The following is a 57,671-nucleotide window of genomic DNA, read 5'->3' as shown; positions in this document are numbered from 1 at the left end:
CTGCTGGCCCGTCGTGAGCAGCGTCCCGAGGTTGTAGATGTAGACCGGGTCCGTGCGCCCGGAGTTGTTGGTGATGGTGAGCGGAATGGTCGTGGGAACCGCCGCTTCGGCAGCGACCGCGGGTCCGGCGGACGTGACGCCGGTGAACCCGGCGGCATAGATCACCGCGGCGGCCAGGGACGCCAGCAACTGTCTGGTACGGAACACGCTCTACCTCCTGCAGTGTGGGGTTGAGAGCGCTCTCAGAATCGGCCCACGGCTGAGACCTGTCAATGAAGCGGTCCCAACTTGCCTAATTCCCAACGACGTTGACCTGACGGAGAGTTTCACGCCGGCCGGCCACGAAGCGCGGGGCCGAGGTCACGTCCAGCGGCATCGAACCGCCCTGTGTCACGATGCCCCCACCAACAAGGGGGGCACGCATGAGCGAAGCACTAGGCGTCGGCGGACACGTCGCCTTCGACGGCCAGTACGTCACCATCACCCGCAAGGGATTCCTCGCCCGCGCCACCGTCGGCAAAGGCGAAAAGCGCCTGCACGTCTCGCAGATCGGCGCCATTCAATGGAAGCCGGCCGGCCCCATCATGAACGGCTTCATCCAGTTCACCCTCCCCGGAGGGAACGAGCGCCTCAGCCACTTCGGCAGCCAGACGTCCAGCGCCGGTAAGGACGAGAACAGTGTCGTCTTCGACAAGAAGCGTCAGCCCGAGTTCGAGGTCCTTCGCTCAGATGTCGAAGCGGCTATCGTCCAGCATCACGCCCCGAAACCTTCCGGAGCCCCGGCCGCTGAATCGCTGGCCGACGAGCTGACCAAACTGGCCGCGCTCCGCGACCGGGGTGTCCTGAGCCCGCAGGAGTTCGAGCAGCAGAAGGCGCGTCTTCTCGGCTGACCGCCGACCCCACCGACCGACCCGGCCGCTTCCCCGGTGCGGCTGGTCTGCCCTACGCGCTCGTCGGTTGCGGGGGTGCTGTTCGCCGTCACGATCTATCTGATCCGGCAGCTCGGTACCTCGTGACCTCGCGCCCGTCATGCCGCACAATCGAGCGTCGAGCGCGATCAACTCATCACGGGGGCAGGGATGTTCGGGACAGGGACGAAGCAGCGGCGGCGGGGGCTCGTGGCCGTGGTGGTGGGGGGCGTGCTGGTCGGGGCGGGTGCGTGCGGTGGTGACGACGGCAAGGCCGGGAAGAGCGGCGCCACGTCCTCCGCCATACCCACCTCCGTGCCGGCCGGTGGACGCGCGCCGCTCACCGAGAAGCAGCTCACCACCGTCTCCTTCACCGACGGCGAGAAGATCGGCGCGTACACCGCCTCCGACTACTCCCTCGGCGCGCCCCTCGGTGAGGACTACACCGCCGAGCCCGCCGTCTGCCAGCCGCTGGTCAGCCTCACCAAGGGCGCCACCGCGTTCGGCCCCGCCGCCGAGGTCCACCGCAAGGTCGACATCCCCGACGAGATGCTCGGCCTCACCGTCGGCGTACAACTGCGGTCGTACGCGGCTCAGGACGCGACCGGCGTCATGAAGGCCCTGGAGACCGCGGGCCGGCAGTGCGCCGGCGGCTTCACCGAGGTCCGGGCGATGGTGCGGGCGACCTACCTGAAGGTGGAGCCCGCCAAGGCGCCGGATCTGGGGGACGAGGCGGCGGCGTACCGCTTCACGATCCTCGACGTGAAGGGGAAGCTGAAGCTGTACGAGTACCTGACCGTCATACGGTCCGGCTCCACCACGCTCGCCTTCCGCGCGGAGATCACCGGCACCAAGGACGTCGGGGGAGTGCCCGAGGAGATCGTCCGGGCCCAGTGGCAGAAGTTCCGGTCCGCCGCACCGGCCCCGGGCGCTAAGAAGACCACCGCGAAGACCCAAGGCACCGCGAAGACCAAAGACCCCGAGGAGAATCAAGACAGCGCAAAGACCCGGGCCCCGGGAGAGGCCGGAAAAGCCGGGAAGAAGGGAAAGAAGGGCTCATAGCCCCGCGCACAAGCACCGCACAGGCGCATTCACAGGGGCGCGCTGTCTTCCCGTAGCGCGTATGAGGCAAGAATGGGGGGCATGAGCGACAGTCCAGCCCCTCTCGCCGATCCACATATCGCCTTCGGGCCGACCGAAGGCCGCCGGGACCTCGTCGTCCTCGGCTCCACCGGATCCATCGGCACCCAGGCCATCGACCTGGTCCTGCGCAACCCCGAACGCTTCCGTGTCACCGCGCTCTCCGCCGCGGGCGGACGCGTGACGCTGCTCGCCGAGCAGGCGCGGCGGCTGCGGGTCCGTACCGTCGCGGTCGCGCGCGAGGAGGTGGTGCCCGCGCTCCGGGAGGCGCTGCGGGCGGAGTACGGGACGGGCGAGCCGATCCCCGAGATCCTCGCCGGGCCTGACGCGGCCACCGAACTGGCCGCGGCGGACTGCCACACCGTGCTCAACGGCATCACCGGGTCCATCGGACTCGCCCCCACGCTCGCCGCTCTCACGGCGGGCCGGACGCTCGCTCTCGCCAACAAGGAATCGCTGATCGTCGGCGGCCCGCTGGTCAAGGCACTGGCGAGGCCCGGCCAGATCATTCCCGTCGACTCCGAGCACGCCGCGCTCTTCCAGGCGCTGGCCGCCGGCACCCGCGCCGATGTGCGCAAGCTCGTGGTCACGGCGTCCGGCGGGCCCTTCCGGGGCCGTACGAAGGCCGAGCTGGCGGACGTCACCCCCAAGGACGCCCTCGCGCACCCCACCTGGGCCATGGGCCCGGTGATCACGGTGAACTCCGCGACCCTCGTCAACAAGGGTCTCGAAGTCATCGAGGCGCATCTGCTGTACGACATTCCCTTCGAACGCATTGAGGTGGTCGTCCACCCTCAGTCGTATGTCCATTCGATGGTGGAATTCAGCGACGGCTCGACCCTGGCCCAGGCGACCCCGCCCGATATGCGCGGGCCGATCGCCGTCGGTCTCGGCTGGCCGCTACGGGTGCCGGACGCCGCCCCCGCCTTCGACTGGACCAAAGCCTCGACCTGGGAATTCTTCCCGCTCGACGGGGACGCCTTCCCGTCCGTGGGACTCGCCAGGCAGGTCGGAACGCTGGGCGGCACGGCCCCGGCGGTGTTCAATGCCGCGAACGAGGAGTGCGTGGACGCGTTCCTGTCGGGCCGGCTGCCGTTCAACGGCATCATGGATACGGTCACCGAGGTCGTCGCGGAGCACGGTCACCCTCGTACGGGAACCTCGCTCACCGTGGCGGACGTCCTTGAGGCGGAGACCTGGGCCCGCGCCCGGGCCCGTGAAATGGCAGAGAAATTCAGCGAAGAACGGCCAGCGGAGGCTCGCGCATGACGATCCTGTTGACGGTCCTCGGCATTGTGCTGTTCGCCGTGGGACTGCTCTTCTCCATCGCCTGGCACGAACTGGGCCATCTGTCGACGGCCAAGCTGTTCGGCATCCGGGTGCCCCAGTACATGGTCGGCTTCGGGCCGACCATCTGGTCGCGGAAGAAGGGCGATACGGAGTACGGGCTCAAGGCGATCCCGCTCGGCGGCTACATCCGCATGATCGGGATGTTCCCGCCAGGACCCGACGGCCGGATCGAGGCCCGCTCCACCTCACCCTGGCGCGGCATGATCGAGGACGCCCGCTCGGCGGCCTTCGAGGAGCTGCAGCCCGGCGACGACACCCGCCTCTTCTACACGCGCAAGCCGTGGAAGCGCGTGATCGTGATGTTCGCGGGTCCGTTCATGAACCTCATCCTCGCGGTCGTGATCTTCATCGGCGTCGCGATGAGCTTCGGTTTCCAGACCCAGACCACCGAGGTCGCCGGCGTCCAGCAGTGCGTCATCTCGCAGAGCGACAAGCGGGACACCTGTGAGAAGGGCGACAAGATCTCGCCCGCCCGCGCCGCCGGCCTCAAGGAGGGCGACAAGATCGTCGCCTTCAACGGGCAGCGCGTCGAGGACTGGTCCACGCTGTCGAACCTGATCCGTAAGACGATCGGCCCGGCCACCATCACCGTCGACCGTGACGGCACGGAGAAGGTCCTGCACGCCACGCTCGCCAAGAACGTGGTCGCCGAGAAGGACTCCGACGGAGAGATCGTCCCGGACAAGTACGTCCCCGCCGGCTATCTCGGCTTCGCCGCCTCCACCGAGATCGTCCCGCTCTCCTTCCCCCAGTCCGTGGACCGCATGGGGACCATGATCGGAGACGGCGTCGAGTCGATCGTCGCTCTTCCCTCCAAGATCCCCGACCTCTGGAGCGCGGCCTTCGGGGACGGTCCGCGCAAGGACGACTCGCCGGTCGGCGTGGTCGGCGCGGCACGCATCGGCGGCGAGGTGATGACGCTGAACGTCCCGGCGCAGAACCAGATCGCGATGATGCTGTTCCTGCTCGCGGGCTTCAACCTCTCCCTCTTCCTCTTCAACATGCTGCCGCTGCTCCCGCTCGACGGCGGTCATATCGCGGGCGCGCTGTGGGAGTCGCTGCGGCGCAAGCTCGCGCGGGTCTTCAGGCGGCCCGACCCGGGCCCGTTCGATGTGGCGAAGCTGATGCCCGTCGCCTATGTCGTGGCGGGGATCTTCATCTGCTTCACGCTGCTCGTCCTGGTCGCCGACGTCGTCAACCCCGTCAAGATTTCCTAGCGGCGCTACCGACCGGGCGGAATCTGGTTCTGCCCGTTTCGCGGCGGCCGGGCACCTTTCGTGTCCGGCCGCTCACGACCTGGTGCGGGTCGTTACCTTTGGGCCGATTTTTCGTGGGGATGTGCTCCGGCGGCGCGCGGTGGCGTAATCTCGGGGGCTGGAGCCCGCCGATCTCGGGACCTTGATCCACACCTTGGGGTTGCACAGCAGATGACTGCAATTTCGCTCGGAATGCCGTCCGTTCCGACCAAGCTCGCAGACCGAAGGGTCAGCCGGAAGATCCAGGTCGGGTCGGTCGCGGTCGGTGGGGACGCACCGGTGTCGGTGCAGTCGATGACGACGACGCGTACGTCCGACATAGGGGCGACGCTGCAGCAGATCGCCGAGTTGACGGCGTCGGGCTGTCAGATCGTGCGCGTGGCGTGTCCGACCCAGGACGACGCGGACGCGTTGGCGACGATCGCGCGGAAGTCACAGATTCCGGTGATCGCGGATATTCATTTCCAGCCGAAGTACGTGTTCGCGGCGATCGACGCGGGCTGTGCGGCGGTACGGGTCAACCCCGGGAACATCAAGCAGTTCGACGACAAGGTGAAAGAGATCGCGAAAGCGGCTCTGGCATCGCGGACACCGATCCGCATCGGGGTCAACGCCGGTTCGCTGGACGCGCGTCTGCTGAAGAAGTACGGCAAGGCGACTCCCGAGGCGCTGGTGGAGTCGGCGCTGTGGGAGGCGTCACTGTTCGAGGAGCACGGCTTCCAGGACATCAAAATCTCCGTCAAGCACAACGACCCGGTCGTGATGGTCAACGCCTACCGGCAGTTGGCGGCTCAGTGCGACTACCCGCTGCACCTGGGTGTGACGGAGGCCGGTCCGGCGTTCCAGGGCACCATCAAGTCCGCGGTGGCTTTCGGCGCGCTGCTGGCCGAGGGCATCGGCGACACGATCCGGGTCTCGCTGTCGGCGCCGCCGGTCGAGGAGGTCAAGGTCGGCCTTCAGATCCTGGAGTCGCTGAATCTGAAGCCGCGCCGGCTGGAGATCGTCTCGTGCCCCTCCTGCGGCCGGGCCCAGGTCGACGTGTACAAGCTGGCGGACGAGGTGACGGCCGGTCTCGAAGGCATGGAGGTCCCGCTGCGCGTGGCCGTCATGGGCTGTGTGGTGAACGGTCCCGGTGAGGCCCGTGAGGCCGATCTCGGGGTCGCGTCCGGCAACGGCAAGGGCCAGATCTTCGTCAAGGGTGAAGTCATCAAGACCGTGCCGGAGTCGAAGATCGTGGAGACCCTGATCGAAGAGGCCATGAAGATCGCCGAGCAGATGGAGCGGGACGGAATCCCCTCCGGAGAGCCCGAAGTCTCCATCAGCTGACGCCTCTCGGCCGGCGCCGGCCCCCTCGGCCGACCGCCGCCACGTTCCGTAACGGGTTCCCCAGCCGCCGCCCCCGGGCATTGGCTGGGGAACCCTCTGTTGTGAGCGGCACGCCGGGAAACCGGCGGGTACAGTGCGGAGAATCAGCAGACCGTATGGTGAGGCCCCCTCGTGTTGACGCAGACCACCACCCGGGTCCTCGAGCCCGGCGAACTCGGCGCCGCGCTCGCCATCCTGGAGAGCGAGCCCGTCGACAACGCCTTTGTGACATCCCGCGTACAGGTAGCGGGACTTGACCCCTGGCGCCTCGGCGGCGAGATGTGGGGCTGGTACGCGGACGGACGGCTCCGCTCACTCTGCTACTCCGGCGCCAATCTCGTCCCCATCTGCGCCACCCCCGAGGCCGTGCGCGCCTTCGCCGAACGCGCCCGCAGAAGCGGCCGCCGCTGCTCCTCGATCGTCGGTCCCGCCGAGCCCACCACCCAGCTGTGGCAGCTGCTGGAGCCCAGCTGGGGCCCCGCCCGTGAGGTCCGCTCCCACCAGCCGCTGATGGTCACCGAGCAGCTCTCCGCGACGGTCGCGCCCGACCCCCTCGTACGCCGGATCCGTAAGGACGAGCTGGAAGTGATCATGCCGGCCTGCGTGGCGATGTTCACCGAGGAGGTCGGCATCTCGCCGCTCGCGGGCGACGGCGGGCTGCTCTATCAGGCGCGCGTGGCCGAACTGGTCGGCTCCGGAAGGGCGTTCGCCCGGATAGACGACGGCCGGGTCGTCTTCAAGGCCGAGATCGGCGCGGCCACCCCGCAGGCCTGCCAGATCCAGGGCGTCTGGGTCGACCCCGCGTACCGCGGCCGGGGCCTGTCCGAGTCGGGCATGGCGGCGGTCGTACGGTACGCGCTCGCCGATGTGGCGCCCGTGGTGAGCCTGTACGTGAACGACTACAACACCCCGGCCCGCGCCTCGTACCGCCGCGTCGGTTTCCGTGAAGTGGGCGCCTTCATGAGCGTGCTCTTCTGAAAGTAGGGTTCGGCTCATGCTGAGCATTCCCGGGAACAACCCCCGGACCCCGGACGTACAGGTAGGGCCGGTCGATCTCGCCGCGCGCGTCGACGAGGCGCTCGCCGTGCAGGCCCTCGCCTTCGGGCTCAGCGACGACGAGATCGGGGTACGCCGCCATATCGTGCTCCGTCATCTGCTCTACCCCGGCTGCCGCGCCCTCGGCGCGACCACCGCGTCCGGCCGGCTCGTCGGGTTCGTGTACGGCCTGCCGAACGACCGGGCCCACTGGTGGTCCACGATCGTCGAGCCGTATCTGCGCACCACCGGCTCCGACGGCTGGCTCGACGACTCCTTCGTGATCACCGAGCTGCATGTCCACCCGGAGTTCCAGGCGCGGGGCATCGGCCGCGCCCTGATCACCACCCTCGCGAACGGCGCCGCGCAGCCGCGGTCGATCCTGTCCGCGATCGACACGGAGAGCCCGGCCCGGCGGCTGTACCGCACCCTCGGTTACGAGGACCTGGCCCGCCAGGTCCTCTTCCCCAGCGCCCCCAAGCCGTACGCCGTGATGGGAGCCCCGCTCCCGCTGCCCGCTCCCGCTGCTCGGAGCCGGTGAGCGCCGTATCTGATTTCCGCCTGCCGGTGCGCCCCGGCTAACCTCCTGGCATCAGCCGACAGAACGCAGGAGTGCTCCCCATGTCCCAGGTCCAGCGCATGTCCCGTTTGATGGTCAAGACATTGCGCGACGACCCGGCGGACGCCGAGACCCTCAGCCACAAGCTGCTCGTCCGCGCCGGATACGTCCGCCGCACGTCCGCCGGCATCTGGAGCTGGCTGCCGCTGGGCAAGAGGGTCCTCGACAACATCTCGCGCGTGGTCCGCGAGGAGATGGACGCGATCGGCGCGCAGGAGGTGCTGCTGCCCGCGCTGCTGCCCAGGGAGCCCTACGAGGCCAGCGGGCGCTGGGAGGAGTACGGCGATCTGCTGTTCCGCCTCAAGGACCGCAAGGGTGGGGACTACCTGCTGGGCCCGACGCACGAAGAGATCTTCACGCAGGTCGTCAAGGACCAGTGCACGTCCTACAAGGACCTGCCGGTGATGCTCTACCAGATCCAGACGAAGTACCGCGACGAGGCCAGGCCGCGCTCCGGCGTGCTGCGCGGCCGTGAGTTCCAGATGAAGGACTCGTACTCCTTCGACTCCACGGACGAGGGCCTGGCCGAGTCGTACGCGCTGCACCGCGCGGCGTACCAGAAGATCTTCGCCCGTCTCGGCCTCGACTACCGGATCGTCTCCGCGGTCTCCGGCGCGATGGGCGGCTCGGCTTCGGAAGAGTTCCTGGCCCCGGCCGCGGCGGGCGAGGACACGTTCGTGGACTGCCCGGCGTGCGACTACGCCGCCAACACGGAGGCGGTCACGTTCGCCGCCCCGGCGGCCGACGGCGCCGGGCACGGGCCGGTCGAGGAGCTGGACACCCCGGACACCCCGACCATCGAGACGCTGGCCGCGCACCTCGGCGTGCCGGCCTCGGCGACGCTCAAGAACCTGCTCGTCAAGGTCGACGGCGAGATCACCGCGGTCGGCGTCCCCGGCGACCGCGAGGTGGACCTCGGCAAGCTCGGCGAGCACCTCGCGCCCGCGGTGGTGGAGCTGGTGACGGCCGAGGACTTCGAGGACCGTCCCGATCTCGTACGGGGCTATGTCGGCCCGCAGGGCCTCAAGATCCGCTACATCGCGGATCCGCGCGTCGCGCCCGGCACCGCCTGGGTCACCGGCGCCAACAAGCCCGACACGCATGCCCGCAATGTGGTGAGCGGACGGGACTTCGAGGTCGACGACTACCTCGACGTGGTCGTCGTCGAGGAGGGCGACCCCTGCCCGGCGTGCGGTACGGGCCTCAAGCTCGACCGCGCGATCGAGATCGGCCACATCTTCCAGCTCGGCCGCAAGTACGCGGACACCTTCCAGCTGGACGTGCTGGGCCAGCAGGGCAAGCCGGTCCGCGTGACCATGGGCTCGTACGGCATCGGCGTCTCGCGCGCCGTGGCGGCCCTGGCCGAGCAGACGGCCGACGAGCAGGGTCTGTGCTGGCCCCAGGAGATCGCCCCGGCGGACGTGCATGTCGTCGCGGCGGGCAAGGCGCTCCAGACGGAGCTGGCGCTCGACGTCTCCGAGCAGCTCGCGGCGGCCGGCCTGCGCGTGCTGGTGGACGAGCGCCCCGGCGTCTCCCCGGGCGTGAAGTTCACCGACGCCGAACTGATCGGCGTCCCGCACATCCTGGTGGCGGGCCGCCGCTCCGCCGAGGGCGTCGTGGAACTGAAGGACCGCCGCACGGGCGAGCGCGAGGAGCTGACGGTCGCGGACGCCATCGCCCGCCTCACGGCCTGACGGCCTGCGCTTCCCACGGCCGGCCGCCCACGGGCCGCCGGCCGTGGGAAGCGAGAGGGCTGAGGGCCTAGAGCCAGCCCGCGAACTCCAGCAGCAGTTCCGCGCTCTGGCGGCGGCCGGTGCGCAACGCCCGGACGCCTGATTCCACCGCGCGGAAAAGCGTCCAGCCGCGCAGCCGTTCGTGGTCCAGGTCCAGCGAGTCGGCGAGCTTGTTGACGCGGCGGCGGGCCGACGAGGCGCCGGACGACGCCGCCACCAGGTCTTCCACGCGGTCGCGCACCAGCCGGGCCAGGTCGTAGGCGCACTCGCCGACGAGCGGCTCCGGGCCGACCGCGAGCCAGGGGGCGCGGTCGCCCGCGAGGACCTTGCCCTGGCGGAAGGCGCCGTGCAGGAGCCGCACCTCGGTGGAGGGGGCGGCGCAGAGCTCGTCGCGCGCCGCCAGGGCCGCGGAGACGAGGGACGTGAGGGTCTCGTCGCTCGTCGCCCGCAACGCCGACGCCTGACGTGCGGTCCGCTCGGTGACCGTCTCGAAGCCATGGTCCACGGGCGGGTCGACCCACAGCCGGCGTACCGTACCCGCCGCTTCGAGCAGCGCCTTCGCCTCGGGCAGGGACCGCAACGACATCTCGGGGTGCAGGCGCTCCAGGAGCAGCGCGCCGTCAGCGGCGTCGAGCAGTTCCACCGCCCCCCAGCCCTTCCAGTGCGCCAGCGCCGCCCGCTCCAGCGAGGGAGCCGCGAACGGCGGGGCGATCTTGAGCGTGGCGGGGGAGCCGTCGGGCTGCCGTACGAGCATCACCAGGCTGCTCCTGCCACCCGGCGCCATCACCCGCTCGACGTCCAGCTCCCGCCGGGCGACCGCCTCGTCGGCCAGGGCGGGCAGCTGCCCGAGCCAGTCGGCGGCGGCCGCGTCCCCGTACGTCTCGCCGAGCGTGCGCACCAGACGCTGCGGCGGTTCGAAACCCATACGTGCGTAGTTCCCTTTCAGAGCCCGAAGAGGCTCACGCGCGCTCGGCGAGCCCAGGAAAGGCTACGCCGCTCCCGCGCCAGCGCACCGCGCGTACCGCCGCCTCGCGTAACGCCCCCGCGGCCTCCCGGCGCAGGGGCCCTTCCGCGGCCCGTACGAGATCGGAGTAGACGCCCGCGATCCGGTCCTCCAGACCTGCGGCCAGCCGTACGGCGGCGGCGGAGTCGGGGACCGCGAACGGCAGGGCGTATGCGGCCGCCGCCACGGCCGGTTCGCCGCCGAGGTCGCGCACGGTCCGCGCGAGGGAGTCACGCCGGGCCCGGTGCGCGGCGTACGCGGCGGTGGCCTCGGCGCGGCGGTCCTCGCCGACCCGGCCGCCGACGACTCCGTACCCGTACACGGCGGCATGCTCCGCGGCGAGTGCGGCCTGCGCGGCTTTCAGCGCACCGGTGCTCACGAGCGGGATCCTTCCGTCAGCAGATAGGCGTGCGCGGCGCTCGCCGCCGCGAGGGAGGCCAGCAGCCGGGCCAGCTCCGGAGGCGCCTCCATGAGCGCGGAGGTGTGCGCGGCGGCGGTACGGCGCTCGGCCGCGGCGAGCGCCTTGAGCGCGTCCGCCGGTTCGTCCGCGACGACCGCCGAGCCGGGGGCCGCCGTCTTGGCCGGGGTGGCGGAGGCGGACGGCTTCGCGCTCCCGGGCGCCTTCGGCGCCAGCGCGCTCACATGCCGTGCGACAGCGGCCCGCAGCGGAGCCAGCTGCTCGCTCTCCCCCGGATGCAGCTCCAGCACGGCGTCGTACTGTCCCAGCAACGCGCGGCTGGTGCCGAAGGAACGGAGCCGCAGCGCGCTCTCGGCCCGGGCGGCGGCCGCCGGCCCCCCGGCCCCGCCGTCGGCGGGATCCGTCGAGGAACAGGCGGTCAGCAGACCCGCCGCCGAGGCGCTCGCGGCCATGAGCGCATGCCTCCGTGTCGTCCCCGTGCGCCCCACGCGTCTCTCCTCGGGCATCGCGATGATCATGGCAGGCGAGCGTACCCGCGGGTCATCCACAGGTGGACGGCAACACCCCTTGGGACCGGATACCCTTTGGTCTGACACACGACGATCCCACAACAGCAGACGCGGCCGAGGAGTCACCCGGATGAGCACCACCCAGAGCGAAAGGCTGCGCGGACTGCTGGAACCGCTCGTCAGCGCGAAGGAACTCGATCTGGAAGAGGTCGAGGTGTCCCGGGCAGGCAGGCGTCGTGTGCTGAGAGTCGTGGTGGATTCCGACGAGGGCGTGGACCTCGACGAGTGCGCCGAGCTGAGCCGCACCATCTCCGAGAAGCTCGACGAGACGGATGCGATGGGCGAGGACGAGTACCAGCTCGAAGTGACCTCGCCGGGAGCGGAGCGCCCGCTGACCGAGCACCGCCACTATCTGCGTGCCGTCGGCCGGCTGGCCAAGTTCCAGCTGAACGAGGACGGCGAGCTGGTGGCCCGCATCCTCACCGTGGACGACGAGGGACTCGACCTCGAAGTGCCGGGCGTGAAGGGGCGCAAGCCGACCGCCCGCCGTATCGAGTTCACGCAGATCGCCAAGGCGCGCGTGGAGATCGAGTTCAACCGCAAGGACAAGAAGGAAGAGGAGGCGTAGCCGTGGACATCGATGTGAAGCTCCTGAAGGGCTTGGCACAAGAGAAGGAGATCCCCTTCGATCTGCTGGTCGAGGCGATCGAATCGGCCCTCCTCATCGCCTACCACCGCACGGAGGGCAGCCACCGGCGGGCCCGTGTCGTGCTCAGCCGGGACAACGGCCATGTCACGGTGTGGGCCAAGGAGGACCCGGCCGATCTGGAGGAGGGGCAGGAGCCCAAGGAGTTCGACGACACCCCGTCGGACTTCGGCAGGATCGCCGCGACCACCGCCCGCCAGGTCATCCAGCAGCGGCTGCGGGACGCCGAGAACGACGTCACCTTCGGCGAGTACGCGCGCCGGGAGGGCGACATCGTCGCCGGCCTGGTCCAGCAGGGCAAGGACCCGAAGAACGTCCTCGTCAGGCTGGACGACAAGCTGGAGGCCATCCTTCCGGTGCAGGAGCAGGTGCCGGGCGAGGAGTACACGCACGGTCTGCGGCTGCGTACGTACGTGGTCCGCGTGGCCAGGGGGGTACGCGGGCCTTCGGTGACGCTGTCCCGTACGCACCCCAATCTGGTGAAGAAGCTCTTCGCGCTGGAGGTCCCGGAGATCGCGGACGGCTCGGTCGAGATCGAGGCAATCGCCCGCGAGGCCGGCCACCGCACCAAGATCGCGGTCCGGTCGACACGATCCGGTCTCAATGCCAAGGGCGCCTGCATCGGCCCGATGGGCGCGCGCGTCCGCAATGTCATGGCCGAACTGCTCGGCGAGAAGATCGACATCGTCGACTGGTCGGACGACCCGGCCGAGATGGTGGCGAACGCGCTGTCGCCGGCCAGGGTCAGCAAGGTCGAGGTTGTCGACCTCGGTGCTCGCTCCGCGCGGGTGACCGTGCCGGACTACCAGCTGTCGCTGGCGATCGGCAAGGAAGGCCAGAACGCCCGGCTCGCCGCCCGGCTCACCGGCTGGCGCATCGACATCCGCCCGGACACGGAGCAGACGGACGACGACGACCGTGACCGGGGCGGTGACCGTGACCGGGGCGCCGACCGTGACCGCGGTGGCGACCGTGACCGGGGCCGCGACCGCGGCTGATACCCGCGCAGCATGACCCGCGGAGAGATCCTGTCGCGCCGCGGCAGGATCTCTCCGGTCATCGACGCGATCTTTTTGGCCAGCAAGTGTTCGAATCTTGCCCCGAACGGGTGAGGTCGGTGCGGGGAGGTAGACTTGAGCGTGTCTGGCCGGACGAGCGACCGAGCCTGCCCTGAGCGAACCTGCGTGGGGTGCCGGGAGCGAGCGGCCAAGAGCGATCTGCTGCGCATCGTGGTGATCGAAGAACAATGTGTTCCCGATCAACGCGGTAGGCTGCCCGGCCGGGGTGCGTATATGCACCCCGCCTTGGGTTGTTTCGATCTGGCGGTCCGCCGCCGTGCGTTCCCCCGGGCCTTCCGGGTCCAGGGACCGCTCGACAGCGCGGAGCTGCGCCGGACCGTTCAAGCAATCACAGCGCAGGCAGCACCGTAAGAAGAAGTACGGCACGGAGCCCCGTGCGGTTCAAGTACCTCGCGAGTTGGAAGTAGGTCGAGATTGCGATGAGCACTCGATGAGTACGCGATGAGTACGCCCATGAAGTAGCGACGGTCCGGCGGTAACCCGGACCTAAAAGGAGCGAAGTGGCTAAGGTCCGGGTATACGAACTCGCCAAGGAGTTCGGCGTAGAGAGCAAGGTCGTCATGGCCAAGCTCCAAGAACTCGGTGAATTCGTCCGTTCGGCGTCGTCGACGATCGAGGCGCCGGTTGTACGCAAATTGACTGATGCCCTGCAGGGGCCCGGTGGCAACGGCGGCAAGACCGCCGCGAAGCCCGGTGCGCCCCGCAAGGCGACCCCCGCCAGGCCCGCCGCGCCCTCTCCGGCGCAGGCGGCACGTCCCGCTGCCCCCAAGCCCGGTGTCCCGGCCCCCAAGCCGGCCGCCGCCGAGGTCCCCAAGAGCAGCACCCCCTCCACCGCGCCGAGCCCCGGACCGCGTCCGGCCCCGGCCGCCCCGCGTCCCGCCGCGGCCGCGCCGAAGCCGGCGCCCGCCGCTCCGGCCGTCCCGGAGTTCACCGCGCCCCCGTCGGCCCCGGCCGCCGGTCCCCGGCCCGGTGCGACCCCCGGCCCGCGTCCCTCCACCCGTCCGACGGGTGGCCAGGGTGGCGAGCGCCAGGGCGGCGACCAGCGTCAGGGTGGTGACCAGCGCCAGGGAGATCAGCGCCAGGGCGACCAGCGTCAGGGCGGCCGCTCCGGCGGAGCGCGCCCCGGTGGTCAGGCCCCGCGTCCCGGCGCCCGCCCCGCGGGCCCGCGTCCGGGCAACAACCCCTTCACATCAGGTGGTTCCACCGGCATGGCGCGCCCGCAGGCGCCCCGTCCCGGCGGTGCCCCGCGTCCCGGTGGCCCCGGTGCCCCCGGTGGCGCCCGTCCGCAGGGCGCCGGTCAGGGCGGTCCCCGTCCGCAGGCCGGTCCCGGTGGACAGAGCGGCCGGCCCACCCCCGGTGGTATGCCGCGTCCGCAGGCTCCCCGTTCCGCGGGCGGCCCCGGCGGCGGCCCCGGTGGTAACCGTCCGAACCCGGGCATGATGCCGCAGCGTCCCGCGGCCGGTCCTCGTCCCGGCGGCGGCCCCGGTGGTGGCCGTGGTCCCGGTAGCGCAGGTCGTCCCGGTGGCGGCGGCGGTGGCGGCGGTCGTCCCGGTGGTGGCGGCGGCTTCGCAGGTCGTCCCGGCGGCGGTGGCGGCGGTGGCTTCGCCGGTCGTCCCGGTGGCGGTGGCGGCGGCGCTCCGGGTCGTCCCGGTGGCGGCGGCGGTTTCGGTGGCGGCGGTGGCCGTCCCGGTTTCGGCGGACGTCCGGGTGGTCCCGGCGGCCGTGGTGGCACACAGGGCGCGTTCGGCCGTCCCGGCGGGCCCGCCCGTCGTGGCCGTAAGTCGAAGCGGCAGAGGCGCCAGGAGTACGAGGCCATGCAGGCCCCGTCCGTCGGCGGTGTGATGCTGCCTCGCGGCCAGGGCCAGACGGTCCGGCTGTCGCGCGGTGCGTCGCTCACCGACTTCGCGGAGAAGATCAACGCCAACCCGGCGTCGCTCGTCGCCGTGATGATGAACCTCGGCGAGATGGTCACTGCCACGCAGTCCGTCTCCGACGAGACCCTCCAGATGCTCGCCGGCGAGATGAACTACGTCGTCGAGATCGTCAGCCCGGAGGAGGAGGACCGCGAGCTGCTCGAGTCCTTCGACATCGAGTTCGGCGAGGACGAGGGCGGCGAGGAGTTCCTCGTGTCCCGTCCGCCGGTCGTGACCGTCATGGGTCACGTCGACCACGGTAAGACCAGGCTGCTGGACGCGATCCGCAAGACGAATGTCGTCGCGGGCGAGGCCGGCGGTATCACGCAGCACATCGGTGCGTACCAGGTCGCCACGGACGTCAACGGTGAAGAGCGCAAGATCACCTTCATCGACACCCCGGGTCACGAGGCGTTCACCGCCATGCGTGCCCGTGGTGCGAAGTCCACCGACATCGCGATCCTGGTGGTCGCGGCCAACGACGGTGTGATGCCTCAGACGATCGAGGCGCTCAACCACGCCAAGGCCGCGGATGTCCCGATCGTGGTCGCGGTCAACAAGATCGACGTCGAGGGCGCGGACCCGACCAAGGTGCGCGGCCAGCTGACCGAGTTCGGTCTCGTGGCCGAGGAGTACGGCGGCGACACCATGTTCGTCGACATCTCCGCCAAGCAGGGCCTGAACATCGACAGCCTGCTGGAGGCCGTGGTCCTCACCGCGGACGCCTCGCTCGACCTCCGGGCCAACCCGGAGCAGGACGCGCAGGGTATCGCCATCGAGGCGCACCTCGACCGTGGTCGCGGCGCCGTCGCCACCGTGCTCGTCCAGCGCGGCACGCTGCGCGTCGGCGACACGATGGTCGCCGGTGACGCGTACGGCCGTGTCCGGGCGATGCTCGACGACAACGGCAACAACGTCGAGGAAGCGGCGCCTTCGACGCCGGTCCTGGTCCTGGGTCTCACCAACGTCCCCGGCGCCGGCGACAACTTCCTGGTCGTCGACGAGGACCGCACCGCCCGGCAGATCGCCGAGAAGCGTGCCGCTCGTGAGCGGAACGCGGCCTTCGCCCGCAGGGGTGTCCGGTTCTCCCTGGAGAACCTGGACGAGGCCCTCAAGGCCGGCCTGGTGCAGGAACTCAACCTCATCATCAAGGGCGACGCGTCCGGTTCGGTGGAGGCTCTCGAGTCCTCGCTGCTCCAGCTCGACGTCGGCGACGAGGTCGACATCCGGGTCCTGCACCGCGGTGTGGGTGCGGTCACCGAGTCGGACATCGACCTGGCCATGGGCTCCGACGCCATCGTGATCGGCTTCAACGTGCGCGCCGCTGGGCGTGCCGCGCAGATGGCCGAGCGCGAAGGTGTGGACGTCCGCTACTACTCGGTCATCTACCAGGCGATCGAGGAGATCGAGGCTGCCCTCAAGGGCATGCTCAAGCCGGAGTACGAAGAGGTCGAGCTCGGTACGGCGGAGATCCGCGAGGTCTTCCGCTCGTCCAAGCTGGGCAACATCGCGGGTGTTCTCATCCGCTCCGGCGAGGTCAAGCGGAACACCAAGGCCCGGCTCGTCCGCGATGGCAAGGTCATCGCGGAGGACCTCAACATCCAGGGTCTGCGCCGCTTCAAGGACGATGTCACCGAGATCCGCGAAGGCTTCGAGGGCGGTATCAACCTCGGAAACTTCAACGACATCAAGATCGACGACGTCATCGCGACGTACGAGATGCGCGAGAAGCCGCGCGGCTGACACACAGCAACCGCTCCGGGGCCGATCGACGGGAAGTATTTCCGTCGATCGGCCCCGGCCGCTGCGTGTACGGTTCTTGTGCCCCTGCCAAGCGCTGGCAGGCGTCTGAACCCGTACCGGCGGGACATCCGGATGTGCATGTATGTGGGGACGCTGTCCTTCGATCTGCTCCTCGGCGACGTACGGTCGTTGAAGGAGAAACGCTCCGTCGTCCGGCCGATCGTCGCCGAGCTCCAGCGTAAATTCGCGGTGAGCGCGGCGGAGACCGGCGACCAGGACCTCCATCGCAGGGCCGAGATCGGTCTGGCGGTGGTGTCCGGCGACTGGGGGCATCTCACGGATGTGCTGGACCGGTGTGAGCGCCTGGTCGCCGGCCATCCCGAAGTGGAGCTGCTGTCGGCACGACGGCGGCTGTACGGCGACGATGACTGACCCGGCGCCACGACTGACCTGCTCGACAAGAAACCCAGAAGGAAGAGTGACGGACCGGTGACCGACAACGCGCGGGCCCGCAAGCTGGCCGATCGGATCCAGGTCGTGGTCGCGGAGACCCTGGACCGGCGTATCAAGGACCCGCGACTGGGCTTCGTGACCATCACGGACGCCCGGGTCACGGGCGACCTGCGGGAGGCCACGGTCTTCTACACGGTCTACGGCGACGACGAGGAGCGTGCGGCCTCCGCGGCGGCTCTGGAGAGCGCCAAGGGCGTCCTCCGCTCCGAGGTGGGCCGCCAGACCGGCGTCCGCTTCACACCGACGCTGGCATTCGTCCCCGACGCCCTGCCGGACAACGCCCGCACCATAGAGGATCTCCTCGACAAGGCGCGTGCCAAGGACGCGGAGGTTCGGGAGGTGTCGACCGGCAAGACCTACGCGGCCGGGGCCGACCCGTACCGCAAGGACGAGGACGAGGACGACGACACGGACGGCGCCGCCGCGGAATGACTCAGCAGACCAGGACGCCCGACGGGCTTGTCATCGTGGACAAGCCGTCGGGCTTCACTTCGCACGACGTCGTCGCCAAGATGCGCGGGATCGCCAAGACCCGGCGCGTCGGCCACGCGGGCACACTCGACCCCATGGCGACGGGCGTCCTCGTCCTCGGCGTGGAGCGGGCCACCAAACTCCTCGGGCATCTCGCGCTGACCGAGAAGGAGTACCTCGGCACGATCCGGCTGGGGCAGGACACCGTCACCGACGACGCGGAGGGGGAGATCACCTCCTCCACCGACGCGTCCGCGGTCGGCCGAGAGGCCATCGACGCCGGGATCGCGGCCCTGAGCGGCCCGATCATGCAGGTGCCGTCGAAGGTCAGCGCGATCAAGATCGACGGCAAGCGGTCGTACGCGCGCGTGCGCGGCGGCGAGGAGTTCGAGATCCCGGCCCGTCCGGTGACCATCTCGTCGTTCCGGCTGTACGACGTCCGCGAGGGCGTCGCGGAGAACGGCACCCCGGTCCTCGATCTGGTCGTCTCCGTCGTCTGCTCCTCCGGTACGTACATCCGCGCCCTCGCCCGTGACCTCGGCGCGGGCCTCGGGGTCGGCGGTCATCTCACCGCGCTGCGCAGGACCCGGGTGGGTCCGTACGCGCTCGACGCGGCGAAGACGATCGACCAGCTCCAGGAGGAGCTGACCGTCATGCCGGTGGCCGACGCCGCCGCGGCCGCGTTCGCACGCTGGGACGTGGACGAGAAGACGGCCAAGCTGCTGCTCAACGGCGTACGGCTCGACATGCCCTCGTACGAGACGGGGCCGGTCGCCGCGTTCGATCCCGAGGGGCGCTTCCTGGCCCTGGTCGAGGAGCAGCACGGCAAGGCGAAGAGCCTCGCCGTCTTCGGCTGACCCGGTGGCCCCGTGGAGCGGACAGGCACGCCTGCCCGCTCCACGGTCCCCCTCCGAGAGGGGTCTGTCCGCCGCGCACCCGTCTTTCACCCCTCCGGGCAGGCGCTTGGGGGGCACTGCGGGTGCACTCGGGGGGCGCGTTCGGTTCCGGTGCCGATGCGGGCAGCCGACGCCGGGCATGGCAGTCTTAGAGCTGCGTAATCAGCAATGACGTACACGTTTTCGTGCGAGGAGCGGTCACAGTGCAGCGCTGGCGTGGCTTGGCGGACATTCCCCAGGACTGGGGGCGCAGCGTCGTCACCATCGGCTCCTACGACGGGGTGCACCGCGGGCACCAGCTGATCATCGGCCGGGCCGTGGAGCGGGCGCGGGAGCTGGGCGTGCCGTCGGTCGTCGTGACCTTCGACCCGCACCCCAGCGAGGTGGTACGGCCCGGCAGCCACCCGCCCCTGCTCGCCCCCCACCACCGGCGTGCGGACCTGATGGCGGAGCTGGGCGTGGACGCGCTGCTGATCCTGCCGTTCACCCTCGACTTCTCGAAGCTGTCGCCGGCCGACTTCATCGTCAAGGTGCTGGTCGACAAGTTGCACGCCCGCGCCGTCATCGAAGGCCCGAACTTCCGCTTCGGCCACAAGGCGGCGGGCAATGTCGCCGTCCTGTCCGATCTCGGCGTGACGTACGACTACGAGGTCGAGGTCGTCGACCTGTACGTCACCGGCGAGGCGGGCGGCGGCGAGCCCTTCTCGTCCACCCTGACCCGCAGGCTGGTCGCCGAGGGCGACGTCGCCGGCGCCGCCGAGATCCTCGGCCGGCCGCACCGCGTCGAGGGCGTGGTGGTACGCGGCGCGCAGCGCGGACGCGAGCTCGGCTACCCGACGGCCAACGTGGAGACCCTGCCCCACACGGCGATCCCGGCGGACGGGGTCTACGCGGGCTGGCTCACGGCCGACGGCGAGCGCATGCCGGCGGCGATCTCGGTCGGCACGAACCCGCAGTTCGAGGGGACGGAACGGACGGTGGAGGCGTACGCCATCGACCGCGTCGGGCTGGATCTGTACGGGCTCCATGTGATGGTCGACTTCTTGTCGTACGTCCGGGGCCAGCAGAAGTTCGAGTCGATCGAAGCACTGCTGGAAGCCATCGCGGACGACGTAAAACGCTCCCGAGCCCTAACCAAGGAGCATGACGCGTAGCGCGTCTGAGGGCGCGGTGGTCCTTGGCGGGGGCCGGTTCTCGGGTGCGGGTTGTCGCCGGGTGCGGGGCGCCGTCCGGCGGGGTGCGGTGGTCTTGGCCGGGTGCGGGTTGTCGCCGGGTGCCGGGTAGGGGTGGTGTCCTGGACTGCATGATTTACGGCGCGTGCGGACCGGATAACTGGTGCGGCTTGTCGAGCGCCACAAATCACGCTCTACGTCCTGGACACCACCCCTACCCGCCCCCCTTCACCTCCCGCACAGACCCCCCACCCCCACCCCTCCCTAAGCGGGGCGCGGGGCCGTCGGCGGGAGGGGGTCGGGGGTGCAGGAGGTGCGTGTCCGGACGTAAAGCGTGATTTGTGGCGCTCGACGGGCCGCACCCGGCAACGCACCCGCACGCGCCGTAAATCATGCAGTCCGGACACACACCTCCGGAACCCCCGGCACCCGCACCACAACGAACGGCCCCACCCGCCCCGCGCCCCCGCAACCCCCTACACGCCAGCCCAGTGGCAAGCGACCTGCGCCGTGTCGACGCCCGTCAGTATCGGCAGCGCAGCCGTACGGCATCGCTCCGCGACCCCCGCCCGCTCCGCCTCCCCCGACGCCAGCACCTGGCAGCGCGCGTGGAAGCGGCAGCCGCCCGGGATGCGCGACGGGTCCGGCGGCTCGCCCGTGAGGACGACCGGTTCCTCGCCCGATTCCGGCAGGACGGACAACAGCGCCCGCGTGTAGGGATGTTGCGGCGCCGTCAGCACCTGCTCGACGGGGCCCATCTCCACGATCCGGCCCAGGTACATGACCGCCACCCGGTCCGCGATGTTCCACGCGAGACCCAGATCGTGCGTCACCACCAGTGCGGACAGCCCGAGTTCGTCGCGCAGCGACAGCAGCAGCGCCAGGATCTCGCCCCGGACGGACGCGTCCAGGGAGGCCACCGGCTCGTCGGCGACGATCAGTTCGGGCTTCAGGACGAGCGCGCCCGCGATGACGACGCGCTGGCGCTGGCCGCCGGACAGCTCGTGCGGGTAGCGCAGGAAGAACCGCTCAGGCGGCCGCAGCCCCGCACGGGACAGCGCCTCGGCGACGGCTTCGCGCTCGTCGCCCGGGTAGCCGTGGATCCGCAGGCCCTCGGCCACCGCGTCGTACACCGTGTGGCGCGGGTTGAGCGAGCCGCTCGGATCCTGGAGCACCAGCTGGACGCGCTTGCGGTACGCCTTGAGGGCGCGGGAGCGGTACGCCAGGGGTTCCCCGGCGAAGGTGACCTGTCCCTCCGTGGGCGGCACCAGACCCAGCAGGGCCCGCGCCAGCGTGGTCTTGCCGCAGCCGGACTCGCCGACCAGGGCGACGATCTCCCCGGCGCCGATGTCGAGGTCGACCCCGTCGACGGCCCGGGCGGGCGGGGCGCCGCGCCGCCCGGGGAACGTGACGTTCAGTCCGGTGGCCGAGAGCAGCGGAGCGGAGAGCGGCGGGGCCGCGGGCGAATGGGCGGTCGTCATGGGTGGCTCCTGAGGGGTGGCCGTCCGGCGGCCGTACAGGCGTGGCCGAGCGGGTACGGCCCGGAGAGCGGTGCGGCGCGGCGCGTACACCGGGCGGCCGTCATGACAACGGCTCCGCCGCCGACTGTTGCGCCGGGACCGTTGCGCCCACGTGCACGCAGGCCGCGTGCCGGCCGGGCCCCGCGGTCCGCAGCGTCTGGTCCTCCTGGGAACAGATGTCCAGCGCGACCGGGCAGCGCGGATGGAACGTACAGCCGGGCGGCAGCGCCGACGGGTCCGGCGGATCGCCGGGCAGCCCGCGCGGGGCACGCCGCGACGCGAGGTCCCCGATGCGGGGGAAGGCGGCGGAGAGCGCGCGGCCGTACGGATGCTCCGCCGCGTCGTACACCGCCCGCGCCGGACCCTCCTCGACGATCCGGCCCGCGTACATGACCGCGAGCCGGTCGCAGGTGTCCGAGAGGACCGCCAGGTCGTGACTGATCATCAGCAGGCTGATGTTCTGTTCGGCGACCAACTGCTCGATCAGCCGCAGGATCTGCGCCTGGATCATCACATCCAGTGCGGTGGTCGGCTCGTCCGCGACGATCAGCCGGGGATCGCAGGCGAGCGCCATCGCGATCATCACGCGCTGGCGCTGTCCGCCGGAGAGCTCATGCGGATAGGCGTCGGCGCGGGCGGCCGGCAGCCCGACCTGTTCCAGCAGCTCGACGGCCCGCCTGCGGGCGGCGGCCGGGGTGGCGTGCTGATGCAGCAGCACCGGCTCGGCGATCTGGTCCCCGATCCGGTGGACCGCGTTGAGCGAGTGCATCGCGCCCTGGAAGACGATCGACGCCCCCGCCCACCGTACGGCGCGCAGCCGGCCCCACTTCATGGTGAGGACGTCCTCACCGTCGAGCAGGATCTCGCCGGACAGTTTCGCCGTGGGCGGCAGCAGCCGGAGCAGCGCGAGCGCCAGCGTGGACTTGCCGCAGCCCGACTCGCCCGCGATGCCCAGCTTCCGGCCGGAGGCGACGCTCAGGTCGACGCCCCGTACGGCGGGGACGGCGGACGCCCCGGAACCGTACGTCACATGCAGGTTCTTGATCTCCAGCAGACTGGCGGACGGCGTACTCAACGGGACACCCCCAGCTTCGGGTTGAGCACGGCCTCGATCGCACGGCCGCAGAGCGTGAAGGCCAGCGCGACGCACGCGATGGCGATACCGGGCGGCGCCAGATACCACCAGTGCCCGGAGGAGACGGCGCCCGCCTCACGCGCGTCCTGGAGCATGCCGCCCCAGGAGACGATGGTCGGATCGCCGAGGCCGAGGAAGGCGAGCGTCGCCTCGGTCAGGATGGCGTTGGAGATACCGAGCGTGGTCTGGGCGAGCACCAGCGGCATCACATTGGGCAGCACATGGCGCGCCATGATGTGGCCGTGCCCGCCGCCGAGCGCCTGGGCGCGTTCGATGTACGGACGGGACTCGACGGCGATCGTCTGCGCCCGCACCAGCCGCGCCGTCGTCGGCCAGCTGGTGACGCCGATCGCGATGATCACCGTCCAGATGGACCGGGACATGACCGTGGCCAGCACGATCGCCAGCACGAGTGTCGGCATCACCAGGAACCAGTCGGTGATCCGCATGACGACCGTCGCGAACCAGCCGCCGTAGTGCCCGGCGATGATGCCGACCAGCGTGCCGATGGCCACCGACAGCGCGGCGGCCAGCAGCCCGATGGTCAGTGAGATCCGGGCGCCCCAGATCAGCAGACCGAGCAGTGACCGGCCGAACTGGTCGGTGCCGAGCAGGAATTCACCGCTGGGCGGCTCCAGGGCGGTGCCCGGCGCGTTGGTCACACTCTGCACGTCGCCGCCGACGAGCAGCGGGGCGAGGAGCGCGGTCAGCGCGATAAGGGCAAGCCCCGCGAGGCCGAGGAGCCCGGCGCGGTGGGTGCGGTACTGCTTCCAGAAGCGGGTCACCGAGCCGCGCCGGCGTGCCCACGCGAGCGAGGAGGCGGACGGGAGCGACGGAGTCGGCGGCGGGGTCTTCGCGAGGGTCATCGGCCCACCCGGGGATCGAGCAGCGGATAGAGCAGGTCGGCGAGGAGGTTCATCAGGATCATCGCGCCGGCGAAGACCACGAACAGGCCCTGGACGAGCGGCAGGTCGGGCACGCTCAGCGCCTGGTAGAACAGCCCGCCGAGCCCCGGCCACGAGAAGACCGTCTCGACGAGGATCGAACCGGCCGCCACATGGCCCAGATTGATGAAGACCATGGTGACGGTGGGCAGCAGGGCGTTGGGCACCGCGTGCCTGCGGCGTACGAGATCGTCCCGCAGCCCCTTCGCCCGCGCCGTCGTCAGATAGTCGCTGCCCATCTCGTCCAGCAGCGAGGACCGCATCACGAGCAGCGTCTGCGCGTATCCGACCGCGACGAGTGTGAGCACCGGCAGCACCATGTGGTGTGCCACGTCGAGGACATACCCGAAGCCGGACGAGTTGCCGGACTCCATACCGCCGGTGGGGAATATGCCGGGGATCGGGCCGATGCCCACCGAGAAGGCGATGATCAGAAGCAGCCCGAGCCAGAAGGACGGTACGGACCACAGCGTCAGCGCCACGCCGGTGCTGATCCGGTCGCCGAGGCTGCCGTTGTACCAGGCGGAGCGGGTGCCGAGCCAGAGGCCGAGCGCCGAGTAGATCAGCACGGCGGCGCCCGTGAGCAGCAGGGTCGCGGGCAGCTTCGCGGCGATCAGCTCACCGACGGGCGCGTGGAACTGGTACGAGGTGCCGAGGTCACCGGTCAGCGCCTTGGCGCAGTAGTCGGTGAACTGCTGCCACATCGGCAGGTCCAGGCCGAACTGACGGCGCAGCGTCGCGAGTTGCTCGGCGGACGTGGGCACGCCGTGGGTCATGGCCTTGACCGGGTCACCGGGGATGATCCGGAAGAGGAAGAAGCTGGTGACGAGGACGGCGAGCAGCGAGACGGCCGCGCCGCCCAGTTTGCCCGCTACATACAGCGGATACGCGGTCCTGGTACCGGAGGCGGCGCGGGGGGCGGAGCCGGACGGCCCGGTTTTCACCGGGCCGTCGACTGCGTCCCGCACCACACCGGGGGTGCTTGCGGTGCTCATGGGTTATTCACGATCTTCCGCGGTGGAACGGCGACGCATCATGACGAAGAGCCCCAGAGCGGCGGCGAGCACGACGGCCGCCCCGATCCCGATGAACACACCGGTCGAGGAGGAGCTGTCGGAGCTGCTGCCGTCAGCGGCCGGCACCGCGGACCACCAGCTCCAGTAGCCGTCCTGGCCCCAGAGGTTGCCGGCGGCCTCCGGCATCGTCGTGATGGACTTGATCTGGTCGGTACGGTACGCCTCGACCGCGTTCGGGTAGGCCATGACATTCATGTACCCGGTGTCGTACAGCCGTGACTCCATCTGCTTGACCAGATCGGCGCGCTTGGCGGTGTCGTACTCCGCCGCCTGCTGCGCGTAGAGGTCGTCGAACTGCTTGTCGCAGATGAAGTTGTCCGTGGCGCCGCTGTCCTTGGGCGTGGCGGGGAGCGCACCGCACGTGTGAATGGAGAGGACGTAGTCGGGGTCGGGGTTGACCGACCAGCCGTCGAAGGCCAGGTCGTAGTCGCCCGCGAGCCAGGGGTCGGAGACACTGTCGAGACACTCGACCTTCAGCCCTATGCCGAGCTGTCCCCACCACTCCTGGAGGTACTTGCCGATGGCCTTGTCGTTCGGGTCCGTGGCGTGGCAGAGGATACGGAAGTCGAGCGGCTTGCCGTCCTTGCCGACGCGCTTGCCGCTGCCGTTCTTCTTGTATCCGGCCTGGTCGAGGGTCTCGGCTGCCTTGGCGGGGTCGTACGCGATCTTCTGGGTGTCCGAGGGCTGCCAGAAGTACGTGCCGAATCGGGGCGGGATGTAGCCCTGGCCCTCGACGGCGTGGCCCTGGAAGACCTTGTCGATGACGGTCTTGCGGTCGACGGCCTGGAAGAGGGCCTTGCGGACCGCCGGGTCGAGCAGCGCCGGATGGCCGTTCCCGAACTTCTTGCCGTCCTTCGACTTGGCGCCGGGGTTGGTGGCGAGGGCGTAGAAGCGGCGGCCGGGTGCGTCGTTGACCTTGATGTTGTCGGCGCTCTTCAGCGCCGCGGCCTGGGCCGGCGTGAGGTTGGAGACGAAGGACACCTCGCCCTTCTGCAGCGCGGCGACGGCCGCGTCCCCGTCCTTGTAGTACTTGAAGAGCAGTTCGTCGAACTTGGGCGCACCGCGCCAGAAGTCCTTGTTCGGCTTGAGCTTGATGTACTGGTCGACCTTGAAGTCCGTGATGACGAACGGGCCGTTGCCCACGAGCGGGAACGTCTTGTCGTTGTTGAACTTGGAGAAGTCACCGACCTTCTCCCAGATGTGCTTGGGCACGATCGGCACATCGAGGGCCGTCATCGTGGCCTGAGGCTTCTTCAGCTCGATGACCAGGGTCGCCGGGTCGGGCGCCGTGACCTTCTTGAAGTTGGCGGTGAAGTTGCCGTTGGCGGTGGCGGCGTTCTCGTCCGTCATCATCTTGTTGAAGGTCCACGCCGCGTCCTCCGCGGTGGCCTTCTTGCCGTCGGACCACGTGGAGTCGTCGCGGATGGTGAAGGTCCACGTCAGCTTGTCCGCGGACGGCTTCCACGCGGTCGCGAAGCCGGGGATGGTGTGCGCGTCCTTGGCGTCGTAGTTGGTGAGGTACTCGTACGACAGCCGCATGATGCTGGTACTGACCAGTGTCTGCGCCAGGAACGGGCTGAGGGAGTCGACGCTCTGGCTGACGGCGACGGTGAGGACCTTCTTGCCGTCGTCCGCGGCCTGGGCCTGCTGGGGCGCCGGGAGCACCGGGCTGAAGGGGATCACGGTCCCGGCCACGAGCGCTGCGGCGGCGGCACCGGAGGCCAGGAGAAGACGGAGGCGGGGGCGTTGCCGGGCGGGCTGCCGCTGAATACGCGGGAGAACTCTTAGGACCATGGGGCGGTGACCTCGTGTCATCACTCGGACGGAGAAGCCGGGTTAATTCTGGCCAACTGGTGAAGCGAAGGTTTATCAGCGCTCGTCCGGCCGCGTCAACGGCCACCCAAACACCGTGTGGGCTGCGGGAATGCCCTGAGGGTCCACACCGTGAACACGGTGCGGACCCTCATTGGTCTAAACCTCTGTTGCCTTACTGCTGAGGCGCTGGCGGTGCCTGCGGGGGCTGCTGTTGCGGCCATCCGCCGGGCGGGACAGGACCCTGCAAGTCGGGTCGGCTCTGCTGCGGGTGCGGTTGCTGTGGTCCGTACGGTCCGTGCTGATCAGGCTGCCCGGGGTGTCCCGATTGCTGCCAGCCCTGCTGCGCGCCCGGTCCCGGCGGCGGACCCGGCTGCTGCGGCGGGTAGGGATACTGCGGGTGCTGTTGCGGATGCTGCTGGGGATACGGGTACTGCTGCGGCGGGTACGGCTGACCCTGCGCCGGCTGACCCTGCGTCGGCTGGCCGCCGGGGCCGGGCATCGGCGGCACGAGGTGCGGCGGCGGCTGGCCGTCCGCCGTCCACAGTCCCTGCGCCTGCTGGGCCCGCGCGAAGTCCTCGGCGACCAGCGCGGAGAGATTGAAGTACGCCTCACGCGTCTTGGGACGCATCATGTCGAGATCCACCTCGGCGCCGGCCGACAGATGCTCGTCGAAAGGCACCACGATCACACCGCGGCAGCGGGTCTCGAAGTGCTGCACGATGTCATCGACCTTGATCATCTTTCCGGTCTCGCGCACACCGGAGATGACCGTGAGGGAACGCTGCACCAGGTCGGCGTACCCGTGCGCGGACAGCCAGTCGAGCGTCGTCGACGCACTGCTCGCGCCGTCCACGGACGGTGTCGAGATGATGATCAACTGGTCGGCGAGGTCCAGCACGCCGCGCATCGCGCTGTAGAGCAGACCGGTGCCCGAGTCCGTGAGGATGATCGGATACTGCTTGCCCAGGACCTCGATCGCGCGCCGGTAGTCCTCGTCGTTGAACGACGTGGAGACGGCCGGGTCCACGTCGTTGGCGATGATCTCCAGTCCGGAGGGCGCCTGCGAGGTGAACCGGCGGATGTCCATGTAGCTGTGGAGATACGGGATCGCCTGGACCAGGTCCCGGATGGTCGCCCCGGTCTCGCGCCGGACGCGGCGGCCGAGCGTACCGGCGTCCGGGTTGGCGTCGATCGCCAGGATCTTGTCCTGCCGCTCGGTGGCCAGGGTGGATCCCAGCGCGGTGGTCGTCGTGGTCTTGCCGACTCCGCCCTTGAGGCTGATGACCGCGATCCGGTAGCAGGAGAGCACCGGCGTACGGATCAGGTCGAGCTTGCGCTGACGCTCGACCTCCGCGGCCTTCCCGCCGATCTTGAAGCGCGCGCCGGCGTTCGGATTGCGGCTGCTCCTGGCCTTCTGCTTGTTGTTGCGCAGCAGCCGGTCGGAGGACAGCTCCACGGCGGCCGTGTAGCCGAGCGGTGCGCCCGGTACGGAACGCTCGCGATGGTCGTGCGCGACGGGGGAGGGCCAGGCGGCGCCGGAGCGGGGATCCACCGGCGGCGCTCCGGTCACGGGCTGTTGCCCCTGCTGTCCCTGGTGGGGATGAGGGGGCTGCTGGCCCTGCTGGGCCGGGAGGTTCGGTGTCGGCTGCGCGGGCAGATGGGGCGCCTGCGGAGGAAGGGGTACGGGCGCGTGGGCGCCCTGCTGGCCCGGCTGACCGGGGTATCCCGGCTGTCCCGGCTGCGGGAACCCGTAGCCGCCCTGCGGTGGCTGCGGTACGGGGGCTCCCGGATGGCCCGGGTGACCCGGCTGACCGGGCTGCGGGAATCCGTAACCGCCCGGCTGACCGGGCTGGGGGAAGCCGTACCCGCCCTGCGGGGTGGGCTGACCGGGCGGGCCCGGCTGGACTGCGGGCGGCTGCGGCGCCGGAGCGTACGGTCCGGGCTGCCCCTGCTGGCCGGGCTGCCCCTGCTGGTGAGGGAAGCCGTAACCGGCGGGCGGGACCGGGGCGTTCGGCCCGGGTGCGCCGGGCGGCAACTGGGCGGGCGGCACCGGGGCGGGCGGCAACTGCGGTGCCTGACCGGGCTGTCCCTGCTGTCCGGGCCCCGGCAGTCCCTGCTGGTGGGGGAAGCCGTACCCGCCCTGCTGCGGCTGCGCGGGCCAGGCGTTCGGGGCCTGCGGAAGGCTCGGCGGCTGCGGATGCGCCGGGGCCTGCGGCGGAGCGGACTCCTCGGCGGTCTGTGCCGGTACGGGCCACTGCGGCGCGGACGTCGGCGCTGCGGGCTGGAACGCGGGCGGCAGCGGAGGCAGTCCGGGGCCCCGAGGGGCCGGCGGCTGAGCAGACCAGGGCTGGCCCTGCGCGGCCGGGGGAGTGTCCTGCGGCTCATCGGCGGGCACGGCGCTCTGCGGCACCGCATCCGTGATCGCGTCCACGGGCGCGGCGTCGGCCGGCTCGTCGGCGTCGGCCTCGCCGCCGACGCGCTCGTCCTCCTCCTGTGCGGGAACCAGGTCCGGGACACGCTCGGGATCCCCGGCCTCGGCCGGCTCAGGACCCTCGTCCGCCGCGACCGGATCAGCCGCGGCCTCCGGCGCGTTGGGCACCTCGGCCTCGTCCGTACCACCACCGGACACGGCAGGCTCCGCGGCCGCGGCGGGCTCGGTGACATCCGTGGACCACGGTGCGTCGGGGGCGCCCGGGCTCTCCCCCTCGGCGCTGCCGGCTCCCTCGGTCCCGCCGGAAGCGGCGGTCGCGTTGTCCTTCGCCGCCTCGTGCTCCGCGATCTCCCGCTTGAGCGCGGCCGGGGAGAACCGCATGGTCGCCCCGCTCTCCAGATCGCCGCCGCCGAACGGCTCCGGGGCTCCAGGTGAGGAGTCCGACGCCTCGACGACGGGCAGAGCGGGAGGGGGAGCGGACGCCGGGTCGGCAGCAGGCACAGGCACAGACACAGGCGCAGGCGCCGGGTCGGGTTCGGGTGAGGGCGGGGGAACCTGGGCGGACGGCGGCGGCTGCGGCGCCCAGCTCGGCTCGTACCCACTGCCCGCCGGCAGCCCCGGCACCGCGACGGGCGCACCGTCGGGCGGCGGAGGTGAGTGGGTGAAAGGGGGTGCGCTCGACGCACCACCACCGGACGTGTCCCCCGGCGCGTTCTGCGTGTACCAGGCGGGCGGGGTGTAGTCGATGGTGAACTCACCCGTCATCTCGGGCTCCGCGTCGGACTGATCGTCCGCGGGCGGCCGGTTCCAGCCTCCGCGGATCTCGTCCCGATCGCCGTTCACTTTGCCTCCTGGTGTGGTCGAGCACCCTTGTGCCGTGGTGGGTGGGGCAACCGAATCCGTATGTCCCGGTCCGCCCGGCTCTCCCGTTACGACGCGGCCGACCGGCTCGCAGGTTCTCCGTGCCGCGCCCGCACCCACCCTAATCGCCAACGGCGCGGGTACGTCAGGGCGGACAGCCCGTCAACCGCCGGTCCGTACGTCACTTCCTGTCCCCAAGTGAACAGATGAGGAAGGGGTGTTCGGCAGGGGAGTGGTCAAATCCGTATATCTCCATACGAGATCCTGGCAAAACCCGCACAGGCCGGGCGCACCAGGTGCGTCCGGCCCGGCTTCAGTCCATCCGGCGCGCGCTGCCCAACAATCCGGTCTCGGCGTCCGTCGCCTGTGTCATCACGAACTGCCGGTCCCGCGCCGTGCACCACAGGGTGACCCCGTCGGCCAGCGTGGACAGCGCCTCGGTCTCGGCCCGCGGCAGGCTCATGATCCGGCCGATCTGTGTGGCCTCGTCCGGCGACACCCGCTGGATGCCGACCAGCCCCGACTTCTCCATCAGCCGCGGCGCCACCGGGCTCAGATACGGCAGCAGCGTCATCACGGACTGCCAGGGGGCCGACACCACGCGCCCGCGCGGCGGCCGCATCCCACAGTCACGCACCACGACCACCGGGCTGCCGGCCGAGGCGCCCTGCGGCGGCACCCGCCCCACATCGTGCAGGGTGATGCACGGCTGCCCGCCGCCCGCCGCCTGGGCGAGTCCGGTCCAGGCCTGGGCCCGGCCCGTCTCGACGGCGATCCGCGCGCCGGTGGCGGCCGAGCGCAGCACCAGGACCTGTGCCGTCCACAGCCCGCCGATCAGCGTGATGTCGTACGGCGTGGGCCGGTTGACGCCGAGCACGGCGGGTCTGTTGGCCGCGTCGACGCCGATCACCACACCGTCGTCACCGACCGGCAGCGCCAGCGACTCCAGCTGGTCAAGCGACAGGGAGTGCCGCTCGCGCCGCGGTCCGATCAGCCCGAAGCCGATCCGCGGCTTGCCGCCGTTCCTGGCCGGCGCGGGCCGGGGCGCGGCCGTGGGCGTCGCGGCGGACATGGAGGCGGGTGAGGTCGGTACGGACATCAGCGGGTACCCCCGAGCGGCAGTGTGGCGAGCATTCCGGGCAGCTGCTCACGGTCGAGCCGTACGAGCCCGGTCTTCACCCCGCGGGCCGCGCGCTCCAGTTCATGGCGGGAGGCGACCAGTTCCTCGTCGCTGCGGCCGGTGATGCGCACATGCCCGCTGACCGTCACCCCCTGCCGCTCACCGCGCCCCAGGGTGAGGCTGAAGGTGGTGGCGAGCGCCGGGATCGACGTCAGCAGCGCGACCAGCTGCGGCATGGCTGCTCCGTCGCCGCCCAACTGCGGCCAGCGGCCCACCCAGTACGTCGTGTGCCTGCGGTCGTCACAGCGCCAGGTGCGCGAGGTCTCCTTGGTGCGCCGGCCGGGCGTGTCCGTCCGTCCCGCCTGGGCGATGGCCAGCGGATTGGCGCAGGACGAGATCGCGATGGCCGCGGTCAGCTCCTGCTCGGTCAGTACGGTCGTACGGAACCCGGCTCCGGTCAGCCGGCTCGCCAGCTGGTCGGCGGACCGCACCACACACTTCTGGGCCCCCGCCAGACCGCCGCCCCGCGCGGCCACCGCCTCGGGGCACAGCTCGGGATCGAGCTTGAGCGCGATCCAGGTGATCCGGATGGCGGGCGAACCCGTCTGCGCCTGCAGCGGCGCGTAGTTGCGTGCCGCCACCGACTGCTGCGGCAGGTGCGGGGCCGGCGCGGGCTGGGTGTGCTGCACGATCTGCGCCGACTCCAGCCGGATGCCGTCGACGTCCAGCACGTCCCGTATCAGGGCGATGGGCAGCGGCCGGGCGGAGCGGTCGGGCCGCAGCGCCGTGGCGTCCGACTCGATCTGCAGCACCGCCGTCAGGAACGTGCCGTCACCGATCATCCCGACCGGGCGCCGGTCACGGTCGCTGTACGAGTACGTCCGCAGCGCCGGGTCGCACTCGACGGCGGGTGCGAGCCCCGGTTCCGTACCGGCGGGAAGCGTCAGGGAGGCGGCCCTGCGATTGCGTGCCCGCAGGGCGAAGACGGTCGTCAGCCACTCGGGCAGTGAGCGCCGGTGCCTGCGCACCACAGCCAGTAGCACCAGCAGGGCGGCGGCCACGACGGCCGGCACGAGCAGCAGCGGATCGATCACCCACGCGACCAGCAGCAGGGCCGCGGCGATCTCGATCAGTACGAGTTGTTGCATTCGGAACGGTCCGAAATGCCCCGGGCGTGCCCTCAGTCCCGGGGCGGCGGAGCCCCCGGAGGTGGCGGAGGACGGCGCGGCCGTGGCGGGCCGCGTCCGCGTCGCGGAAGCCATGATGGTGAAACCCCCCAATTCGTACCGATCACCCTGCTGGGCCTGGGTGTTGGCAGCTGGATCACCCTACCCGCCACACACGCACACCCGGCCTACAGGCATAGTAGGGGGCCGGTCCGACAGTCAGGCGGGGCCCGGGGGACACACCGATTCGCCCTGCCGCTGCGGGGAGACCGCGCCTTTTTTCACCGATGGGGACTCATGGCATCACGGCGGGATGAGCTCAACGCGTACACCTTTGCGAAGAAGCGCACGGTGGCCGCATTTCTCCAACCATCACCCACAGGTACGGAGGAGGGAGCGCCCAGGCCGCTGCGTGCCGTCGTCCCGAGCCTGATCGTCGGCGCGCTCATCCTGGCCGGGTTCGGCGCCTGGGGCATGTTCAAGCCCACCGCGCCCAAGGACTGGGCCGCGCCGAACAAGAACGTGATCGTCGGCAAGGACTCCACCACCCGCTACGTGGTGCTGAACACCCCGGGCAAGGGCAAGGAGAAGGAGACCCTTCTCCACCCGGTCCTGAACCTCGCCTCCGCCCGACTGCTGCTCACCCCGCAGCAGTTCGCGGTCATCCAGGTCCCCGACAAGATCCTGGACTCCGGGAAGCCGCCGCGCGGTCCGATCCTCGGCATTCCGTACGCCCCCGACCGGCTGCCCACCGACAAGGAGGCCGCCGAGCCCAAGCGGTGGGCCGTCTGCGAGCAGCCCGGCGGCGGCAAGGGCAGCAGCGTCCAGAAGGCAGCCTTCGTCTTCGCCGACCGCGACTTCGCCAAGACCGAGGGGAAGCAGCGGCTGACCGGCGGCCAGGTGCTGTACGTCAAGGGCCAGGACGGCGCCCGCTATCTGGTGGACGCGGGCGGCACCAAGTATCTGATCGCCGAGACGGCGGACGACGACGGGCATCTGACCAACGCCCTGGTCCGCAGCCGCGAGCCGCAGGCCGTCACCGACGACTGGCTGGCCACGCTGCACACCGGCAGCCCGGTCACCTTCCCCGAGATCCCGGGGGAGGTCGGCACGCCGGCGAACGTCCAGGGGCAGCTGTCCCCCGAAGAGAACAAGATCGGCATGGTCCTCAAGACCGAGACCGGCGACGGCACGAGCCACTACGTGGTGCTGGCCGGCAAGGTACAGCCGATCTCCGAGTTCACCGCCTGGCTGCTGATCAACTCTCCGCAGACCGCGGAGCTGGATCTGACCAGCGAGGCGCGCTCGGTCGGCCTCCAGGACTTCGTCCCCGACTCCAAGACCTTCGCGGGACAGGCCCCGCGCTGGCCCGACAAGAGGGCCGACCAGGTCAACGCGATCGGCGGCGACGGCGCCCGCGACACGGTGTGCAGTGTGCTGCGCGAGGTCGACGGCAAGGGCACCCCGACGCTGTCCACCTGGGCCGGTACGGCCTACCCCGCGGACATCACCGCCGGCGGCACCAGCACCTATGTCACCCCCGGCAGCGGTCTGCTCTTCACCCAGGTCCGGGGCCGGCAGACCACCCCCGACGGATCGCTCTTCCTGGTGACGGACACCGGGCTGCGGTACGCGGTCCAGGCGAACGGCGACAGTGACGCGGCCCGTTCCGACATCGGCACCGGCGGCGGCCAGAAACAGCAGGACGGCCGGCCCGAGCCCAGTGAGGCGCAGGTCCGCCTCGGCTACGAGAAGGTCACCCCCGTTCTTGTCCCGATCGCCTGGTCGGAGTTCCTGTCCAAGGGCCCGCGGCTCGACACCAACAGCGCCCGCCAGCCCCAGGGTTCGTAGGGGAGTGCGATGATGCCGAACCGAACACCTGCCCGGCACACGAAGGCCGCGCTGCTGGTCTGCGCCACGGCCCTGACCGGCCTGACGGCCCTGCCCCCGGCCGCGTACGCCGGGGAACCGCGCCCGGCGGCGCCTCCGCCGCTCGCGCTGGACGGGAGTGGCGAATGCGCCTTCCCGATGAAGAAGCAGATCGCGGGCACCCCGTGGGCCCTTCAACGGGTGATGCTCGACGAGTTGTGGCAGGACACCAAGGGCAAGGGCGTACAGGTCGCCGTCATCGACACCGGTGTCGACAACGCCCACCCCCAGCTCAAGTCGGCGGTCGACGCGTCCGCGGGCGCCGATCTCCTCAAGGGCGGCACGAGTGACGGCACGGTCGACGAGGTCGGCCACGGCACCAAGGTCGCCGGGATCATCGCCGCGCGCCCCCTCGACGGCACCGGCTTCGTGGGGCTCGCCCCCGAGGCCACGATCATCCCGATCCGCCAGAACGACGAGAAGAACAGCGGCAAGGACACCACGATGGCCGAGGCGATCGATCACGCGATTGCCAAGGGCGCCGATGTCATCAACATCTCCCAGGACACGACGAAACCCCTGACGCCGGACTCCACCCTGGGGCAGGCCGTGCGGCGGGCGCTCGACAAGGAGATCGTCGTCGTCGCCTCGGCCGGCAACGACGGCATGGACGGCAAGCTCAAGAACACCTATCCCGCGGCCTTCGACGGGGTCCTCGCCGTCGCCTCCTCCGACCGCAACAACGAACGCGCGGCCTTCTCCCAGTCCGGTGACTTCGTGGGGGTCGCGGCGCCGGGCGTGGACATCGTCTCGACCGTTCCCGGCTACGGCCAGTGCGTGGACAACGGCACCAGCTTCTCCGCCCCGTACGTCGCCGGGGTCGCCGCGCTGCTGCGCGCCAAGCACGGTGACTGGGAGGCGCACGAGATCGTCGCCCAGATCGAGCAGACCGCCGAGCGCAGTATCAACGGCCAAGACAGCTTCGTCGGCTGGGGAGTGATCGATCCGGTCCGCGCCCTGAACGAGGACGACCGCGCGCCCCAGTCCCCCCGGCCCGACCCGGGACCGCCCAAGCCGCCCGCTCCCGAGCCCGCGCACCTGGCGATGTCCGAGACCGCCGAAGAGCGCACGGAGCGCCTCGCGACCTACGCCCTCGGTATCGGCGGGGTACTGGTCGCGGTCGTCGCGGGCACGGCGACGGTCATCAGGGACAGCCGCGGGAAGGCGGCCCGACGGGCCGCGCGTCGGCCAACTCTCCATGAATGACTTTGCAGTTGGAACTGTCCTACCGAGTAGCTAAAGTTACCGGCGGGGTCATGCGAGTGATTCCACACGGGGGCGGCATCCAGATGCTTCCCGTCCAGAGCGCCTCCGGGGCGCACATGCAGGAAGACAGGAAGAAGGGGCAAGATGTCGAAGGATCTGAATGTAACCACTGAGGAACAGGTCCTCCTCGCCAACAAGATCCAGAGCTTCCACGACGAGCTGCAGAGCCGTATCACCTCCCTCAACGGTGTGGTGGACCGCATCCAGGCGGGCTGGCAGGGCGCCGCCAGCCGGGAGTACGACGTCGTCCAGGAACGCCTGAACAAGCGTCTGCGGGACATGCGCGTCAAGCTGATCGAGCTCGAGGAAATCATGCGGATGAGCGCCGACGGCTTCACCCAGCAGGAAGAGGAGCGCATCGCGTCCTTCCGGCGGATGGACGACACCACGGCGGGCCAGAGCGCCATCCTCGGCATGGCCTGACCAGCCGTCCGCCACCTTCCGCCGCATTCCGTCTTGAGGAGCATGACATGACCACTGCCGTCAATTACGACACCGTGACCCAGGCGGCCGGTGACGTCCGGCTGACCGCCACTCAGCTCACCCAGGAGCTCGAGACCCTGATGGGCCAGGTCAACCGGGTCGCCCAGAACTGGGACGGTGAGGCCAAGACCGCCTACCACGAGAGCCAGCTCGTGCTCACCCAGCAGATGGACGGCATGAACCAGGACCTGAACCGGATCGCCACACTGCTCTACGAGTCGGTCGTCGGCTACCAGGACACCGACAAGGGCAACGCGGCGCGCTTCCGCATGCAGATGTAGCGCTCTGCCGGGTACGCGACAAAGGGGGGTGTCCGCGGCGGCGGACACCCCCTTCGTCATCTCTACTTCAGGTCGAACTCGCCGTCCCGCGCGCCCAGCACGAACGCGTCCCACTCCGCCTTCGTGTACCGCAGCACCGTCTCGGTGTCCTTCGACGACCGCATCGCGACGCCCCCGCCCGGCAGATAGGCGATCTCGACCCGCTCCTCGTCCTCCCCGGTCCCGGGCGCGCCGAGCCACTCCACTCCGGAGATGTCGAGGGCGTAGAGCTCTTCCTTCTGACGTTCCTTGTCCGTTGCGTCGGCCATCGGCGCGGTCCCTCCCGGGGGTATTGCGAACGACTACGTTCCTCAGAGTACGTGGGCGCCGATATCCGGGGCGGCGTGTCAGCGATACCGGATCAGACGGAAGCCGTGGGCCGCCACGTCATTGAGATCCGTGATCGGATCGGTCCCGCCATCGACCACACCCGTCCCCTGCTCGGAACGGTAGCCGGTGAGCAACAGACCCACGGACTCCCGCCCCCGCGTGTCCTTCCGGCGCACCCAGATCAGGGCGCGGGCACCCACCGGCATCGCCGACAACTCGTCGAGCAGAGTGTCCCAACCGATGTGCTCCGTTGCCGAGATCCGCTGTCCCAGCTCGCGCAAGGTAGGCGCCAGCCAGGACGCGGGCCCCGGTCGAGGAGGGAACGGAAAGGTGCCGACGCCCGGCTCCTCGCCGCGGTTCCACGCGTCGAGCCATGACCAGGGCGCCGAGTTGGGCAGGCAGAACGGCTCGCCCTGCGTCTTGGGTACGACAACCGCGGCGTCCAGCATGGACCGCGACCAGTCGCCGGTGTGCAGGAACTCCCTTGTCTCGCAGGCGAACAGCCAGCCGCGGTCCAGTTCGTCGGCGGCATCCGGAGCGACCAACTCCACCGGTTCGTCGTAGGCGCGGAGCAGCCATGCCTCGGCCTTCTCGACCGCGGTACGGAAGTCCTCTGCGGGCTGCCGCCAGAGATCCGGCGCCGGGCTCGACTCCGGAGCCGTCCGTCGCGTTCGCGCGAACACGAGCGTCCGTACCCCCGCGGTCTCCAGCCGGGCGAGCCCACCCGTCATGCCGTCGAGGAGTACGACCTGTCCGTCATGGTTGTGCACGTACAGAAGATGGCCGCTGACCTCCACACCCGCGATCTCCCGGCGCACCCACACCACGCCCTGGGTGCCGGGGCCCGGTTCGCGAGCCGCGGCGATCACTTCGTCCCACCCCGCGCAGGACAGCTGCTCGGCGGTAGGGAAGTACCGCTTCAGCAGCAGCTCCCACCACCCCGGCGCCTCGTGCGCGGGCGACCAGGGCAGCGGACTGGCCGGACCGCCGTTCAGCGCGGCGGCCACGGTCACCGTGCAGCCCCGGGAGTTGAGCCGTCGTGCCTGCCCGGCCGGATCGCGCGGGCTGGGCGCACGGCCGAACGCGGCCAGATCGGCCCACGGGTCGTTCGCGGCGGGATGGAACGGGGGCATGCCGTTCTTGGGTACCGCGACGGACGCCGCGAGCATCGGCGTGCGGGGATAGCCGGGCTGCGGTCCGGTACGGCAGGCGAAGAGCCAGGTGTGCGCGTCCTCGGCGACCGGCCGGGGGGAGGCCAGCTCGACGAGACCGCGGTATGTGGCGTCGAGCCATCGCTGCGCTTGTTGCTGGGGATCGAACATGGTGGCTCAGCCCTTGGCCGGCGGCCAGTCGCCGCGGGCGAGATAGTCGTTGTACTGGTTCACCGAAAGGTTCGAGGGCGCGAAATGCGGAGCCGAACCGTCCTTCGGCACGATCACGACCCGCGTGAACGGGGCGCGCAGCATGTCGCCGGTATCGAGGTGTTCCTGCGAGTCGAACCTGATCGCCCAGGCTGTCGGGTACTCCACACTCAGTTCCGGCTGAAGGACGATCGTGTACGGCTCATAGGCGAAGACCTGGGTGAGGAAGGGGCGAGCCGCCTCGACGGCATCGTTTCGGGAGAGCATTCCTAAGTCCTGTCAGTGTCAGCGGTAGGGGACATGGCCGATTTGTTTGACGCCGGTGGACTCAAGCGTTCCGAGCGAGCCGGTCTGACCGTCCAAGAACACGACCCCGTGTTCGGTCTTCACGGCATTGAAGACATGCCCGGTGCCATTGTCCCGGACGATGGTGACGATGCTTCGCGAACCCTCTCCTCGGTTGTTGAGATCGCGGACTATGTCGTCGTAGCTTTCCACCGTCTTGTGCGCGTCCGGCTTCACGCCAAGTTCCTTGAGCGGCAATTCGCCGGGACCGGCCTTCGGTGCCGCCGAGACCTCGATGCCGTCCAGGCGGCGATCCACGGTCACCGCATTGTGCGTACAGTTGTGTGTGTAGCCTTGCGCCGGGTAGTTATTCATGTCCTTGAGCCACGGAAACTCCTCGTCGAGGAACTCCTGAGCCTTGTGCCCCGGGACTGAATCTGCGTGGATCGCCTTCTCCGAAATGCCCTTGCTGGGCTGCGCGAGCTCGCTCCAGTCCTTCGGCTCGGGCGCCTCCTTCGCTGCCTTGGCGACACCGGACTCGACCGCCGACTCGGCGCCTTCCTTGGCGGCGACGCGCACCCCGGCACGTGCGCTGCCGAGGCCCTTGGTGCCGATGAGCTCGGGAAGGAGTCGGCCGAGTCCCTCGCTCGGGTCCTTCTTGAAGCTGTCGATCAGCGCACCCGGAATACGCTCGGGGTGCGCGGCCGTCGAGACCAGCCCGGCCAGGGTCATGTTGACGTTCTGCGAATACTGCGCCGGGTGGGTGATGTTGTAGATGTCCAGCGGGTTGAGACCGCGGGCGAAGTTGACGATGCCGGCCGTTCCCTTGATGGCACCGCCCACCACATGGGCGCCCTCCACGGTCAGCGCACCCATGCCGTCCAGATACATGGCGGTCGCCCGGTCCAGCGGCGGTGGCTCCTTGGGCGCGTGCGCCATCGCCGCGTCGACGACCTTCTGCGTCGCGGCGGCGACCTCGTCGCGCTGTCGACGGGCGTCGTCGAGGATCTCGTGAGCGCGATCACGGTCGTGTTTGCCGGGATCGCTGAACGGCTCCGGCTGGGGACCGGGATCCCGGTCTGCCTTGATATCGGCGTTGTACGCATCGATGGTCTTGTTGTAGCCGTCGGCTGCCTTCGCCGACGCTTCCTTGCCCTTCCTGTAGAGGTCGATCGCCTCCTGGGCCTGGCCCTGTGCCCAGGTGACGGCCTCCGCGTACGTGACGAGGGCCTGGCCGGCTGCTTCGCATGCGTCCGCTGCGCGCAGCCACTTGATGGGATGCATCGCGAATTTCTCGCGGAACGCCTCGGCGGACTCCCCCTTCCAATGGGCGGAGTCGAGCTTCTTCATGCCCTGCCCGACCCTGTCGAACGCGGCGAAGAAGTCCTTCATATGGCCGGCGCTCTCGCGGATGGCCGCGGGCTTGCCATGGATGAGCTCGTTGGCCTGGTCGGTCTGGCCCAGCCGCTGTTCGCTCACTGAGGCGCCGAGGCCGGAGGCGGTGTTGTCGCCCCAGTCGGTCACCTTGTCCGCGAGGCCCTCCGCGCCGAGGTACTCCAGGTCCTCGCCGATGCGGTCGGTGGTCCAGTCGATACCCTCGCCAACCACCTTCTTACCGGCCTCGACGCCCTCTTCCAGCGTGCCCAGACCCTCGTTGAGGAGGTTCTTGCCGCCATCGAAGAGATCCCCGATCCCCATCAGCCCTGCCCATCCCGCTGCGCGGCGAGTTCCTCCGGCGACGGGCCGAAAGCGCCCCGCATCCCCTCGTCCATCTCGTCACGCAGCCCGGCCGCGTCGATGATGCCGCTCGTCGGCGTAACGGTGGACGTGCTGACGTCCCACATGGTGTTCTTCCACGCCTGGACGCTGTTCTCGTCGGCCTTCTGGAAGGACTCGGCGCTGTAGTCGGCGTCGCGGACCTGCGTGTACGCGTTGTTGGAGAGGACCTCACTCCAGTCCTTCTCGATGATCTCGTCCTCGGTCGCGTACGGATTGCCCATCGCCGAATTCGTCAGCACTTTGAAACTGCCCTGCAGATACTGCTCCTGCTCGTGGAAGACGCCTGCGGACAGGCCGACCTCCTGCGCGAATACGTTGCCCTCCTGCACCAGCGCGCGCACGCCCCACTCCCATCGCTCGCAGAAGCCCCGCAGCGTGGACGTCAGCCCTTCGTGCCCGGTCTCCATGCCGGTCAGAGACAGGTCGGAGAAACCCCGTCCCATACTCGCCTCGCCGACCATGCCGAGTTCTTTGAGCTCGCCCAGTGTGCCGGTGATGCCTTTGGCGATCAGGCCGAGTGCTTCCTCGGGCGCCGCGAGATCAGGATCCTGCCCGGTCATGCCACAGCCCCTCGGTACGCGTCGCTGTCGACCGCCGCCGTGTCCGGCACGATCCCCTTGACCGGCGGGAACATCGCCCTGTCCGGACCGGCGGCGTTCAGTGCGACCCCGCAGGGAAACACGACGGCCGGCACCACTTCGTCGAGCAGCCGTGCCCCGAGCACCGTGCGGTAGGGCCACGCCCGTGCCGTGTCGCCGCGGGCCTCGGCGAACCTGCTCAGCGCGGACTCGTCGGAGAACGCGCAGATCCAGCTGATCCCGCCGAAGCCGGCCGTCCACAGGCCGCCCTTGACGTCCAGCGGCACCAGCACCGCCGTACTGCGGAAGTGCGCGAGGCGCTCCAGGACGGCCTCGCGCGCCCCCTCGGCGGCGTCTCTGTCCATCTCCGGCTCGGCCCGCCCGGCCGGGACGGCCCCGGACGCGGCCGACGTATCGCCCCGGACCGTCCGCTCGGTGGACTCGGCGCGCAGGTGATCCCACTGTTCGTCGAATTCCATGCCGTCCCCCGTAGTTCGTCCCGTCGTACGTGCCCCGCGCCTACCGGTCCGCCAGCCAGCCCAGCTGTACCAGTGGTGCGCCGCGCTTGCGGGAGACGAAGGTGCCTCGTCCCGGGGGCATCGGGCGGGCGCGGACGTTGCCCAGGATGTCGCCCTCGCCGGGGTCGCCCGAGAGGATCACCCCCTGTGCGCCGAGCTCCTTCATCCGCTGCATGAACGGCTCGTACATCGCGCGGGACGCCCCTGCCGCGTTGCGCGCGACGATGAAGCGGATGCCGACGTCACGGGCGAACGGCAGGTTCTCCACCAGGACGGCCAGCGGGTTGGCGGAGTTGGTCGCGACCAGTTCGTAGTCGTCGATGATCACGAATAGCTGCGGGCCGTTCCACCAGCTGCGGTCGCGCAGTTGCTGCGGAGTGATGTCCGGCTTGGGTGCCCGCTTCGTCATCACCGTACCGATGGCGTCCATGTGCATCTGCATGGCCGACGCCATCGGCGCGTACTCCAGCAGGTGCGTGGCCGGTACGGCCTCCAGCATCGTGCGCCGGTAGTCGCCGACCACGATGCGGGCCTGCTCCGGGGTGTAGCGCTCGGCGATCTGCTTGGCGATGAGCCGCAGCAGCCCGGTCTTCCCGGACTCGCTCTCGCCGAAGACCATGAAGAACGGGTCGGTCTCGAAGTCGACGAACACCGGCTCCAGATTGGTCTCGTCGATACCGATCGCGATGCCGTGCTGCGGGAACTCGAAGCCCTTGGGCAGCTGCTCGGAGGGCAGCCTGCGCGGCAGCAGCCGTACGGTCGGAGCCGCCGGACCCGCCCAGCTCTCCTTCACCGTCCTGACGAACGCCGCCGTGCCGTCGAAGAGATCCGCCGCGTCGCTCACCGAGTCGATCCGCGGCAGCGCGCCCATGAAGTGCAGCTTCTCGGGCACCTGGCCACGGCCCGGCACCCCGGTCGGGACATTCGCCGCGACCTTGCGGTCGAACTCGGAGTCCATGACGTCACCGAGCCGCAGTTCGAGCCGGCCGAGCATCTGGTCCTTGAGCGCCGCGCGCACCTCCATGTAGCGGGCGGCGGTCACGACGACATGAATGCCGTACCCGAGACCGCGCGCCGCGATGTCGGAGATGACGGGCTCCATCATGTCGTAGTCGTTCTTGAAGCCGCCCCAGCCGTCGATGATCAGGAAGACATCTCCCCAGGCCTCGCCGGGCAGTTCACCGGCGGCGCGCTTGCGGCGGTACGTGCCGATCGAGTCGATGCCGTTCGCGCGGAAGAACTCCTCGCGCCGGTTGAGCACCCCCAGCACCTCAGCGACCGCGCGCCGCACCCGCTCGGGGTCGAGCCGGGACGCGACACCGCCGACATGCGGCAGGTCGGACAGCGAGGAGAGACCGCCGCCGCCGAAGTCCAGCGCGTAGAACTGCACTTCGTGCGGGGTGTGGGTGAGGGCGAACGACGAGATCAGGGTCCGCATCAGCGTCGACTTGCCGGACTGCGGACCACCCACGACGAGCATATGGCCGGCCGCGCCGGAGAAGTCCCGGTACAGCACCTCACGGCGCTGCTCGAAGGGCTTGTCGATCAGACCGAGCGGGACGGCGAGACCACCCGGACGGGTGTACTCGGTCGCGTTCAGCCCGCGCTCCGCGGTCACCGCGATACCCGGCAGCAGCTGGTCCAGCGTCGGCGCCTCGTCCAGCGGCGGCAGCCACACCTGATGCGCGGGCACCCCCTGCCCGTCGAGCCGGCGCACGATCACATCCAGCACGGTGTCCGCGAGCGCGTCGTCCTCCGAGGTGGTGGGCGAGAGCGCGGCCGTCAGGTCCGGAGCCGCGTACACCACGGGCACCGGCGTCGCGGTGAAGAGCGCGGGCCGCCGCTCGATGTGCAGCTGTCCCACCGAGAGATCCGGGCCGCCGGTGCGGTACGTACCGGAGACGTACGCCGCCTTGAAGCGGGTCATCTCGTCCGTGCCGAACTTGAGATAGCCGGAGCCGGGCACCGAGGGCAGGTGGTACGCGTCCGGCACGCCCAACGCCGTACGCGACTCGGCCGCCGAGAAGGTACGCAGACCGATCCGGTACGAGAGGTACGTGTCGAGCCCGCGCAGCTTGCCCTCCTCCAGGCGCTGCGAAGCCAGCAGCAGATGCACACCCAGGGAGCGGCCGATCCGGCCGATCTGGATGAACATGTCGATGAAGTCGGGCTTGGCGGTGAGGAGTTCGGAGAACTCGTCGATGACCAGGACGAGCGAGGCGAGCGGCTCCAGCGCCGCGCCGGCCGCACGCGCCTTCTCGTAGTCGTGGATATTGGCGTAGTTGCCCGCCGAGCGCAGCAGCTCCTGGCGGCGCTGCAGCTCACCCCGGATCGCGTCACCCATGCGGTCGACCAGCGTCAGGTCGTCCGAGAGGTTGGTGATGACCGCCGCGACATGCGGCATCTGCGACATCCCGGCGAACGTCGCGCCGCCCTTGAAGTCCGCGAGGACGAAGTTCAGCGTCTCCGAGGAGTGCGTGACCGCGAGACCCAGCACCAGCGTGCGCAGCAGCTCCGACTTGCCGGAACCGGTCGCGCCGACACACAGCCCGTGCGGTCCCATGCCCTCCTGCGCGGCCTCCTTCAGGTCCAGCATCACCGGCTGGCCGTCCTCGCCGACACCGATCGGCACCCGCAGCCGCTCGGCCGTCGACCGCGGCCGCCAGGTCCGGGTGACGTCGACGGCCGCCGCGTCACCCAGATTGAGCAGATCCGTGAAGTCGAGGTTGGCGAGCAGCGGTTCGTCGTCGTCGCCCCCGCCCGTACGCAGCGGCGCCAGCTGCCGCGCGAGCGCCTCGGCGGCGGGCAGCGAGATCCCGTCGGGCACACCTTCGTACGCCAGGCCCGCACCGGACTCCAGCCGCAGCCGCCCCGGCCGCACCACCACGGACAGACCGCCCCGCGGCTCGTCCAGCTCGCCGGACACGACCTCGACGATCGTCACGCCCTGGACGCCCTCGGCCGCCGCGAACAGCGAGTCCGGCGGCACCATTCCGCCGTCGAGCACGACGACGACATGCGGCTGGTCCAGTACCGGCTGGCTGTCCCGGCCGAACCGCGGACGCCCGTCGAGCCTGCTGTGCAGCAGCGCCTCCAGCTCCCCGAGGTCATCGCCGAACAGCCGCTTCGTACCGGCCCCGTCGATCTGCCCCGCCACCTGCGTGTGCGGCAGCCACTTCGCCCAGTCCCAGCGCGCTACGGCGCCGGGCGCGGCCACCACCGCGACCAGCAGATCCTCGGGGGAGTGCAGCGTCACCAGCTGGGCCACCAGCGCACGCGCCGCGGACTGCGCGGACTCCGGCTCACCGGAGACCGTCACGTGATAGAAGGCGCGCATCGACACGGCCATCGGCAGCCCGTCCAACGAGCCGTGCACCGCGAGGAACTGCTGCATCGCACCGGCGCACAGCGGCTCCAGCTCATCGACCGGCGCCGTGTCGGGGGCGACCAGCGGGGTCGAGAGCTGCTGGGCGCCGAGCCCGATCCGTACCTGCCCGAAGTCCCCGTCGCCGACGCGCCGTTCCCACACCCGCGAACCCTCGGCCACCACGGACCAGAGCTGTTCGGGGGAGGGGTGCAGATACAGCTGCGCGTCGCGCTGCGCACGGGCCGTCCTGCGGACCGTACGACGCGTCTGCGCGAGGTACTTGAGATAGTCACGCCGGACATCGGCAATTTGCCCCTGCGTACCGCGGCGGAATCTGACGATCTGTGCGACGACCATCCCGACCGTCGAGACCAGCATCAGAACGCCCATGATCCGCATGAACGGAGGCGCCTGGGGCGAGAAGAAGAACACCACTGAAGAGCCCATGCCGAGGACCGGCAGGATCTGCATCAGCATGCCCTCCTGCTGACCGCGTGGCAGCTCGGGCGGGGCTTCCAAGGTCATTGCATCCGCGGGCACTTCGGGTGGAAGGGACCGGGGCGGGCGTTTGACGACGATCTGGCTCACCGGCGCATCAATCCCTCAATACGGACGGGTAATTCCGTACCGGCGCCCCCGTGGCGACGGTCTCCCTCCGCGCGACGGTGATCCTACTTGCAGCCATGCCCCACCCGTCCCGGTAGGGTGGCGCGCGCATCGTGCGCAACCGCGAATCAGGGGGTCCAGACACGTGAGTACGACCGCAGCGACCGGCTTCTGCCGCGTCACTGTCGTGGCGCCGGACAGCAGGATCGATGTCGCACTTCCGGAGGACATCGCCGTCGCCGACGTCTACCCGGAGATTCTGCGGCTCACCGGCCAGACCCAGACGGCAGGCACTCCCACCGGATATCACCTCGTCAGGCGCGACGGCACCGTGCTCGACGGCGCCCGCACGCTCGCCGCCCAACAGGTCCTCGACGGTGAGGTGCTGAGCCTGCGCCCCTTCGCCGAGTCCCTGCCGCCCGCGGTCTTCGACGACGTCTCGGACGCCGTCGCCTCCGCGGTCCAGCGCGACCGTCATCTGTGGAGCGACGACCTGCTGCGCGGCGCCGGACTCCTCGGTGGCGTCCTGCTGCTCGTCCTCATGGGCTTCGTCCTGTGGTTCGCCGACCCGGTCCGCCACGACATGCACAGCCTGCCCGGCATCATCGCGGGCGCGGCCGGACTGCTGCTGACGGCCTTCGCGGGCGTCCGGGCCCGGGTGTACGGGGACCGTGCCACCGCCGTCGCCCTCGGACTCGGCGCACTGCCGCTGCTGCTGATCGGCGGCTCCGGCATCATCGGCGCCGACGCCGGCCAGGGCCCCGGCCGGCTCCAGTTCCTGCTCGGCTGCGTCACGGTCCTGATCGCGTCCGTCGCTCTCGTCGCCCTCACCCCGAGCGGTGACGCCCCGTTCGTCGCGGCCACCTTCCTGGCCACCGCCGGCACCCTCGCCACCTTCGTGGCGATCCTCACCGGGGCATCGGCCACCGACACGGCCGCCGTCTGCGCCCCGGTCGCCATCGGGATCGTCGCCTTCCTGCCCGGCCTCTCGGCCCGCTTCGCCCGGCTGCCCATCGGCTACGCCGCCCCGCGCAGCGCCGCCGACGACTTCGACGCCGACCCGAACACCACCCCCGAGGCCGAGCCCGTCGACGCCGAGCGCATCGCCGCCCAGGCCCGCCGCGGCCACGAGATGCTGCTCGGCCTGGTCGGCGGCTGCGCCGCGGTCGTCGTCGGCTCCGCCGCCGTACTCGGCTTCTCGCACACCATCTGGGGCCAGTTCCTCGCCCTCGCCGCGGGACTCGCGATGCTGCTGCGCGCCCGTCTCTTCCGCTACACCTCGCAGGTCGCCTGCGTGCTGGTCGCGGGCATCTCCGCCATCGCGCTGCTGGTCCTCGGCCTCTCCCTGAACCCGCCCGCCGACCCCGTCAGGGAACTCCTGATGTACGGCGACCGCGGCCCCCTCGACATCCGTACGATCTGGCTCACCGCGAGCGTCGCCGCGGGCGCCGCCCTGATCACCGCGATCGGCCTGATCATCCCGCGCAAGGGCCTCTCGCCCTTCTGGGGCCGGCTCCTCGATCTCGCCGAGGGCGCGCTGCTGCTCTCGCTGGTGCCGCTCTGCCTCGCCGTACTCGACGTCTTCAGCGCGGCCCGCGCCCTCACGAGTTAGCGCGTGTCCGGCCGGCCGCGCCCGCGGCAGCTCCGCGAAGGGGCGGTCGGGGCCGCGGTCAGCCCGGTACCCGCAGGCTGGTACCCTGGGCGACGGCCGTTTGTGTACGTGATCCCGGAGCCACCGGCTCCGCGGTCAGCGCCCAGCGGATCCCGCCTCCCGAGTAACGGAAGCTCCCCAGAGTATTCGACCTGGGGCACTCGGTGGCCAAGAAGACTCACGAGGAGTACGCGTGTCGCTCGACGCCGCTACGAAGAAGCAGATCATGACCGAGTTCGGCACCAAGGAAGGTGACACCGGCTCCCCCGAGGTCCAGGTCGCCATGCTGTCGCGCCGGATCTCGGACCTCACCGAGCACCTCAAGACCCACAAGCACGACCACCACTCCCGTCGTGGTCTGCTGATCCTGGTCGGTCAGCGCCGCCGGCTGCTGCAGTACCTGGCCAAGAAGGACATCCAGCGCTTCCGTGCGCTCGTCGACCGCCTCGGCATCCGCCGCGGTGCGGCCGGCGGCGCCAAGTAACACACCGTGAAGGGAGCGGTTCCCACTTCCAGGGGACCGCTCCTTTCGCGTATGTACGGGGCGCGCGCACGGAGCGCGCTGACCACCCCCGTACGGGGCAGACCGAGCGCCCCGCCCAGGAAGGCCGGAATGTCATCCTGAGGCGAAGCTCAGTAATCTGGACACACGAGCACAACTGAAGAGGAGGAGCGTCCTCCGCCGCCGCCGGTCCTCGGTAGTGGCTCCCGGAATGGCGCGGCCCATGCCGCCGCCCCGGGTGCTTCGATCGAAGACCGGCCCGCACCCAGGAAACGCTTCTCCGCCACCGTCCCCTGCCACACGGGCACCGGACGAAGACGAGGAGAAATCACTAGTGGAGAACGAGACCCACTACGCCGAAGCCGTTATCGACAACGGAACCTTCGGCACCCGCACCATCCGCTTCGAGACGGGCCGGCTGGCCCGTCAGGCCGCCGGCTCCGCCGTGGCCTACCTGGACGACGACACCATGGTGCTGTCGGCCACCACCGCTTCCAAGAAGCCCAAGGACCAGCTCGACTTCTTCCCCCTCACGGTGGACGTCGAGGAGCGGATGTACGCCGCCGGCAAGATCCCCGGCTCCTTCTTCCGCCGCGAGGGCCGGCCCTCCGAGGACGCGATCCTCACCTGCCGCCTGATCGACCGCCCGCTGCGCCCCTCCTTCAAGAAGGGCCTGCGCAACGAGATCCAGATCGTTGAGACGATCATGGCGCTCAACCCCGACCACCTGTACGACGTGGTCGCGATCAACGCCGCCTCCTGCTCCACGCAGCTGGCCGGCCTGCCCTTCTCCGGCCCGATCGGCGGCACCCGTGTCGCCCTGATCAAGGGCCAGTGGGTCGGCTTCCCGACACACACCGAGCTCGAGGACGCCGTCTTCGACATGGTCGTCGCGGGCCGCGTCCTGGACGACGGCGATGTCGCGATCATGATGGTCGAGGCCGAGGCCACCGAGAAGACCGTCCAGCTCGTCAAGGACGGCGCCGAGGCTCCCACCGAGGAGGTCGTCGCCGCCGGTCTGGAAGCCGCGAAGCCCTTCATCAAGGCGCTCTGCAAGGCTCAGTCGGACCTCGCCGCCAAGGCCGCGAAGCCGACCGGTGAGTTCCCGGTCTTCCTCGACTACCAGGACGACGTCCTGGAGGCGCTGACCGCCGCCGTCAAGAGCGAGCTCTCGCAGGCGCTGACCATCGCCGGCAAGCAGGACCGCGAGGCCGAGCTCGACCGCGTCAAGGAGCTCGCCGCCGAGAAGCTGCTCCCGCAGTTCGAGGGCCGCGAGAAGGAAATCTCCGGTGCCTACCGCGCGCTGACCAAGTCGCTGGTCCGCGAGCGCGTCATCAAGGACAAGGTCCGGATCGACGGCCGTGGCGTCACGGACATCCGTACGCTCGCCGCCGAGGTCGAGGCCATCCCGCGCGTGCACGGCTCCGCCCTGTTCGAGCGTGGCGAGACCCAGATCCTGGGCGTCACCACCCTCAACATGCTCCGCATGGAGCAGCAGCTGGACACCCTTTCCCCGGTGACCCGCAAGCGCTACATGCACAACTACAACTTCCCGCCCTACTCCGTCGGTGAGACCGGCCGCGTCGGTTCGCCGAAGCGCCGCGAGATCGGCCACGGCGCGCTCGCCGAGCGCGCCATCGTGCCGGTGCTGCCGACGCGCGAGGAGTTCCCGTACGCGATCCGCCAGGTCTCCGAGGCGCTGGGCTCCAACGGCTCGACGTCCATGGGCTCGGTCTGCGCCTCCACCATGTCGCTGCTGAACGCCGGTGTGCCGCTCAAGGCCCCCGTCGCCGGTATCGCCATGGGCCTGATCTCGCAGGAGATCGACGGCAAGACGCACTACGTCGCCCTCACCGACATCCTCGGTGCGGAGGACGCCTACGGCGACATGGACTTCAAGGTCGCCGGTACGAAGACCTTCGTCACCGCGCTCCAGCTCGACACCAAGCTCGACGGCATCCCCGCCTCGGTCCTGGCCGCCGCGCTGAAGCAGGCCCGCGACGCCCGCCTCCACATCCTCGATGTGATGAACGAGGCCATCGACGTCCCGGACGAGATGTCCCCGAACGCCCCGCGGATCATCACCGTCAAGATCCCGGTGGACAAGATCGGTGAGGTCATCGGCCCCAAGGGCAAGATGATCAACCAGATCCAGGAGGACACCGGCGCCGACATCACGATCGAGGACGACGGCACCATCTACATCGGTGCCGCCGCGGGTTCGCAGGCCGAGGCCGCGCGCGCCACGATCAACGCGATTGCCAACCCGACCATGCCGGAGGTCGGCGAGCGCTACCTGGGCACGGTCGTCAAGACGACCACCTTCGGTGCGTTCGTCTCGCTGATGCCGGGCAAGGACGGACTGCTGCACATCTCGCAGATCCGCAAGCTCGCCGGTGGCAAGCGCGTGGAGAACGTCGAGGACGTGCTCGGCGTCGGCCAGAAGGTCCAGGTGGAGATCGCCGAGATCGACCAGCGCGGCAAGCTCTCCCTCATCCCCGTCATGGAGGATGAAGAGACCGAGGAGAAGAAGGACGACGCAACCTCGTGACGCGTAGTTCCAGGACGACGGCCCGCCCCTCCTCGGAGGCGCGGGCCGTCGCCCGTACCCAAACACTGCTCAAGGGCGAGAACGGCATCGGCACGGTCCGCCGTACGACGCTCCCCGGCGGCCTGCGCGTCGTCACCGAAACCCTGCCGTCGGTACGCTCCGCGACCTTCGGCATCTGGGTCCAGGTCGGCTCCCGCGACGAGACGCCCGCCCTCAACGGCGCCACCCACTATCTGGAGCACCTCCTCTTCAAGGGCACGCACAAGCGCAGCGCCCTCGACATCTCCTCCGCCATCGACGCGGTCGGCGGCGAGATGAACGCCTTCACGGCGAAGGAGTACACCTGCTACTACGCGCGGGTACTCGACACCGATCTGCCGCTGGCCATCGATGTCGTCTGCGACATGCTGACCGGCTCGCTCATCGAGGCCGCGGACGTCGACGCCGAACGCGGTGTCGTCCTCGAAGAGATCGCCATGACCGAGGACGACCCGGGCGACTGTGTGCACGACCTGTTCGCGCAGACCATGCTCGGCGACAGCCCCCTCGGACGGCCGGTCCTCGGCACCGTCGACACCGTCAACGCCCTGGACCGCGACCGGATCGCCCGCTTCTACAAGAAGCACTACGACCCGACACATCTCGTCGTCGCCGCGGCGGGCAATGTCGATCACGCCACGGTGGTACGCCAGGTCCGACGCGCCTTCGAGAAGGCCGGCGCCCTGTCCCGCACGGACGCCACCCCCGTCGCCCCCCGCGAAGGCCACCGCTCCCTGCGCACCGCGGGCCGCGTCGACCTGCTCAACCGCAAGACCGAGCAGGCCCATGTCGTCCTCGGCATGCCGGGCCTGGCCCGTACCGACGAGCGCCGCTGGGCGCTCGGCGTGCTCAACACCGCGCTCGGCGGCGGCATGAGCTCGCGGCTCTTCCAGGAGGTACGGGAGAAGCGCGGCCTCGCCTACAGCGTCTACTCGTACACCTCGGGCTTCGCCGACTGCGGCCTCTTCGGGGTCTACGCCGGCTGCCGTCCGAGCCAGGTCCACGACGTCCTGAAGATCTGCCGCGACGAACTCGACCGCGCGGCGGCCGAGGGACTCACGGACGAGGAGATCGGCCGCGCCATCGGCCAGCTCTCCGGCTCCACCGTCCTCGGTCTGGAGGACACCGGCGCGCTGATGAACCGGATCGGCAAGAGCGAGCTGTGCTGGGGCACCCAGATGTCCGTCGACGAGATGCTGGGGCGGATATCCGCGGTCACCCCCGACGACGTACGCGCGGTGGCCCGGGATGTACTGGGGCAGCGGCCCTCGCTGTCCGTCATCGGGCCGCTCAAGGACAAGCAGGCGGCCCGTCTCGACGAAGCGGTCTCCCGCTGACCGGGCCGTACCCCCGACGCTGAAGGAAACAGAGCAATGAGCAAGCTGCGCGTGGCCGTTCTGGGAGCCGGGGGCCGCATCGGCTCCGAGGCCGTACGGGCCGTCGAGGCCGCGGAGGATCTGGAGCTGGTCGCGGCCCTCGGCCGGGGCGACAAGCTGGAGACCCTCGTGGAGACCGGCGCCCAGGTCGTGGTGGAACTGACCACCCCGGCCTCGGTGATGGGCAACCTCGACTTCTGCGTACGCCACGGCATCCACGCGGTCGTCGGCACCACCGGCTGGACCGACGAACGGCTCGCGCAGCTCAACACCTCGCTGGCCGCCTCTCCGGAGACGGGGGTGCTGATCGCGCCGAACTTCTCCATCGGCGCCGTCCTCACCATGAAGTTCTCCCAGACGGCGGCCCGCTACTTCGAGTCGGTCGAGATCATCGAGCTGCACCACCCGAACAAGGCCGACGCGCCCTCCGGCACCGCCCACCGCACCGCCCAGCTGATCGCCGCCGCGCGCGAGGAAGCAGGCAGCCCTCCGCAGCCCGACGCCACGGTCACGGCGCTGGACGGCGCGCGCGGCGCGGACGTCGACGGGGTGCGGGTGCACTCCGTACGCCTCCGGGGGCTCCTCGCCCATCAGGAGGTCATCCTCGGCGGTGAGGGCGAGACCCTCACCGTCCGCCATGACTCACTGCACCACAGCAGCTTCATGCCGGGCATCCTGCTCGGCGTACGCCGCGTGGGCTCCGCCCCCGGGCTCACCTTCGGCCTCGAACACTTCCTCGACCTGAGCTGACACCCATGCGTGCGAAGATCACCTACTGCGTCACGGCCGCCGTCCTGGTCGTCTACTTCGTCCTGGTCGGCAGCCGCGGCGTGCTGCTGATCCAGCAGGGCACCCTGCTCACCGTCACCTTCGGGGTCGCGGTGCTGATCCTGCCGGTCATCGGCATCTGGTTCCTCTGGAAGAACACCCAGTTCGTCAGCCGCGCCAACCGGCTCGCGGCGGAGCTGGACGCCGAGGGCGGCCTGCCGCTCGACGAGTTGGCCCGTACCCCCGGCGGCCGCATCGACCGGGACTCGGCGGACGCCGTCTTCGCCGAGCGCCGTGCGCAGACGGAGGACTCACCCGACGACTGGCGCTGCTGGTTCCGGCTCGCGGTCGCCTACCACGACGCCAGGGACACCCCGCGCGCCCGCAAGGCCATGCAGCGCGCCATCGCGCTCCACGACGGCAGGCCCGTACGGGCCTGAGCCCGCACAGACGAACGGGGCCCGGCCTCTGAGGGCCGGACCCCGTTCGCACCGCTGTAGGCGTCAGACCAGGCGGTATTCGTCGCCCCAGGCCTCGACCGTGTCGGCTGCCCGGTCGAAGGCCTCGCCACGCGACAGGAAGTCCGCGTTGTGGTCGGTGAGCAGCGGCAGCGGCTCACCCCGGCGTCGTACGAGCAGGAGCGCCTGCCCCTGTACGGTGCGCGGCAGCCCGAGCCACCGCACCGGCTGCTGGACCGTGCGGACGGCCGTGGCCTGGTCCCACGGCACGGTGGTGGTCCTGAGCAGACTCACCCGCCGGACTCCGTGCCGGCTCACCCATGCCCCGGCGCGGAGCAGCCGGAGCGCGGCGGCGATGGCCAGCGCCGCGAGACCCAGGCACAGCGCGGCGCCCGGCAGCGCGCCCGTGGCGGCGGTGATCGTTCCGGCGAGCAGTATGAACGAGGCGAGCAGCAGAAGCAGGGCGGCCGATGCCACGCGCCAAGGGCCTGGGCGGTACGGACGCCGCCAATGATCATGATCGTCGAACGGCAGCGCGACGTCGTCGTCCGTCGCGTCAAAAGCACGGTCGGCCGTCAGGAAGGGCAGGGGCACGACTGATCCTCACTCACAAGCACGCTCGATTGCTGTGCCCGGTGAGGCTATCGAGCGTGCCCCTGCCCGGACCACCCCAGGGGGGCCGGACGAGTCAGCGGCGCTGCGAGGCCTCGGACTGCTGAGCGTGACCGGATGCCTGACCCGGCTCCAGCGACGGCAGTCCGAAGAGCAGTGAGCCCGCGAACCCGGCCACGAGCGTCAGCCCGATCAGCGTACGGCTGACGAGCTGCGACCTGTCGGCCCGGGGTTTGGGGGGTGGAGTGACGTTACTGCGGAAGCGGTCGGCCTCGGCGACGAATGCGAACGGGACGGCCTCACGCCGGCGGAACATGGGGGAACTCTCCTTGCGGTCTGGTGACGGGACGCTGCTGGTGTGTCAGCCGCTGCTCGGCTGCTACTCAGTGAGACGAACGACAGCGTCATTCGGTGCCAGAATTCCCCGAATTGACCAAGGAACACCGGGAGCGGCCGCCCTGTCCGTCGCTGTCAGTGCCGAGCCGTAGAGTGGGCGCCGCCCGAGCGATGCGACTGGAAGGACCCCGCCGGTGAGCGACACCCCCGCCGAGACCAAGCCGAGCTTCCGCAGCGATGTCACCGTCGAGCTGGTGAAGCACGCCGCCGGTGACTCCGATGTGCTGTGGGCCGCGCGCGTCTCCACCGCAGGTGAGCAATCACTGGAAGAGCTCTCGAAGGACCCAGAGCGCTCCAAGGGGCTGATCAATTTCCTGATGCGGGACCGCCACGGCAGCCCCTTCGAGCACAACTCGATGACCTTCTTCATCAGCGCCCCGATCTTCGTCTTCCGCGAGTTCATGCGGCACCGCGTGGGCTGGTGCGTCGCGGGTGACACCGAGATCACGCTGCAGAGCGAAGCCGGCGACCTCCACGGCCGGACCATCGCGGATCTGTACCGGCTCCGGCACCTCGGTCCGGCCACCCGCCTCCGTGAGCCGGAGTCCATGGACGGCGGTCACGTCCGGTGCTACGACGAGGACACCCTGACGGCTCAGCGGGCACCCGTCGTCGATGTCATCGAGTCGGGCGTGAAGCCGCTCATCAGGATCACCACGGCTGAGGGCAGGACGCTCAGGTCCACGGTGGACCACGCGGTGCTGACCCCGGACGGCTGGCGCAAGGCCGGTGAGCTGGCCGTGGGGGACGCGGTCATGGCCGCTGCCACCGCCCCGCACCCCTCGCAGGCGCCCGTTGTGCCGGGCCTGGGCCGAGGGGAGGACGCGTCCGTGGCCCGCCCGGACAGCATCGTCTCCGTCGTCGACGACGGCGAGGAGATGACCTACGACCTGTCCGTCGAGGGCCCCTGGCACAACTTCCTGGCCAACGGCATCGTTGTGCACAATTCGTACAACGAGGAGTCCGGCCGTTACCGCGAGCTGCTGCCGGTTTTCTATGTCCCCGGCGAGGAGCGCAAGCTCGTCCAGCAGGGGCGCCCCGGGAAATACGAGTTCGTCTCCGGGAGCGCGGCCCAGCAGGAGATCACGCAGCGCGCCATGGAGGATTCCTACATCCAGGCGTACGAGGCGTACCAGCAGATGCTGGCGGCGGGCGTGGCCCGCGAGGTGGCCCGCGCGGTCCTCCCGGTCGGCCTCTTCTCGTCGATGTACGCCACCTGCAACGCGCGCTCGCTGATGCACTTCCTCGGGCTGCGCACGCAGCACGAACAGGCGAAGGTCCCGTCCTTCCCACAGCGGGAGATCGAGATGGTCGGAGAGCGGATGGAGGAGCACTGGGCGAAGCTCATGCCGCTCACCCATGCGGCCTTCAACACCAACGGCCGGGTCGCCCCATAGAGCACAGGTGTACGGTCGGCCGAGCGAAGTGTCCGGATTGCGGCGTTTCGAGAAGTTCATCTAGGCTGATCAAACGGACCCGGCACTGCTTGAACCCCCGAGCAGGCAGTGCCGGGCTCCTCTTGTCCCGTCCCCCAAGGGGACACGGCGAGCTGAGCAGCGAGTAGCGTGTTACCCATGGCTCCGATCTCCACTCCGCAGACCCCCTTCGGGCGGGTCCTCACCGCGATGGTCACGCCCTTCACGGCGGACGGCACTCTCGACCTCGACGGTGCCCAGCGGCTCGCCGTTCATCTGGTGGACGCAGGCAACGACGGCCTGATCCTGAACGGCACCACCGGTGAGTCCCCGACCACCAGCGACGCGGAGAAAGACCAGCTCGTACGGGCCGTCCTGGAGGCCGTCGGAGACCGGGCCCATATCGTCGCCGGCGTCGGTACCAACGACACCCGCCACAGCCTGGAGCTGGCCCGCGCGGCCGAGCGCGCCGGAGCACACGGCCTGCTCGCGGTGACCCCGTACTACAACAAGCCGCCGCAGGAAGGTCTCTTCCAGCACTTCTCCGCCATCGCCGACGCGACCGGCCTGCCGGTCATGCTGTACGACATCCCCGGCCGCAGCGGTGTCCCCATCGACACCGAGACGATCGTCCGTCTCGCACAGCACCCGCGCATCGTCGCCAACAAGGACGCCAAGGGCGACCTCGGCCGCGCCAGCTGGGCCATCGCCCGCTCCGGCCTCGCCTGGTACTCCGGCGACGACATGCTCAACCTTCCGCTGCTCTCGGTCGGCGCGGTCGGCTTCGTCTCCGTCGTCGGCCATGTGGTCACCCCCGAGCTGCGCGAGCTTCTCGACGCCCACCTCACGGGCGACGTCCACAAGGCCACCGAGATCCACCAGAAGCTGCTCCCGGTCTTCACCGGCATGTTCCGCACCCAGGGCGTCATCACCACCAAGGCCGCGCTCACCCTGCGGAAGCTGCCGGCCGGACCGCTGCGCCTGCCGCTCGTCGAGCTGTCGGCACATGAAACCGCCCAGCTCAAGATCGATCTCGCGGCCGGCGGGGTACAGCTCTAACAACAGACTTCACAACTGAATACGCGACGACAGCACACCACCGAGAAATCGGTCCACACAGACAACAGCAAGTGCACCAATGTCATGCGCGCCACGTGCCTCAGCGGCACGTGGCGTGCGTGGTGAGGAGAGTCTTTTGAGTCATCCGCATCCTGAACTCGGCGCCCCGCCGAAGCTGGCCAAGAACGGCCTGCGCGTCACCCCGCTCGGCGGTCTGGGCGAGATCGGCCGCAATATGACGGTCTTCGAGTACAACGGCCGTCTGCTCATCGTCGACTGCGGCGTCCTCTTCCCGGAGGAGGAGCAGCCCGGCATCGACCTGATCCTGCCGGACTTCACCACCATCAGGGACCGCGTCGACGACATCGACGGCGTCGTGCTCACGCACGGCCACGAGGACCACATCGGCGGCGTCCCGTATCTGCTCAGGCTGAAGCCCGACATCCCGCTGATCGGCTCCAAGCTGACCCTCGCGCTGATCGAGGCGAAGCTCCAGGAGCACCGCATCCGCCCGTACACCCTTGAGGTCACCGAGGGGCACCGCGAGCGCATCGGCCCGTTCGACTGCGAATTCGTCGCGGTCAACCACTCCATCCCGGACGCCCTGGCCGTCGCCATCCGCACCCCCGCGGGCATGGTGGTCCACACCGGCGACTTCAAGATGGACCAGCTTCCGCTGGACCGCAGGCTGACGGACCTGCCGGCCTTCGCCAGGCTCGGCGAAGAAGGCATCGACCTGCTGCTTTCGGACTCCACCAATGCCGAGGTCCCGGGCTTCGTCCCGCCCGAGCGGGACATCTCGAATGTCCTGCGGCAGGTCTTCGGGAGCGCCCAGAAGCGCATCATCGTGGCCAGCTTCGCCAGCCACGTCCACCGCATCCAGCAGATCCTTGACGCCGCCCACGAATACGGCCGCAGAGTCGCCTTCGTCGGCCGCTCGATGGTCCGCAACATGGGCATCGCCCGCGACCTGGGCTATCTCAGGGTGCCGGCAGGCCTGGTCGTTGACGTCAAGACACTCGACGACCTCCCGGACCACGAGGTCGTCCTCGTCTGCACCGGCTCCCAGGGCGAGCCGATGGCCGCGCTCTCGCGCATGGCCAACCGCGATCACCAGATCCGGATCGTCCAGGGCGACACGGTGATCCTGGCGTCGTCCCTGATCCCGGGCAACGAGAACTCGGTCTACCGCGTGATCAACGGCCTGACCAGGTGGGGCGCGAACGTCATCCACAAGGGCAACGCCAAGGTCCATGTCTCGGGCCACGCCTCGGCCGGCGAGCTGCTGTACTTCTACAACATCTGCAAGCCCAAGAACCTGATGCCGGTCCACGGCGAATGGCGCCATCTGCGCGCCAACGCCGAGCTGGGCGCGCTGACGGGGGTGCCCAAGGACCACATCGTCATCGCCGAGGACGGAGTGGTCGTCGACCTTGTCGACGGCAAGGCCAGGATCGTGGGCAAGGTCCAGGCCGGTTATGTCTATGTCGACGGACTCTCGGTCGGCGATGTCACCGAGACCCATCTCAAGGACCGCCGCATCCTCGGCGACGAGGGCATCATCTCGGTCTTCGTGGTGGTCGACTCCACCACGGGCAAGGTCGTCGGCGGCCCGCACTTCCAGGCCCGCGGCTCCGGCATCGAGGACGCGGCGTTCTCCGCCGTGCTGCCCAAGGTCGAAGAGGCCATCGCCAAGTCGGCCGCGGACGGCGTCGCCGAACCGCACCAGCTCCAGCAGCTCGTGCGCCGCACGGTGGGCAAGTGGGTCTCGGACACGTACCGCCGGCGCCCGATGATCCTCCCTGTCGTCGTCGAGGTATGACGCCGGCAACTGCCGCCTGACGGCTGCCGCTTGACCCCGTACCCGGAGCGGGGGGCCTCGATTTGCATCGACGCCCCCCGCTCCAGTACGTTTACGGCTCCACCTGAACGGGAACCCGGGTAAATCACTTGCCTGGAGCCCTCCCGGACGGGGGGAATCCGACTCGGATAACGTCTGATAAAGTCGGAGCAGCCGAAAGGCAAAAGGTCACTCCAAAGGCCACCGGAATTCAAGAGGCAAGAACAGCCAAATGAATCTGGTAAGGTTGGAAACACGAAGTACAGAACAAAATGAAGTACCGAA

The 57,671-nt window shown here is 70.0% G+C and carries 50 protein-coding genes (1 of these 50 running past the window's edge); 29 read left to right on the top strand and 21 right to left on the bottom strand.

Annotation, left to right across the window (positions count from 1 at the left end; translation table 11 throughout):
* Nucleotides 1-207 carry the 5' end (the start) of a glycoside hydrolase family 64 protein gene (locus tag ACFVWW_RS33490; protein ID WP_384336961.1) on the bottom strand. 999 nt of this gene lie to the left of the window's left edge, so the window shows 207 of its 1,206 coding nt (coding positions 1-207); the start codon lies at nt 205-207; its stop codon lies beyond the left edge, outside the window.
* A 215-nt stretch (nt 208-422) separates the two neighbouring features.
* Here ACFVWW_RS33490 and ACFVWW_RS33485 point away from each other — a divergent pair, with 215 nt between their 5' ends.
* The 8 genes from ACFVWW_RS33485 to ACFVWW_RS33450 all read left to right on the top strand — a co-directional run bounded on the left by ACFVWW_RS33485 (nt 423) and on the right by ACFVWW_RS33450 (nt 9,367).
* The gene (locus tag ACFVWW_RS33485) at nt 423-890 is read left to right on the top strand and encodes a DUF4429 domain-containing protein (protein WP_386878310.1); all 468 of its coding nucleotides are present in this window, start codon (nt 423-425) and stop codon (nt 888-890) included.
* 189 nt (nt 891-1,079) lie between these two features.
* Nucleotides 1,080-1,970, top strand: coding sequence for a hypothetical protein (locus ACFVWW_RS33480; protein ID WP_386878311.1), 891 nt, complete (start codon nt 1,080-1,082; stop codon nt 1,968-1,970).
* A gap of 72 nt (nt 1,971-2,042) precedes the next feature.
* Nucleotides 2,043-3,317 carry a 1-deoxy-D-xylulose-5-phosphate reductoisomerase gene (gene dxr / locus ACFVWW_RS33475; protein ID WP_386878312.1) on the top strand — a complete coding sequence of 425 codons (1,275 nt, stop codon included), beginning with the start codon at nt 2,043-2,045 and terminating at the stop codon, nt 3,315-3,317.
* Entirely contained in the window at nt 3,314-4,615 is a 1,302-nt protein-coding gene (locus tag ACFVWW_RS33470; RefSeq protein ID WP_384192873.1) for a M50 family metallopeptidase, read from the top strand. Before dxr ends, ACFVWW_RS33470 begins: the two co-directional genes overlap by 4 nt.
* Before the next feature lie 210 nt (nt 4,616-4,825).
* Nucleotides 4,826-5,980, top strand: a complete 1,155-nt coding sequence (gene ispG / locus ACFVWW_RS33465) for a flavodoxin-dependent (E)-4-hydroxy-3-methylbut-2-enyl-diphosphate synthase (protein WP_384192876.1) — start codon at nt 4,826-4,828, stop codon at nt 5,978-5,980.
* A gap of 171 nt (nt 5,981-6,151) precedes the next feature.
* The gene (locus ACFVWW_RS33460; RefSeq protein WP_386878313.1) at nt 6,152-6,997 is read left to right on the top strand and encodes a GNAT family N-acetyltransferase; all 846 of its coding nucleotides are present in this window, start codon (nt 6,152-6,154) and stop codon (nt 6,995-6,997) included.
* Between the two features lie 16 nt (nt 6,998-7,013).
* Nucleotides 7,014-7,595 (top strand): GNAT family N-acetyltransferase, encoded by a 582-nt coding sequence (locus tag ACFVWW_RS33455; protein WP_384192882.1) that lies wholly within the window; start codon nt 7,014-7,016, stop codon nt 7,593-7,595.
* Nucleotides 7,596-7,675: 80 nt separating this feature from the next.
* Nucleotides 7,676-9,367 carry a proline--tRNA ligase gene (locus tag ACFVWW_RS33450; protein WP_386878314.1) on the top strand — a complete coding sequence of 564 codons (1,692 nt, stop codon included), beginning with the start codon at nt 7,676-7,678 and terminating at the stop codon, nt 9,365-9,367.
* Nucleotides 9,368-9,434: 67 nt separating this feature from the next.
* Here ACFVWW_RS33450 and ACFVWW_RS33445 read toward each other — a convergent pair whose 3' ends face one another.
* The 3 genes from ACFVWW_RS33445 to ACFVWW_RS33435 are packed head-to-tail and all read right to left on the bottom strand — an operon-like array spanning nt 9,435 to nt 11,279.
* Nucleotides 9,435-10,331, bottom strand: a complete 897-nt coding sequence (locus ACFVWW_RS33445; RefSeq protein ID WP_384192887.1) for an aminoglycoside phosphotransferase family protein — start codon at nt 10,329-10,331, stop codon at nt 9,435-9,437.
* A 34-nt stretch (nt 10,332-10,365) separates the two neighbouring features.
* Nucleotides 10,366-10,788: a DUF4439 domain-containing protein gene (locus ACFVWW_RS33440; RefSeq protein WP_384336975.1), complete on the bottom strand. Its 423-nt coding sequence runs from the start codon at nt 10,786-10,788 to the stop codon at nt 10,366-10,368.
* Nucleotides 10,785-11,279 (bottom strand): hypothetical protein, encoded by a 495-nt coding sequence (locus ACFVWW_RS33435; protein ID WP_386878315.1) that lies wholly within the window; start codon nt 11,277-11,279, stop codon nt 10,785-10,787. The genes ACFVWW_RS33440 and ACFVWW_RS33435 overlap by 4 nt, the downstream gene beginning before the upstream one ends.
* Before the next feature lie 187 nt (nt 11,280-11,466).
* Between ACFVWW_RS33435 and rimP the strand changes: the two genes are divergently transcribed.
* The 8 genes from rimP (at nt 11,467) to ACFVWW_RS33395 (ending at nt 19,811) form a co-directional block, all read left to right on the top strand.
* Nucleotides 11,467-11,964, top strand: a complete 498-nt coding sequence (gene rimP / locus ACFVWW_RS33430) for a ribosome maturation factor RimP (protein ID WP_384192893.1) — start codon at nt 11,467-11,469, stop codon at nt 11,962-11,964.
* Between the two features lie 2 nt (nt 11,965-11,966).
* Nucleotides 11,967-13,040, top strand: coding sequence for a transcription termination factor NusA (nusA, locus tag ACFVWW_RS33425; protein ID WP_386878316.1), 1,074 nt, complete (start codon nt 11,967-11,969; stop codon nt 13,038-13,040).
* A 141-nt stretch (nt 13,041-13,181) separates the two neighbouring features.
* Nucleotides 13,182-13,472: a YlxR family protein gene (locus tag ACFVWW_RS33420; RefSeq protein WP_384192906.1), complete on the top strand. Its 291-nt coding sequence runs from the start codon at nt 13,182-13,184 to the stop codon at nt 13,470-13,472.
* A 149-nt stretch (nt 13,473-13,621) separates the two neighbouring features.
* Nucleotides 13,622-16,777 (top strand): translation initiation factor IF-2, encoded by a 3,156-nt coding sequence (gene infB, locus ACFVWW_RS33415; protein ID WP_384336981.1) that lies wholly within the window; start codon nt 13,622-13,624, stop codon nt 16,775-16,777.
* 138 nt (nt 16,778-16,915) lie between these two features.
* Nucleotides 16,916-17,209: a DUF503 domain-containing protein gene (locus ACFVWW_RS33410; protein ID WP_384192909.1), complete on the top strand. Its 294-nt coding sequence runs from the start codon at nt 16,916-16,918 to the stop codon at nt 17,207-17,209.
* A gap of 57 nt (nt 17,210-17,266) precedes the next feature.
* On the top strand, nt 17,267-17,722 hold the full coding sequence (gene rbfA / locus ACFVWW_RS33405; protein ID WP_384192899.1) for a 30S ribosome-binding factor RbfA: 456 nt from the start codon (nt 17,267-17,269) through the stop codon (nt 17,720-17,722).
* A complete protein-coding gene (gene truB, locus ACFVWW_RS33400) occupies nt 17,719-18,618 on the top strand; it encodes a tRNA pseudouridine(55) synthase TruB (protein ID WP_384336985.1) in 900 nt (299 codons plus the stop codon). Before rbfA ends, truB begins: the two co-directional genes overlap by 4 nt.
* A 242-nt stretch (nt 18,619-18,860) precedes the next feature.
* Nucleotides 18,861-19,811, top strand: a complete 951-nt coding sequence (locus ACFVWW_RS33395; RefSeq protein WP_384192905.1) for a bifunctional riboflavin kinase/FAD synthetase — start codon at nt 18,861-18,863, stop codon at nt 19,809-19,811.
* A 494-nt stretch (nt 19,812-20,305) separates the two neighbouring features.
* Here the strand turns inward: ACFVWW_RS33395 and ACFVWW_RS33390 are convergent, their stop codons facing one another.
* The 8 genes from ACFVWW_RS33390 to eccE all read right to left on the bottom strand — a co-directional run bounded on the left by ACFVWW_RS33390 (nt 20,306) and on the right by eccE (nt 31,993).
* On the bottom strand, nt 20,306-21,310 hold the full coding sequence (locus tag ACFVWW_RS33390; RefSeq protein WP_384192068.1) for an oligopeptide/dipeptide ABC transporter ATP-binding protein: 1,005 nt from the start codon (nt 21,308-21,310) through the stop codon (nt 20,306-20,308).
* Nucleotides 21,311-21,410: 100 nt separating this feature from the next.
* Nucleotides 21,411-22,424, bottom strand: coding sequence for an ABC transporter ATP-binding protein (locus ACFVWW_RS33385; RefSeq protein WP_384336989.1), 1,014 nt, complete (start codon nt 22,422-22,424; stop codon nt 21,411-21,413).
* The gene (locus ACFVWW_RS33380) at nt 22,421-23,350 is read right to left on the bottom strand and encodes an ABC transporter permease (RefSeq protein WP_384192063.1); all 930 of its coding nucleotides are present in this window, start codon (nt 23,348-23,350) and stop codon (nt 22,421-22,423) included. Before ACFVWW_RS33380 ends, ACFVWW_RS33385 begins: the two co-directional genes overlap by 4 nt.
* On the bottom strand, nt 23,347-24,423 hold the full coding sequence (locus ACFVWW_RS33375) for an ABC transporter permease (protein ID WP_386878317.1): 1,077 nt from the start codon (nt 24,421-24,423) through the stop codon (nt 23,347-23,349). The genes ACFVWW_RS33380 and ACFVWW_RS33375 overlap by 4 nt, the downstream gene beginning before the upstream one ends.
* A gap of 3 nt (nt 24,424-24,426) precedes the next feature.
* The gene (locus ACFVWW_RS33370) at nt 24,427-26,298 is read right to left on the bottom strand and encodes an ABC transporter substrate-binding protein (RefSeq protein WP_384192058.1); all 1,872 of its coding nucleotides are present in this window, start codon (nt 26,296-26,298) and stop codon (nt 24,427-24,429) included.
* A 193-nt stretch (nt 26,299-26,491) separates the two neighbouring features.
* Nucleotides 26,492-29,593, bottom strand: coding sequence for an SCO5717 family growth-regulating ATPase (locus tag ACFVWW_RS33365; RefSeq protein WP_386878318.1), 3,102 nt, complete (start codon nt 29,591-29,593; stop codon nt 26,492-26,494).
* 331 nt (nt 29,594-29,924) lie between these two features.
* Nucleotides 29,925-30,710, bottom strand: a complete 786-nt coding sequence (locus ACFVWW_RS33360) for a hypothetical protein (RefSeq protein WP_384192052.1) — start codon at nt 30,708-30,710, stop codon at nt 29,925-29,927.
* Nucleotides 30,710-31,993, bottom strand: a complete 1,284-nt coding sequence (gene eccE, locus ACFVWW_RS33355) for a type VII secretion protein EccE (RefSeq protein WP_386878319.1) — start codon at nt 31,991-31,993, stop codon at nt 30,710-30,712. Before eccE ends, ACFVWW_RS33360 begins: the two co-directional genes overlap by 1 nt.
* Before the next feature lie 201 nt (nt 31,994-32,194).
* On the opposite strand from eccE, the gene eccB reads away from it, so the two are divergent.
* The 4 genes from eccB (at nt 32,195) to ACFVWW_RS33335 (ending at nt 35,856) form a co-directional block, all read left to right on the top strand.
* On the top strand, nt 32,195-33,748 hold the full coding sequence (gene eccB / locus ACFVWW_RS33350) for a type VII secretion protein EccB (RefSeq protein ID WP_386878320.1): 1,554 nt from the start codon (nt 32,195-32,197) through the stop codon (nt 33,746-33,748).
* Nucleotides 33,749-33,760: 12 nt separating this feature from the next.
* A complete protein-coding gene (gene mycP, locus ACFVWW_RS33345; protein WP_384337017.1) occupies nt 33,761-35,032 on the top strand; it encodes a type VII secretion-associated serine protease mycosin in 1,272 nt (423 codons plus the stop codon).
* A gap of 144 nt (nt 35,033-35,176) precedes the next feature.
* Entirely contained in the window at nt 35,177-35,515 is a 339-nt protein-coding gene (locus tag ACFVWW_RS33340; protein WP_384192043.1) for a WXG100 family type VII secretion target, read from the top strand.
* A 47-nt stretch (nt 35,516-35,562) separates the two neighbouring features.
* Nucleotides 35,563-35,856: a WXG100 family type VII secretion target gene (locus ACFVWW_RS33335; protein WP_384192041.1), complete on the top strand. Its 294-nt coding sequence runs from the start codon at nt 35,563-35,565 to the stop codon at nt 35,854-35,856.
* A gap of 62 nt (nt 35,857-35,918) precedes the next feature.
* Here the strand turns inward: ACFVWW_RS33335 and ACFVWW_RS33330 are convergent, their stop codons facing one another.
* The 7 genes from ACFVWW_RS33330 to eccCa form a co-directional block, all read right to left on the bottom strand.
* Entirely contained in the window at nt 35,919-36,164 is a 246-nt protein-coding gene (locus ACFVWW_RS33330; RefSeq protein WP_384192039.1) for a DUF397 domain-containing protein, read from the bottom strand.
* A 78-nt stretch (nt 36,165-36,242) separates the two neighbouring features.
* A complete protein-coding gene (locus ACFVWW_RS33325) occupies nt 36,243-37,547 on the bottom strand; it encodes a YrhB domain-containing protein (RefSeq protein WP_384336997.1) in 1,305 nt (434 codons plus the stop codon).
* Nucleotides 37,548-37,553: 6 nt separating this feature from the next.
* Nucleotides 37,554-37,853: a YrhB domain-containing protein gene (locus tag ACFVWW_RS33320; RefSeq protein ID WP_384336999.1), complete on the bottom strand. Its 300-nt coding sequence runs from the start codon at nt 37,851-37,853 to the stop codon at nt 37,554-37,556.
* Nucleotides 37,854-37,871: 18 nt separating this feature from the next.
* Nucleotides 37,872-39,569 (bottom strand): putative T7SS-secreted protein, encoded by a 1,698-nt coding sequence (locus ACFVWW_RS33315; RefSeq protein WP_384337001.1) that lies wholly within the window; start codon nt 39,567-39,569, stop codon nt 37,872-37,874.
* Nucleotides 39,569-40,210, bottom strand: coding sequence for a hypothetical protein (locus tag ACFVWW_RS33310; protein ID WP_384337003.1), 642 nt, complete (start codon nt 40,208-40,210; stop codon nt 39,569-39,571). The genes ACFVWW_RS33315 and ACFVWW_RS33310 overlap by 1 nt, the downstream gene beginning before the upstream one ends.
* The gene (locus ACFVWW_RS33305; protein WP_386878321.1) at nt 40,207-40,707 is read right to left on the bottom strand and encodes a hypothetical protein; all 501 of its coding nucleotides are present in this window, start codon (nt 40,705-40,707) and stop codon (nt 40,207-40,209) included. Before ACFVWW_RS33305 ends, ACFVWW_RS33310 begins: the two co-directional genes overlap by 4 nt.
* A gap of 40 nt (nt 40,708-40,747) precedes the next feature.
* Complete coding sequence (eccCa, locus tag ACFVWW_RS33300) at nt 40,748-44,701, bottom strand: type VII secretion protein EccCa (RefSeq protein ID WP_386878322.1); 3,954 nt, start codon at nt 44,699-44,701, stop codon at nt 40,748-40,750.
* A gap of 163 nt (nt 44,702-44,864) precedes the next feature.
* On the opposite strand from eccCa, the gene eccD reads away from it, so the two are divergent.
* From eccD to ACFVWW_RS33270, 6 genes are all read left to right on the top strand, one after another.
* Nucleotides 44,865-46,331 (top strand): type VII secretion integral membrane protein EccD, encoded by a 1,467-nt coding sequence (gene eccD / locus ACFVWW_RS33295; RefSeq protein WP_384337007.1) that lies wholly within the window; start codon nt 44,865-44,867, stop codon nt 46,329-46,331.
* Nucleotides 46,332-46,563: 232 nt separating this feature from the next.
* Nucleotides 46,564-46,854 (top strand): 30S ribosomal protein S15, encoded by a 291-nt coding sequence (gene rpsO / locus ACFVWW_RS33290; protein ID WP_093600212.1) that lies wholly within the window; start codon nt 46,564-46,566, stop codon nt 46,852-46,854.
* Between the two features lie 352 nt (nt 46,855-47,206).
* Nucleotides 47,207-49,423 (top strand): polyribonucleotide nucleotidyltransferase, encoded by a 2,217-nt coding sequence (locus ACFVWW_RS33285; RefSeq protein ID WP_384192030.1) that lies wholly within the window; start codon nt 47,207-47,209, stop codon nt 49,421-49,423.
* The gene (locus ACFVWW_RS33280; RefSeq protein WP_384192027.1) at nt 49,420-50,799 is read left to right on the top strand and encodes a M16 family metallopeptidase; all 1,380 of its coding nucleotides are present in this window, start codon (nt 49,420-49,422) and stop codon (nt 50,797-50,799) included. Before ACFVWW_RS33285 ends, ACFVWW_RS33280 begins: the two co-directional genes overlap by 4 nt.
* A 36-nt stretch (nt 50,800-50,835) precedes the next feature.
* Nucleotides 50,836-51,588: a 4-hydroxy-tetrahydrodipicolinate reductase gene (dapB, locus tag ACFVWW_RS33275; protein WP_384192024.1), complete on the top strand. Its 753-nt coding sequence runs from the start codon at nt 50,836-50,838 to the stop codon at nt 51,586-51,588.
* Between the two features lie 5 nt (nt 51,589-51,593).
* Complete coding sequence (locus tag ACFVWW_RS33270) at nt 51,594-52,046, top strand: hypothetical protein (protein ID WP_384337011.1); 453 nt, start codon at nt 51,594-51,596, stop codon at nt 52,044-52,046.
* A 63-nt stretch (nt 52,047-52,109) separates the two neighbouring features.
* Here ACFVWW_RS33270 and ACFVWW_RS33265 read toward each other — a convergent pair whose 3' ends face one another.
* Both ACFVWW_RS33265 and ACFVWW_RS33260 read right to left on the bottom strand, forming a co-directional pair.
* On the bottom strand, nt 52,110-52,658 hold the full coding sequence (locus ACFVWW_RS33265) for a hypothetical protein (protein WP_386878323.1): 549 nt from the start codon (nt 52,656-52,658) through the stop codon (nt 52,110-52,112).
* Nucleotides 52,659-52,752: 94 nt separating this feature from the next.
* Nucleotides 52,753-52,992, bottom strand: coding sequence for a hypothetical protein (locus ACFVWW_RS33260; RefSeq protein ID WP_384192017.1), 240 nt, complete (start codon nt 52,990-52,992; stop codon nt 52,753-52,755).
* A gap of 214 nt (nt 52,993-53,206) precedes the next feature.
* Between ACFVWW_RS33260 and thyX the strand changes: the two genes are divergently transcribed.
* From thyX to ACFVWW_RS33245, 3 genes are all read left to right on the top strand, one after another.
* Nucleotides 53,207-54,469 carry an FAD-dependent thymidylate synthase gene (thyX, locus tag ACFVWW_RS33255; RefSeq protein WP_386878324.1) on the top strand — a complete coding sequence of 421 codons (1,263 nt, stop codon included), beginning with the start codon at nt 53,207-53,209 and terminating at the stop codon, nt 54,467-54,469.
* A 177-nt stretch (nt 54,470-54,646) separates the two neighbouring features.
* Nucleotides 54,647-55,546, top strand: coding sequence for a 4-hydroxy-tetrahydrodipicolinate synthase (dapA, locus tag ACFVWW_RS33250; protein ID WP_386878325.1), 900 nt, complete (start codon nt 54,647-54,649; stop codon nt 55,544-55,546).
* A gap of 136 nt (nt 55,547-55,682) precedes the next feature.
* Nucleotides 55,683-57,368, top strand: a complete 1,686-nt coding sequence (locus ACFVWW_RS33245; RefSeq protein ID WP_384192008.1) for a ribonuclease J — start codon at nt 55,683-55,685, stop codon at nt 57,366-57,368.
* Nucleotides 57,369-57,671: the final 303 nt, after the last annotated feature.

Source organism: Streptomyces sp. NPDC058198 (assembly GCF_042882605.1).
Classification (GTDB): domain Bacteria; phylum Actinomycetota; class Actinomycetes; order Streptomycetales; family Streptomycetaceae; genus Streptomyces.
Note: the sequence above shows the minus strand (reverse complement) of the source record. Positions and strands in the feature narration are given on the sequence as shown.

What these genes read in the sequence shown, in the direction of transcription:
- ACFVWW_RS33320 (WP_384336999.1), bottom strand. Translation starts at nt 37,853, where the DNA reads ATGCTCTCCCGAAACGATGCCGTCGAGGCGGCTCGCCCCTTCCTCACC.
- ACFVWW_RS33485 (WP_386878310.1), top strand. Translation starts at nt 423, where the DNA reads ATGAGCGAAGCACTAGGCGTCGGCGGACACGTCGCCTTCGACGGCCAG.
- ACFVWW_RS33390 (WP_384192068.1), bottom strand. Translation starts at nt 21,310, where the DNA reads ATGACGACCGCCCATTCGCCCGCGGCCCCGCCGCTCTCCGCTCCGCTG.
- eccB (WP_386878320.1), top strand. Translation starts at nt 32,195, where the DNA reads ATGGCATCACGGCGGGATGAGCTCAACGCGTACACCTTTGCGAAGAAG.
- dapA (WP_386878325.1), top strand. Translation starts at nt 54,647, where the DNA reads ATGGCTCCGATCTCCACTCCGCAGACCCCCTTCGGGCGGGTCCTCACC.
- ACFVWW_RS33360 (WP_384192052.1), bottom strand. Translation starts at nt 30,710, where the DNA reads ATGTCCGTACCGACCTCACCCGCCTCCATGTCCGCCGCGACGCCCACG.
- ACFVWW_RS33335 (WP_384192041.1), top strand. Translation starts at nt 35,563, where the DNA reads ATGACCACTGCCGTCAATTACGACACCGTGACCCAGGCGGCCGGTGAC.
- ACFVWW_RS33310 (WP_384337003.1), bottom strand. Translation starts at nt 40,210, where the DNA reads ATGACCGGGCAGGATCCTGATCTCGCGGCGCCCGAGGAAGCACTCGGC.
- ACFVWW_RS33410 (WP_384192909.1), top strand. Translation starts at nt 16,916, where the DNA reads ATGTATGTGGGGACGCTGTCCTTCGATCTGCTCCTCGGCGACGTACGG.
- ACFVWW_RS33315 (WP_384337001.1), bottom strand. Translation starts at nt 39,569, where the DNA reads ATGGGGATCGGGGATCTCTTCGATGGCGGCAAGAACCTCCTCAACGAG.
- ispG (WP_384192876.1), top strand. Translation starts at nt 4,826, where the DNA reads ATGACTGCAATTTCGCTCGGAATGCCGTCCGTTCCGACCAAGCTCGCA.
- truB (WP_384336985.1), top strand. Translation starts at nt 17,719, where the DNA reads ATGACTCAGCAGACCAGGACGCCCGACGGGCTTGTCATCGTGGACAAG.
- ACFVWW_RS33305 (WP_386878321.1), bottom strand. Translation starts at nt 40,707, where the DNA reads ATGGAATTCGACGAACAGTGGGATCACCTGCGCGCCGAGTCCACCGAG.
- mycP (WP_384337017.1), top strand. Translation starts at nt 33,761, where the DNA reads ATGCCGAACCGAACACCTGCCCGGCACACGAAGGCCGCGCTGCTGGTC.
- ACFVWW_RS33325 (WP_384336997.1), bottom strand. Translation starts at nt 37,547, where the DNA reads ATGTTCGATCCCCAGCAACAAGCGCAGCGATGGCTCGACGCCACATAC.
- ACFVWW_RS33260 (WP_384192017.1), bottom strand. Translation starts at nt 52,992, where the DNA reads ATGTTCCGCCGGCGTGAGGCCGTCCCGTTCGCATTCGTCGCCGAGGCC.
- ACFVWW_RS33445 (WP_384192887.1), bottom strand. Translation starts at nt 10,331, where the DNA reads ATGGGTTTCGAACCGCCGCAGCGTCTGGTGCGCACGCTCGGCGAGACG.
- ACFVWW_RS33450 (WP_386878314.1), top strand. Translation starts at nt 7,676, where the DNA reads ATGTCCCAGGTCCAGCGCATGTCCCGTTTGATGGTCAAGACATTGCGC.
- eccE (WP_386878319.1), bottom strand. Translation starts at nt 31,993, where the DNA reads ATGGCTTCCGCGACGCGGACGCGGCCCGCCACGGCCGCGCCGTCCTCC.
- ACFVWW_RS33480 (WP_386878311.1), top strand. Translation starts at nt 1,080, where the DNA reads ATGTTCGGGACAGGGACGAAGCAGCGGCGGCGGGGGCTCGTGGCCGTG.
- ACFVWW_RS33270 (WP_384337011.1), top strand. Translation starts at nt 51,594, where the DNA reads ATGCGTGCGAAGATCACCTACTGCGTCACGGCCGCCGTCCTGGTCGTC.
- dxr (WP_386878312.1), top strand. Translation starts at nt 2,043, where the DNA reads ATGGGGGGCATGAGCGACAGTCCAGCCCCTCTCGCCGATCCACATATC.
- ACFVWW_RS33370 (WP_384192058.1), bottom strand. Translation starts at nt 26,298, where the DNA reads ATGGTCCTAAGAGTTCTCCCGCGTATTCAGCGGCAGCCCGCCCGGCAA.
- ACFVWW_RS33340 (WP_384192043.1), top strand. Translation starts at nt 35,177, where the DNA reads ATGTCGAAGGATCTGAATGTAACCACTGAGGAACAGGTCCTCCTCGCC.
- ACFVWW_RS33455 (WP_384192882.1), top strand. Translation starts at nt 7,014, where the DNA reads ATGCTGAGCATTCCCGGGAACAACCCCCGGACCCCGGACGTACAGGTA.
- ACFVWW_RS33375 (WP_386878317.1), bottom strand. Translation starts at nt 24,423, where the DNA reads ATGAGCACCGCAAGCACCCCCGGTGTGGTGCGGGACGCAGTCGACGGC.
- ACFVWW_RS33435 (WP_386878315.1), bottom strand. Translation starts at nt 11,279, where the DNA reads ATGGCCGCGAGCGCCTCGGCGGCGGGTCTGCTGACCGCCTGTTCCTCG.
- ACFVWW_RS33380 (WP_384192063.1), bottom strand. Translation starts at nt 23,350, where the DNA reads ATGACCCTCGCGAAGACCCCGCCGCCGACTCCGTCGCTCCCGTCCGCC.
- ACFVWW_RS33330 (WP_384192039.1), bottom strand. Translation starts at nt 36,164, where the DNA reads ATGGCCGACGCAACGGACAAGGAACGTCAGAAGGAAGAGCTCTACGCC.
- ACFVWW_RS33470 (WP_384192873.1), top strand. Translation starts at nt 3,314, where the DNA reads ATGACGATCCTGTTGACGGTCCTCGGCATTGTGCTGTTCGCCGTGGGA.
- dapB (WP_384192024.1), top strand. Translation starts at nt 50,836, where the DNA reads ATGAGCAAGCTGCGCGTGGCCGTTCTGGGAGCCGGGGGCCGCATCGGC.
- rimP (WP_384192893.1), top strand. Translation starts at nt 11,467, where the DNA reads ATGAGCACCACCCAGAGCGAAAGGCTGCGCGGACTGCTGGAACCGCTC.